This is a genomic window from Azotobacter bryophylli (assembly GCF_042643485.1).
In the GTDB taxonomy this organism is placed as follows: Bacteria; Pseudomonadota; Gammaproteobacteria; order Pseudomonadales; family Pseudomonadaceae; genus Azotobacter; species Azotobacter bryophylli.
The window spans coordinates 84492-137318 of record NZ_JBHRSJ010000035.1; the positions used below are offsets into that span (position 1 = coordinate 84492).

Here is a 52827-nt window from a genome sequence, read left to right on the forward strand (position 1 = left end):
CGCAGGCCGCCTGCGCCCTTGTCCAGCCCGCCCAGGAGGCGGCTGACATCGGCACTGATGCGCATGGCCAGGTTGAGGTCGCGATTACTCATGCTTGCGGGTCAGGTTGCTCAGGTAGTGGGCGAACTCGCGGGGCGGCAGCGCGAGGATCTCCTCGCGCGACCAGTGGTGTCTCAGGGCTATCAGCTGGATGGCGTCCCAGTGCTGTCGATAACGCTCGGCTCGTCGTTTCCCAAGTTGTCCAGCTTCAGCTGGGCCTGGCGCAGGGCGACGAAGTCACCACGCTTCTTGACCATGCCCACCACGAAGGGCCCCTTGTATTCCTGGCCGTCGGCGCTGGTGACCTTGACCAGCTGGCGCACGGCGAGCTGGGCGCTGTAGTGGATGCCGTTGGTCGCGCCACCGGCGTCGACCTCCGCCTCGATCATGTCGGCGAGGAAGGCCTCTCGCATCTCGAAGCCGGTGTAGAGGGTGCCGGTGATGACCAGGCCGTGGGGCAGGGTGCCGGTGATGGTTTGTGCTTGCATGGGGGGCTCCTTACATTTGCTCGGCCGGCTGGCCGCTGAATTTCAGTTGAACTTCGCGGCCGACGCTGACGGCATCTACCGTGAATGCTTCGCGGATGACCCAGGAGAGGCCGGTATCCGACTCGAACACCACATTGGCGTCGGCCAGGTCGCGCAGCTCCTGCACGGCCAGATCCGAGGTCAGCGGTACGGTGCAGCTCAGCTCCGGAGCCGCTGTGGTCTCGTAGTAACCCACGGTGCCGTCGTCCAGAGGCTCCGGGGTGCGCGCGGTGCCGCCCAGGTTGAGGGTGGCGCCTTCCTTGCTCTTCAGGCGTTTGCCGTTGTAGGTGAGGGTGGCGCGGCCGTGGTGCTTCATGGGGCCTCCTTACAGTCGGTACTGAACGGCCGCGGCGAAGATGTCGAACTGGTTGACCAGGTTCGGCGTCAGCACGGCGTTCATGCGGTTGGGGTTCTGGGTGGAGCGCTTGATGATCAGGTCGCGCTTGAAGCCTTCGATGTCCTCGATCAGTCCGTCCTGGTCGGCCAGGCGGACGGCTTCGGCGATCAGGGTGGCGCGCACGGTGGTCGGGGTGGCCATGGCCTGGCCGGGAATGGCCTTATCGCCCAGCTTGTGGCGCGGGTACTCGCGGGCCACCGCGGCATTGAAGCGGTAGCGGATCAGGTCGGCCGTCCACTTGGTTTCCAGACGCAGCAGGGCGATGTCGGGCAGGCCGAAGCTGTTGGTCTGGTAGTTGGTGATGATGGTCTCGATCAGCACCGTGCCGCCCTGGTCGACGGTGAAGGTGCTGATGCCGTCGAACAGCAGCAGATTGCGCTCGGCCCGGGTGAAGCGATTCTTTTCCGGCGGCGGCAACACGCCGGGCAGGGCCAGAGAGCGGAACGGCCGGGCGGGATCGTTGGCGCCCGAGGACTCGGCCACGGTGGCCCAGACGGCAGCCGCCACCCAGGGTGCGGTGGGCATGTCGTAGAGGCCGAGGGTGCTGACGTGGGGCGAATTGCGCGCACTGCCCCAGGTGCTCAGCGTGGCATGGTTGCCGACCTTGGCGTTGAAGACGTGGCCGGTGAGCACCTCCATGGGGCCGAAGCGATCGACCATTTCCGTTTCCAACGCAGTCAGGTTGGGGCCGTCCAGGTAGGGGCAGACGATGCTGTAGTACTGCTGGCCGGCGATGGCATCGAGCACCGCTGCCACCTCCGGGTTGGCGGTACCGCCGACCATAGCGGCGATGGCTACGGTCAGCCCGGCCGGGGTCTGCTCGCCGTAGTAGTTGAGGCGCAGATCCAGATCGTTGCCGGTCTCGCCCTTCCAGCGGCTGGTGAGCGTGACCACGCCCAGAGCAGCGCTGGCGGTCACCGGCAGGTCGACATCGGCGTTGATGGTGTCGGCCAGGCGGGTGGCCAGGGTTTCCGGGGTTTCGGCGGCGATGACGGCGATGCGCACCAGGGCGCCGCCGATGTACAACGCCAGGGTGCCGTTGGCCAGCGGCGTGCCGCCGAAGGTGAGGCTGCCGGTCGCGCTGGCTCCGGCGGCATCGTCGTCCAGGGCGATCGCCCAGATATCCACGTATTCGTCGGCCTTGCGGGCGGCACCGGCCATGGCGTGGAGCATGCTGCCCTGGCCGAAGGCCTGGGCAGCCTGGTCGCCGGCCTGGCTGCCCAGGCGTACCGGAGTCAGGGCCGCGACGGTGCCGGCGGCCAGGCGCTGGCCGACCAGCAACAGGCGACGCTCCATGACGGCGCCACCACTGACCGCCTTGCTCGGGTCGATCTCGATGTAGATGCCGGGTACACGGATGTTGTCCGGGATCTCGTTGAAGCTGACGTTCTCGGCCATGCTCTATTACTCCTTGCTGACCGCCGGCTTGGCGGCTTTCGGCGGGGCGCCGAGTTTCACGGACGCATCGGCCAGACGACGGCGCCAGTAACCGTCGAGCACCACCGGCCGGCCTTCCGGCTTGAGGTGGCCGCCCTGTGGGTCGCGCACTTTCAGGCCCTCGGCGGGCACCAGGTAAACGGATTGGCTCATGTCCCCTCCTGCGGGTTGATGTGCGAGTGCAGATCGGGTGCCGGCTCGGCATGGTCCTCGTCGGCCCAGCGCCGGTGATCGGCATCGCTGGCGAGGGGGACCAGGTCGTAGTCGGCGTGGAATTCCAGGAAGTCGCCCAGCGCCATCGCATCCTTCTGCGGCGGGTCAACGTCAGCCTGGATCAGCAGCAGGGCGGCTTGCAGCCCCTGATCGCGCAGGTCGATGTCCTGGAGGAACTGGTAGCGGGTGACCTGCCAACTGGCATCCTGGGTCTCGCCGCCGTGCAGCTCGGCGATGCCGGCATCGAGCATCTCGTAGAGGCCGATGGTCTTGCCGTCGCCGCGCCGGGCGGCCTGGTGGCCGCGAGCGTTGCGCGCGACCAGCACCACCACGAACTGCGGGCTGGCGATCGCCTGGCTCAGGGTGCCGTCGCCGGCCACCACGTAAGCCGCCGGCGCGTCCAGGCCCCAGCGCTTGACCAGATCCTCGTCCGGGGTGTCCGGCAGGCTATCGACCACCCGCAGGCGCGAGCCCAGGGGGCTGGCCTTGAGCAGCTCGATCAGTTGGGTTTCCAGATCGCCGAGCATCAGGCACCTCCCGGCGCCGAGCGGCGGATCAGATTGCTCAGGTGGTCGCTGACCAGGTCGAGGATGTCCTGGCGGTCGTTATCGGACAGACCGAGGAACGGCCTCGCCGTGATCTGCACCTGGCGCTTGTTCCGCCAGCCGATGCCGGGGATGTTGAAGCGCAGGCCGCCCGATCCCTTGGCACGGACGATGCCGCCGAACTGGTGGATGGCGGCATAGACGCGGTTCGTACCCCAGGCGGCTTCCTGGTCGTCCGCCTGGCTGGCGATCGAGTCGCCCAGGTGTCCGTCCTTGGTCAGTGTCTTGCCGCCGGAGAGTTGTGCCCGCAGGCTCGGCTTCCAGCGCTGGCCATCGGGGCTGGTCTGGGAGCGGAAGCGGGCGCGGGTGCTGTTCTCGCCGAGAAAGGCGATGTCCTGCAGGACCGGCTGCGGATTGGCTCCCAGCTGGCGGATGGCCTTGAACAGACGCTCCACCTGCGGCAGGTTGGAGTCGATGCGAATGCTCACGGCCATCAGATGAACCCTCGGCTGTTGTCTCGGCCGAACACCAGGCCGCCGCTGATCATCTCGGCGCCGGCCGATGGCTGCGCGGTAGCGCCGCCGGACGTCGGGCCGAGCTGCACCTTGCCGGTGGCCACGCTCTCCAGGAACTTGATGCTGTCCTTGTAGAGGGTGGCGATCTGCTCGGTGGCGGCGTCGTCGTAGAGGAAGTAGCGGGCCAGCTGACAGGCGATGCGCTCCAGCACTTCAGGCGCGTTGGTGAGCGGCAGCTGATAGCGGCCGCCCAGGTAGCTGTCGATGGTCTGCCGGGCGTCTTCCAGGGCAGCCGCCACCTTGGCCAGCGCCGCCGTGGCGGCGGCCTGTTCCTCGGCGGTGTAGCCCGTGAGGTCGGCTCCGCTGGCTGCCGCGCTCAGCAACGTGCCGTCGACCATCGGCGGCAGGCTGGCGTCGGCGCGCTGGGCGATCTCCTCGTCGCTGTAGCGGGCGAGCAGTTGGGCGGCGCTGGCGTACATCAGGCGTCAGCCTCCGAGTTGGCGGGATCTTTGGCACCGTCGGCAGCCTGCTCGTCGAACGGCACGTCGTCGAAGGCGCTGGCCGGGAACTCGCAGGGGCGCACGCTGAGCAGCGGCTCCTCGGCGATGGCCTCGATCTGCGCCTCGCTCAGGTCATCGAGCAGCAGGGCGTGGCCGTCGTGGGTGAACTGCAGGCCGGCGCGCCGGAAGGTCGGCGGCAGGCTGCGCACGAAGATCCCGCGGCGCGTCTGGGAAATAGGCGCGCCTTTGGCTGTGGTCTTGGCCATGGTCATCGCTCCTTACGCGCCGGTACCGGTCGAGCCGTAGGCCATCTGCCAGAAGCCGTAGCCCCCCGCAGCACGGGCCTCGGCGCCGAACTTGTACTTCCGGAGGGTGAACACGTCCTCGGCTTCCGGATTGGTCTGCTGGACGAACACCGGGGCTTTGCGCTCCTGGTAGACGAAGGGCTTGACCGGCTTGCTGGTGTCGAGCAGGAACCAGGCGGTGTCCGACTCGATGCGCGCATCCACCACCAGTTCGGCGGTGCCCTTGTAGGGATTGGGGGTGTCGTCGGCCAGCTTGTCGTTGGTCAGCAGCATCCGTGCGGTGTCTTCCAGCGCCGGGCCGACCAGCAGTACGTTGGGCAGGATGTTCAGCGAGCGGCCGTCCTCGTCCTTGAACTTCTTCATGGCGGAGCGCGCCGCACCATAGCCGGCCTGGGCGGCGGCCAGGGTGGCGTTGGAGAGTGGAGCAGTACCCTTGTTGCTGACGGAAACGCCGCCTACCGGGTGGTCGGTGTCGAAGAAGTACTGGCCGTCGTAGCAGGGGGTGGTGAAGCTCTTGTTCACCGCTTCATAGACGATCTCGTCCGGCAGCTGCGCGGCCGAGAATCCGGCCATCTGCGCTTGGGGCTGGTAGATGCCGAGCTGGTCGTCCTCGATGTGGTTGCGGTCGACCTCGACGGTGGCCTCGAAGTCCTCGTTGACCACCGGGTACTTGTAGGCCTCTAGACTCTTGACCTGCTTGGCACCGATCCAGCGGCGCATCTTCGGGAAGTTGGAGAGCCAGGCGTAGTCGTTCTGCCCGGAGGTGCTCGGCACCTTCATGGCGATCTTCTGCCAGGTGGACGGGGCCGCCTGGAAGGCATTGTTGAAGATGGTCTTCAGCGAGACGAAGATCGCCGAGAGGGCTTGCTTGTTCACCAGCATGGGAAGGTCTCCTGGGTTATTCGATCCAGACGCCATCGGCGTCGATACCGACGATGGTTCCGGCCGCGGAACGGGTTCCGGCGCCATCGGTGGCGGCGAGGGTCTGGTCGTCGACGATGTAGGCGGTCTTCATCAGGTGGGCCTGGGCGATGCTGCCGTCGTTGCCCCACTTGAAGGCGTTGCTGCGTCGCACCAGGACGTTGGCGGCACCGTCGGCACCGCCGGTGTTGTCGATGGCTTCCTCTGCGCGGCCGATATAGGTCAGGTCGAGGGCGGTGCTACCGGGGGCGGCGAAGCCGGAGGCATTAGCCACCACGATGGCGCCGGCATGGATCACGGCGCCGGCCGCAGCCAGCACGGCGATGACCTCGGCGTTCTTCAGCGGGGTGTTGCGGTCACGAGTCAGGGCGGGCATGGGGGCTCCTTACGCCTTCAAGGTGGCGATGTAGTCGTCGGGCTTGATGCCCATGGCCTTGCACACCGCCAGGGCCTCGGCGTCCAGCTCCTCGACCTTGCTCGGGGCGTCCGGCTGTTTGCCTCCGGTCTGCTGGCCCTTGAGGGCGGCGATGGCCGGGGTCTTCTCCAGGTAGCCCTTGAGGGCGGCGAGGTTGGACTGGCCGAGTTCGCGGGCCCAGCCTTCCTGGGCGGGCAGCAGGCGGCCGTCGGAGAGGCCGGCCTGCACCAGTTGCTCCACCTCGCCGGCGACCTGATGGGTCTTCAGCGCGGCGATATCCTTCTTCAGGTCCTCGACCACGTCGATCGGTACGTACTGGGCCGGGTCGGGCTTGTGCTCGGCCTTGGCCGCAGCCAGGGCCTGCTTCAGATCCTCGGTCTTGCCGGCATCCGCCTTGAGGGCCGTCAGGGCGGTCTGGATGTCTTCTTCGCTGGCGTCGCTGGACAGGTCCAGCAGGGCGATCAGTTGCTCTTTGTCCACACGGGGTGCTCCTTTTGCAGAGGCCGCGCCCGCGGCGGCCGGGTCGAAACGGGCAGCCGCCAGCGCCGGCAGAGAGGCCATGCCGTCGAGAGCGGGGTAGTTGGTGAGGCCGACGTGGTGCAGATCGAGCACCGCGCCGGTTTGCGGGTCGTAGCTGAAGACGGGGGACAGGTAGCGGTATTCGCCAGCGTCGATCATCGCCCTGGCGCGTTCGGTCCAGCGCACGTCGGTGGCGAACAGGCCGGAGCCTTCGCGCCACTCCAGGGCGTGGAACCAGCCGGCCGCCGGGGCGGGCAGGCCATTCTCGGCGCTGTTGAGGGTCTGGTGCTCGTAGTCGATGACCACGTCAGTGGCGCGGGCCGCGACCTTGGCGATCACCTGCGCGGCGATCTCTGCGTCGATGAGCCAGGCCGACACTTCCTTCGGCCGGCCGTCACGGGCCCGGAAGGCACCGGCCGGGAACAGCTGGATGGCAGAGCCATCCGCCTGGACCTCGAAGGTGCAGGCGGCGAAGGCGGTGGTCTGGGAGAGGGCTTTGGTCTTCATGCCGCCAGTGTCGGCGGCAGTGGGAGGGGGTTACAGGTTGAGGGGGTTCAGTGGGCGTGCTATAGGTCCAACAGCTCGAAGAATATTTCTCCTGTCTGGACGTGGTTCAACTGCAAAGAAACATTCGAGTACATGAGGTCCTTGAGTCCGCCTTCAACCTGAAATGTATATGGTTCTGTCTCATGTACCTCGCATTGACCAAAACCAATCCGAAACTCGCGTTGATAGCTGTATGCCGGAGATTTACAGCGCGCGGACCACAAAACACTATTTTCTTCGTATGTGATCTCTTGTGCCCACATAGGTTTAGGAGAGGCAGCCTTCAACCGCTCCAGAAACGTCCGGGTAGAGGGCGCAGGTATAAACACGAAGTGCTTTCCGAACTCTTGCTTGAGGCGTGTTAGATCTTGTTTGAGTCGTTCCAGGTCTGCCTCTTTCTCCGGGAGTCTCAGCGTAAACCAGCAGCTCAACCAAGAGTCTCCGTCTTGATCCTGCAAAGTAATGGAGTGCAGATCATTGGCTGGAATGAGGTGATCATTGATGGTGAATTCGATGCCTCCTGCTGCATCGCCCCTGTCCTTGCGCCATGACATTACGCAGCTTTCAAACTTGTCGCCTCTGCCTTCCTGCGCTGCCAATCTGTAGACCTCAGGAGTCTGGCAATGCATGAATCCCGAAAGGAGTTTTTCCATGAATTCAGGGTTGTGGAAGAACTTCAGCAGGCCAAGGAACTGGTTTGCTTTCACGCGGGAATTTCCTTAGGCGTAGGCTGCTAGCAATTGAATACGTTAGAGAGGCGTTAGAGTCGCCGTGAAGGCACTTTATCACCGTGCATCTACCATCGCCTTGCCTATGGGGAATAACCTCCCTGAGAGGCGAATTGGGCGCACATCAATTCAGATAGGGGCACGGCGGCGAGGCAGGCAGTGGTTGTGCTAAGCTGCAAGCGGGCGGACGTGACACGGTGAAACTCTCCCTGCCGTACGACGCAGCTTGCTGCGGATGGCTATGTGGGGTTGCCGACCTTGGTCGGAACGGGAGGCCCCACCGTCTGCCTCACTCCTTCCTTATCTTCTTCAGCAAGCGCTGAATTTCTTCCTCGCGCTTCACCTGGTCGCGACTCAGCCGGCGCAGGCTGGTCAAGTAGATCTCCTTGCCTTCGCGCGTCACCTTGAGCACGGTGACGTAGCCATCCTCCTCATCAAGCACATAGACGGTGGTATTGGCTTGATTGCCCGGCACCTCCATTCCCCGGTCAATCGTCGCCTGCACCATCGCGTACTCGTCCTGGACGATCTCCGGGTGATGCTTGCGCTGCTTTGCCAGGCTGTCCTCGGACAGCGCCACCAGCTGGGTTCTGGCGCCCAGGCGTTCGGCCACCTCTTTCGCCAGATAGGCCAGCGGGAACGCCCCCGCCGGCTTGCGGTACCAGTCGCCGAAGGCCGGCCCCTGCACCAGGTTGGCGATGGCGGCACGGGCCAGCGCGGGCGGTACCGCTTCCAGCTTCTCTACCAGGTGGCGGTTGAGGCTGGCCCGTCGGGTTCCCGGCGGGTAATTGAATGCCGGGTGTACCCCGAGGGGAACCTGCTGGATCTCGCCGGTACGGGCGTTGACGTACGGCGCAGTCGGCACCTTCGGCGACTTGCCGACTTCGAGGCCCTGACGTTGCAACTGGCCTCGGGTCATGGGGATGACTCGGCACTTGCAGCCCCACTCCTTGACCGGCAGGTGAGCCTGCCAGAAAGGATCGTCTACCGGCAGCACCAAGCCGTCCCATGCCTTGTGCTGCAGGCGCGGATGCTCGGAGTTGGCGCCGTCGTACTGCAGATAGGGGAAGGCTTCCTTACGCTCCTGGATGCGCTGCCACTGCCCCTCGCTATGGGCGGTACGCAGGTTGGTGTCGTAGATGGTCTTGAGCCTTCGCGGGCTGCCCAGCTGGACCTCACGCACTTTGCCAGTGAGCGGATCGAGGCGCTCCTGGCGGCCCCACCAGCCCTTAGTCTGCAGGGTCGGGATGAGGCGCTGCTGGAACTCGCGCAGGGTGGTGCCTTCGGCTAGCGCACGATCCACTTCGGCGCGGATGTCTTGGAGCAGATCCAGCTGCATCACCTTGGCCACGGTGAAGGCGGCCTGGTGCTGGGCCTGCCAGACATCCCTGTAGTCGAAGCCGATGGCATAGCCCTTCTGGCGGAAGTAGGCGACGGCCTCCTCGGGTGGCAGGGCGCGCAGCTCTATCATCAGACGGCTCCGGTGCGGCCGGCGAGGGTGGCGGCGAACAGGCCTTCGGCGATCAGCTCGGTGAGCTGCCCTGCATCCAGCTGCGGGATCAGCTCCGGCAGGCGATCGCGGAACTCCTCGATGCTTTTGCAACTGGCGAGCAACTGCTGGACCGGCTCGACCATGGTGGCTACCGGCTGCCAGTCGCCGGCCAACTGCTCGGCTAGATCGTCCAGTGGGTCGGCCGGCGCCGCGACCTTCAGCGCCGCCGTCTTCGCCGCGGCGGGGAGCGGCGCAGGCGTGGCGATTGTGCCAAGTATCGCGTCATCCTTGCCCGGCAATGGAATGCGCAGCTTGTCGTGGGCCCAGGCGACGGGGATCTGCAGGCCGGCCTCGACCAGCTTGGGCAGCGCCTCGGCATAGGTGCCCATGTCCTCGGGCTCGACCAGGTCGAACTGGAAACGTGGCAGTCGGCGTGGGTCGCGTTCGCCGCCCTTGTTGAGCACCAGGAGGGGATAGAGCAAGTACTGGCGCAGGGTCGTGGCGACCTGTTTGGCATCGGCCTTGAGCAGGTCGTGGCGCACCTCGTTGTGCACCTGGCCCAGGGCGTTGGTGCTGCTGGCGCCGTCGGCCTGGCTGGTCAGGGTGCCGCCGAGGATGGCCTTGGACATCGACTTCTCGGCCCACTGCACCATCCAGTCGAACGGATCGTGGGTGCCCTTGGCCGCCTCCTTGAAGTCGATGGCCATGCCATCAGGGATGATGCCGGCGGCGTTGTGGCCGATGTTGACTACCGCGCGCAGCAGGGTGGCCTTCTCGTCCGGGGTGGCCCCGGCCGGGTACTGGCCCAGGCGTACCGGCAGACCGTAGATCTCCAGGAATTCGGCCAGGTCGCGCACGGCGTAGTTCTTGAACAGATACGGCCAGGCCAGCACCCGGAACAGCCCGCCGCGGGCGACGTAGCCGCTCTTGGCCTTGTGCTGGTGGACGATCCAGCCGAACGGCTGCAGGGGCTCGCCGTCCAGGCTGCCGTTACGCAGACGCAGCTCGGTGCGGGTGGGTTGATCCAACTGGAACCAGGAGGCCGGACGATGGTTGAAGGCCGCAGGCAGCCATTCGTTGCCGTAGCGTTCCCAACCCAGCTCGATGGCGGAGAAGCCCTTGCCGATGGCATCGAGCAGGTCGAACAGCAGGTCCTCGAAGTCGGGCAGATCCTGCAGTAGCTCGTTGAGCCAGCCGGCCTCAGCCTGTTCGGCGGCGGATGGGTTGCGCGGCGGTACCACCTGCCAGTCCACGGTGGTCAGCGCGCGGCGGCGCTTGCCGATCTCGGCCAGCAGGTGGGCGTCTTTCTCTTCCATGTCCTCGAACAGCTCGCACTGGGCCCTGATGTCGCCCTGCTCGGCGGCCTTGAGAATGGTCGCCAGGCGTGGCGGGGTCAGGCCGCTGGAGGGATGCTCGGCCCACTCCTGCTGCAGCTGGGACAGACGCGCGGTCTGCTGCTCGCGCAGGGTCTGCTGCGCGAAGGGGCGGCCGTGGATGTCTACGATTGCCATGGGTGTTACTCCTCCTACCAGGCGCCATGCCAGGCGCCAGGCTGATCGTCGTGGCCGGCGGCCCAGCGGTCGCCGCGCGGCGGCGCGGGGGTGTATTCGATGGGGGCGGCCGGGCTGCGGCTGGCGGCGTAGGCCAGCACGCCGGCCACGGCGGCGTCGCCGTGACGCTTGCCGCCGGTCTTCTCGGTGGTGCGGCTGTCCGGCACGCGCGGCACGCCCTTGATGACCTTGAGGGCGCGGTAATCGTCGAGGGTGTCCTTGTCGGCCGGCAGGTCGTAGAGGGTGCCGTCTTCCAGGGCGGCCTTGAACGGCGGCATGTTGTCCCGATACCAGCCCTCGCTGAGCATCACCTGCTCGATGCGGGTATGGCCGTATTTCACCGCGGCGGCCTCGGCGATCGCCTGGCCGTTGCCGCGGGCGTCGTTCTTGCCGCCGAGGAAGCCGGGCAGGCGATCGACGAGATAGAAGAGGATCTGCTCCTGCTGCTTGAACGGTACGTTGCGCAGCTCCACCTGGAACGGCTGGCGGCGGCGCAGGTCCTGCTCCTGGAGCAGCGGCACGATCACCGACAGGTCGCCGCTGCGGCCGAAGTCCATGCCGTAGAAGCTGCGCGCCTCGCGCGGCAGGGCCTCCAGAAGAGGCAGCAGCTCGCGCTCGCACCAAGACAGCGAGTCGGCCAGGCGCAGGTGCTCGGCGATGGTCTCGTAACCCTGCGGGTAGGCCAGACGCAACACCGGAACGTCACGGCTGGCCCGCTGCTCGAGCAGCGCCAGGGAGAGGTAGGCGCCGCCGCCCTGGCTGGGTACGCAGTCCAGCTCCTCCTCGGCGGCGTCGCCGTAGAAGTCGTAGACGTCCTGCACCCAGCCGGCTTCTTCCTCGGCGGTCCAGGGGATGCCCTTGCGCATGCAGACGCGCCGGTACAGGCCGTCGGCGACGGCTTCCTTGAAGGTGCAGCGGAACAGCAGGCCCTTGCGCTTGCCGGCGCGGATCTCCTCGATCAGCTCGTTGAAGGGGTTGTCGGTGCCGTCGTGGGTGCTGATGACGTGCACCTCGCCGCCCCAGATCAGCAGGGCCAAGGCGGCCTTCAGTAGCTCCTTGAGGTCCTGATGGAAGGCCGCCTCGTCGATCACCACCACGCCCTGGCGGCCGCGCAGGTTGGACGGTCGGCTGGTCAGGGCGACGATGCGAAAGCCCGAGGGGAACGCGATGGTGTAGGTCTTGATGTGCTTGTCCGGATCTTCGTCCGGCCAGATGCCTTCCTCGATCTCGCTGGCGGCGTAGTTAAAGGCCCGCGCCCACATGGCGCACGCCTGGATGTACTCCACCGTCATGTCCTGGTTGTAGCCCAGGTAGTAGACAGTCTGCCCCTTGGCCTCGCGGCTGGCGGCGGCCACCAGTACGTTGTCGGCGGCCTCGGCCCAGGTCAGGCCGATCCGGCGGCTCTTCTCGGCCACCTTGAGCGGCGAGCGCAGGCCGATCCAGTTCTTCTGGTAGTCGAGCAGCACCGCCGGGATGTCGAGGGCGGCGGTGTTGTCGAGGAGTGTGGGGATGGCTTCGTTCATGCCTACATGATTGCAGGGCACGAGAGTCTCAGGGATTTGAGGGGGTTCAGTAGATAAAAGAAGCCCCGCACTGGGCGGGGCCGTCCATGGCAACGAGTTTGACCGTTGACTATGAAGGCGCGAGTTGCTGAGAACGACCGCTGCAGTTATTGAGGCATCTCAACCAAACCGCTACTTTTGGTGGCGATATCGGCCTGTTTATGGCAACCCTTTGGAGGGATCGTCATGCAGCGAAAAATATGAGGGATCAGATATGCCGTACCCCATTATGCAGTGGGCACAGATTGCCGGGAACTATCATCAAGGCACGATCGTTCTGGGCAATGGAGCTAGCATCGCTGTATCGCCGAGCTTCGGCTACGATTCATTGCTGAATTACGCCCTGCAAGAAGATTTGCTCGTAGATGATGTAAATCTTCTCTTCAATTCCTTTAGAACGGTGGACTTTGAGCTGGTCCTGCGCTTGGTCTGGCAGGCATCCAAGGTTAACCGATCACTGCAGATACTAGACACCCGAACATACCGAGCCTACGTTAACGTCAGAGAATGCCTGATCCAGGCCGTTCGTGATGTGCATCCTGAATACAATGCAGTGAGTGACCGATTGCCCAGCATGTACCGATTCCTAAAGGGGTTCGATACGGTACTGTCGCTGAACTACGATTTGTTGGTCTACTGGACTATGACCTACGGGTTGAATGTCGCGGATGGCCATATGTTCAAGGATTGCTTCCTTTGGCACGGTAGATTCAGCGACAACTGGAGCAAATACCGGGAGCAACATAGGGAGCAAGCTAACACCCTGGTGTTCTACCCCCATGGGAGCTTAGCCTTGTGTCGAAACGCCTTGGAGCAGGAACGCAAAATTCACACTATCGGAGCAGGCTTGCTGGAGGAAATCCTTCGGGAGTGGCGTAGCGAGCGAGTCGTTCCGCTGTTCGTCAGTGAAGGGACGATGTGGCAGAAGGTGTACTCGATCCGAAACAGCTATTACCTCTCTACGGTGTACAGGGAAGTGCTCAGGTCGCAACGACTAGCGCTGACGCTGTACGGCTGGGGGATAGGTCAGCATGATCGGCATCTGCTGAAGCAGATGCGTGGAACCGGTATTCAACGGGTCGCGGTTTCCGTTTTTCGTAGCGATCAGACCTATTGCAACCGTGCATACCAAACTATCCAGGAAGACTTGGGCCCAGTCCATGTGGACTTCTTCGATAGCGAAAGCCCAGGATGCTGGATTCATGTCATGCCACCGCCTGTGCCGGGGCTTGGCCAATTCGGTCACTAGCGCAATTCTGCCGCCTCCAGCATCCAAAAAGGGATGAGTATGGATAGGAAGTGCATACCTTGAACATTCGCTCCCGGCCTGAAGCGGCCATATAGCTCGAAGTGGCTGGGGAGCGCTAACGGTCGTTAGCGGTGGGTTGGGCTGATGCGCCTATCCGGCTTGGGCTATGTCACCACGCTACCCCCAGAATCTCCCGGCGGATCTCGGCCACAGTGGCGGCATCCAGGCCGCCCTTCTTGGCGATCTTCTCCACCTGGCTGGCCGCGGCTTCTGCTTTCGACCGCATCTCGGCCTGCCACTTCTTCTGCACCACGCTGGCCTTGCCCAGTTCGGCCACGGCCTTGGCGACCTTAGGCAGGTCGATCTGCTCGCCATCGGTCATCAACAGCTTGAACAGGTGCTCCTGCACCAGGCGCATCAGCGCCTCGTTGACTGCGCCTTCCTCGTCCGGCGCGGCGGCGACCACGGCGCGGGCCTGCTCGCTGGCTAGGCGCAGGGCAGACAGGCGTTCCTCGAAGTTCTGCCCGTAGCTATGCAGGGCGCTCTTGCCGATGTTGAAACCGCGCCCGGCCAGCTCGGCGGACAGGGCCTCGTAACCGCTGAAGTTATTCTCGACCAGCGCCTGGTCGAGCCAGGCCTTCACCTCAGCCGGCAGGCTAACCACCTTACTGCGCGGCGGCATGTCAGGCGCTCCAGTACTTTTCGGGGCGGGCGATGCCCGGGCGGCAGTCGACGGTGTACTCGGCGATGTCTACGCCGTAGTGGGTCAGGCCGGCGATCCACGGGCCGGACGGCTGCTTGTTGAGGGTGACCAGGCTGCGGTCGGCCAAGTAGTCCAGCTCACGGCGCAGCTCCAGGGCGGTGGCGTCCGGGTAGATGCCCTGCAGGGTGGAGAGCACCACGGCTTCATGGGGATCGACAGGGCGGGCGTTGTTCAGGGTCAGCAGGATGTACCAGCGCATCGACTCGCGGCGTGCCTTGGCGGAATCAATCATGTCGGGCTCCGTTGATCTGGATGATTTCGAGTTTGGAGGCGAGAGCGTCGAGCTTGGCCTCGATCACCGTCTGGTTGCGCACGTAGTCCTCACGGCGCACGTAGCTGACCGGCAGTTCGGCCTGGAAGCGCAGAAAGGACTTTTCCAGCTGCTGCAGGGCATCGGCGTCCTTGTCCTGGCGCTGTACCAGCTTGGCGAAGCTCTGCTCCCAGTGCTGGCTGGCGGCCTCGCTGGCCTTGTCCAAGGTTTCGAAGCGCTCGCCCAGCCGGGTCTCGAACTGGTTGAGCAGCAGCTTGACCAGGCCGGTGACCGCGCCGACGAACAGCCCCATCAGGCCAGTCGCCCAGCCGATCAGTTGTCCGATATCCATTTCCAGGGTCATTGGGCCTCCTGGGCGGCCTGCAGGGCCGTTACCTGGCTGGCGAGGTCTTTGGCCCAGATTCCGTAGTCTTTGGCGTGGGCGAGGATGTCCGCCGGGGTGACGCCGCTTTCCAGTAGTTCGGCGTCAGTGCCGGGGGCGGCCCAGGGGGCTGTGCCAGCAGGGCCGGTAACGGGGCCGACAGCGGCTCCGGGCACGCCGAGGGCGGCGTTGTAGTCGCGCAGCCAGCCAACAGTGAACACGCAGCGAGGGATAGGCTCAGGCGCAACGGCGCGAGCCGGACGGTAGACGGTGACGACATCGGGAATGCGCTCCTCAATGGGCTGGCCTTCCTGGGCATGAAGGTCGTGGTCGTTCAGCAGCAACTGCTCGGCCTGGTTGGCACGGGTGACTTGCTGCTGCAGTTGCAGCCCGTTGGCCTCGGCAGCCTGGCGGCTCTGCTCGGCATGGGTCTCCTTGAGCTTTTCCAGCTCGGCGCTGCCCCAGGCATAGGCGTAGCGGTAGCCAAGCCAGTAGCCACCGCCGGCGCAGAGGACACAGGCGATCACGCCGAGGGCGAGCCCTGACGGTAGAACGGCTTTCAGCAGGGCTTTTCCCCCGGCTGCTACCGGGGATGAGGACGTGCCGGCGGAGGTCGAGCCGAACAGCGCAGAGACCAGGGCCAGAATCGTGCTGATCATCGGCACACCCCCTGGGTGGTCAGCACCCGCAGCACGGCGTTGATCACCGGCAGGCCGACGGCCACGGCGGTATAGAGGTTGACCGGCAGGTGCGGCTGCAACTGGCCGGTACCGGCCTCAAGAGCGACTAGGGCGGCGGCGAAGGCGTTGATCCAGAGGGTCTTGGACTTCATCCAGCGCTTGCGTTCAGCCATGCACCACCCCCGGGAGGATGCCGGCCAGGGACAGTCCGTCGGCGATCAGCTTCTCGTCGTACCAGGCGCCACCGGGTAGCGGGCCCGCGCCGTTCTCATGGCCGATGATGGCCGTGACCAGGGCACGCATAGTGGCGTAGTCGTACACGTCGACCGACTCCTGGTCCAGGCCGATGCCGAGCGCCTTGGCGACCCGTTTGGCATAGCTGTCGGTGTCGTTCTCGTGGGCCGGCGCCCAGCGCTCGATCAGTTCGCGCACGCTGTCGATGCGGCTGCCATCCTTGGCGTGGCGGTCGTCCTGGTAGGTGATCAGCGTGCGGGCGATGGCCCGCACGCCCCATACCGGGTGGCTGAAGACGATGAAGCGCGGATCTCCCGACTGGTCGGGCGACATGCCCTGCCAGCGGGTGCGGCTTCGTTCGATGTTGCCGGGGTTATGGTTGCGAATGCCGCGGGGCGGATTGCCGGACAGGGTCATGCGCGGTGCTCCTTGTGGCCGAGAATGGCCCGCAGTTCGGCCAGGCGCGCGCGACCGACCTCCGGGCTGGATTGGGTGAAGTCGGAGATGCGGAAGCTAGTGTCATCCCGGCGCGGGGCTGGAACAGGCGGTTCCTTGGCCGCCTTGGCCCGCGTGGCCTTGTGCTGGCGGTAAGCTGCGATGCGGGCGAAGGCGGTTTCCACGTGCTCGCGCACCAGGGGCCGCCAGGGTTCGGGGCAGGCCTCCAGCAACTGGTTGCGGCGCTCGCGCGACACCTCGGCCAGGATGGCCGCGGCATAGTCGCGCGGGGTGTACAGGGGCGAGTGGGAGGCTTGAGCGTTCATGCCGCCATGGTCGGCGGCAGAGGGTATTCAGAGGATACGGAGGGGGTTCAGTAGAAGCAGAAAGCCCCACGTAGTGCGGGGCTTGGGGAGGAGAAAATTACTGAAGTTGAGCTTCTATGTAGAACTCGCCCTTCTGTTGATTACTCCATTTTATGGAGTACTGGAGTTCATTCTCGCCCTGAGTGGTCACTAGTGTTCCATGGCACGAACGAATTTGAGCCTCCTGATTGAAGCCTTGCTCTTCGATGTCCTTCAGGCTAACAAATTTGATTCCTGCGATTTGCACAGCTGGCATGCTCTCGATGATCTGGCCGACAAGCTTCTTGGAGTCTGAGCTGTCGCAGCTCGGCAATTCAGATGCGATAGCACCGATGTAGGTGAATGCAGTAAATACAGCTCCAATTACAGCCAGAATGGCTATTTTCGTACTGCGGCCATTTGCCTCAATAGGGCTATGCGCAGCCTTTTCGATCAAGCTGCCACGCTTTATCAAATAGGAAGGGAATGCCACTATCCATAACAGCAGCATCAGTACGCCCCAGGCGCCTGCCGATAGATTGAAGAAGCCGCCTCCCGGAGTCTTCCCAATCTTGTGGTTGGTAGCGTCGACATAAACCCATACGGCGGATAGTGCGACTATCGCCGTGATAATGGTGTTACCCATTAGAAACTCCTTGTCATAAAGAAAACCCCGCTTATAGGCGGGGTTTCTTTTTTACTGCGTGCCGTAGGTTGCGTAAAGACAAAATGCCACTATTGGAACAAGTCATGGTTGTTCATAGGCATCTCATCTGGCTGCTTGAGGATCTCCCAGATCCGGCGATCGCTGAGCTTGTAGCTTCGGGCCAGCTCGGCCACCAGGGTATTGGCGCTGATGCCCTCTCGGCAGCCCTGCACGTACTGGCGGTTGATCTCCAGATCGCGTATGCGGCGCAGCGCGGTATCGCACTTGGGAATGTACAGGGGGACGTTGGCCCAGCGTTCGGCCATGATATTGGCGGCGCGCTCGCCAATCACCTCGACCAGGGCGGCGTGGCGGATCACGCCGAGGCGACGCACGCCCTTGGCCACCGGCCAGGTAGTACCGCCCAGTTCGTCGACCAGGCGTTGGGCGGCCGGCAGGCCGATAGCTTCGGCTATTTCCAGCAGTTGCTTGGGCAGCAACCCCTTTACCTGATCGAGTGACTGCATTAGGTAGGTCTCCCATGGCGCTTGGCGTCGTAGCCCAAGGCGGCGATAAGGCGCCCGAGCTGCTCTGAATCGCACCATTCTACCCGTTCGACCTGGAACATACGTAGCGCCATGCCATCAACGTAGGCCCACGGGCGGTTGGCCTCGGCAAGAAACGCCTCGATCTTGCCCAGCAGCTTCTGCCGATCTGGCGCGGGTTTGGGCACCTTGCGCCCGGCCTTCTTCGGCGGCGCCGGCTTCCAGCCGAGACGCTCGAACTCGGCCAGTACGGCGCCGATCTGCCGGGGGCTCAGCTCCTTGGCCGAGCGCACCCCGGCCACGCGGGCCAGCAGGGCGCGGTAGGTATCGTCGTCGAGGCCCAACTGGGCCTTGGCGATGTGGATCTTGGCCAGGCTGCTCATGCTTTCCTCCTGGACTGCTGGCGGCGCTCATTGATGCAGGCACGGCACCAGCTGTCGAACCGAGTGGCGCTGCGCGGGTAAAAGAACTCGGCGTCTTCCGGCCACCACTCGTTGCATTTGGGACAGCGTTTTTCCGGGCCGTACCACTCAATACGGCGGATCGACAGGCGCGGGCTGCTCATGCTCATAGGGGGCGCCTCGGGTCCATGGCCTGGCGAAAGGCCTCCGGATCGCGGCGGGCCAGGCCGGCCATGTAGCGGACGGCCAGGGTCAGGCCTTCCTCGATCTCCATATAGCCGCCCACCTGCTGGATGCATTCCAGGTCGCGGCGGGTGCCGGCGTACATTTCCATCTTGAAGGTCTCGGCGCCCACAGCCTTGCGGTGTTCGCGCTCGCGGTCGCGTTTGGCCTGCTGGCGGTCCTTGTTTTGCCGGCGGATGCGCTCGGCCTGGGATTCACTCATATCGGCTGCTCGTCAGTACCCAGCCACCACGCTGGGCAGACCGCCCCGGTTGCCCGGGACGGTTTCGCTTAGTGGACGGTGGTATTGGTCGGCTGCACGCGGTGACGCGGGAAGGTGCCGTGCTTGGCGCTCTCGGTGGCGATGTCGAACAGTTGCTGGGACACGCACACGGCAGGAGTCAGCTTCGGCGAGCCGAACAGGTTCGCCGGAGCCTCGCCCATGTCCATGGAGACGGAGAAGCTGTCGCCGGTGTCTTCCAGGGTGATCACGATCTTGGCCATGCTCAGGCCTCCTTTTTGAAGTTCAGGTGGCAGCGGTAGACGCCGGTCTCGGTAGCGCTGGCGGCTTTCAGGCACTCGACGCGCTCGATGGTGGCCTCTGGGTGCAGCTTCTCGGCCAGGCGCTGGGCAGCCGGCTCCGGCCCGATGGTGCAACTGGCCCGCAGCTTCTGGCCGGGGCAGCTGGCCAGGTAAGTGCCTGTGGATTGGCGGACGTTGATGTCGACGTAGGTCATCTCATACCCCCGCGATATCGAGGCTGATGGGCTGGTATTGGTCGGTGTCTCCGACCCGCTCGTAGACGCGAATGTAGGACCTGGAGCCGACCACCTGGCAGGCTTCGCCGATGGCGCGCATGGCCTGCTGCCAACGCTCGTCGGCGATCTCCAGCCGGCGCAGGGCCAGTACGCGGGCGGTGCGGATCTCGCCCTTGGTATCGACGCGGAAGGCGTCGTTGACCAGCGTGGCCAGCTCGGGGCGGGCATCGGCGGTCCACTCCTGCAGGCATTCGTCGATCAGGGCGCGGGCGGCCTGCAGGCGCTCGTCGAAGACCAGCGATTCCTGGATGGCGCGCTGGATCTTGTAGCGGCCGTCGAAGCTGGTCAGCGAGACGTTGCCCTTCTTGCCGCCGCGCTTGGCGCCGTATTCCTGAGCAGAGAGGTCGATGAACGCCTCGATCTCGCCGAAGGCGGTGGCCTTGAACTGGGCCAGGGTGGCGCTGGTGGTGCGGGCGCGCTCGACCAGGGAGAGGACCAACTCGTCGCGTAGCTTGTCGACGGGCTTGATCTGGTTCTCGTGCACCAGGCGGCCCTGGGCGTCTTGGCGGAAACCGGCGGGGATGGATGGTTGTGCGGTCATTACTGCTACCTCAGTGGACAGTCGGGGCGGCCCACTCGGCGGGCCGGGCATAGCTGATCGGTTCGCGCCATTCCAGGGTTACGCCCTGGAACTGGACGCGGTACAGGGTGCTGCCGGCGCTGTCCGTGCGCTGGAATCCTTCGGTGAGGCGCTGCTCGATGAGGCGGCGACCATCGGCAGGGTCGGCGATTACCAGGCGGTTGCCCGTCAGATCGAACTGGAGCAGGCGGATGCCCATGCGCTGCAGAGTCCGCGCGGCGCCATTGAAGGCCCGCAGGTTGGAGGCGAACTCCGGGCTGAGTACCTTGAGCGGTACATGCGGTTCAGTGGCAGGCATAAGGCTTCCCCCTGCGGCTGCAGTTCGGGTTGTGCTGGCAGTGCTGGCAGGCCTTCCAGTGCTGCATGGCGGTTGGGTTATGGGTTGGCGCCGGCTTTTCGCGGAAGTTTTGGCACTGAACGATGGTGATGGTTGCTTCCAGGGCGGGGCAGGGGAGATGACCCAGTGCGTCCATCACTCGACGCTCAACCCCGGCAGTGCTGGCTGCGGGATAGCAGTTGCGCAGCGCGGTGCTGACGGTGGCGCGGTTCATGCCTATGCGCTTGGCGGCGGCGGTCATGTTGCTGCGGGCCACCTCTGCATCCAGCAGGCGCACCCAGAGCGGCGGCTCGGCACCCCAGGCGGCAAGGCGTTCGCTATTAGTACTCATGCTTGGGCAGCCTCCTGCGCGGCGGGCTTGTGGACGTACACGACCGCGCCCAGGTTGGGGTCGTACAACTGGCCGTTGCGCTGCACCATCGGGGGCTTGGGGCCGGTATATTTGCCTGGGATCAGGCTGTAACGGGGGCGACTGCCTTTGCGGCCGATTGTCGACGGCACGCTGATCACCACATAGCCGGCCCAGTGCAGCCAGCGCAGGTAGTTGTGTGCTGTCCAGAAGGATGCCGGGGCCGCCACGGAGGCTTGCTGTGCCAGCTCCTCGGCGGAGACTTCGCCTAGGATGCGCAGGCTGCGCCACATGGCTTCATTGACACGACCTCGTGTGCTCGGCTTGCCGTCACGTGTCAGCGCAGGAGCTTCGGCACCGCAATCTTTGATCAGACGCCAAGGTCTGACCTCGAATAGTCCCGCCTGCACCACCGGCTCGATGTAGCCGGCGCGCTGCAGGGACCGTAGATAAAGGCGGACGGTGCTAATTTCGACTTCGGCACGTTCAGCAATCTCAGTGCCGGTTATGCCATCACGTTCGGCGCGCAGGACTTCCCATACCCGCTGCCGATTGTCTTTGAGGCCTTTCATTTCCAGATTGATCGGCCTACGTCCGCGACTCATTAGCCACGCTTCCGAGCAGGAGCTTCGCCGGTGAACCAGGCGCGACCGAGTTTTTTCCACTGGGCCAGATCCAGCGTGTCGATACCGACGGCTTCGGCCTCGCCCTGGATGCGGTAGAGGTTCACCGCCACCCGGCGCAGGCAGCCGTTCACCGCTGCTCGCAGGTCGTCCAGCAGGTCGTCGGAGAGGCTCAGTTCCGGATAGCTGGTCCGGGCCAGCGTTTGAATGTCTTCGAGGGTTGCGGCCTGGGCCGGCACCCATTCCAGAACGCGGTTGTGCAGGCGCTCCAGCTTGGCCAGGCTGGCCGGTACGCGCTCCTCGCCGATCAGCACGATGGTGCCCTGGCTGGCGTTGTAGAGGTCGGTCAGGACGTTGGCCGCCGCCTTGTCCAGCAGGTACTGCACATCGTCGACGATCAGCGGACGGCCGCTGCGCGACAGCTGCTCGGCGACCTGATCGACCATCGCCGACAGGTTGCCGCCGGGCAGGATCGCCATCTCGCGCAGCACCGCGGTCAGGAAGGCCTTGCGGGTCCAGGTGTCGCGGCACTCCACGTAGTAGGCGCGGTAGCGGTTGGCGGCCCAGGCGGCGCCGACCGATTTGCCCAGCCCGCTGGCACCGTACATGGTGACCAGCCCCGGCAGTCCGACCGGGCGGGCCTGGGTGCGCTCGATGGCGCTGGTTAGCAGGCCGACATTCGTCAGCGGTACGATTTTGGTTACACTCATTACGACTCTCCTGTTGGCCTCTCCTGCGAGGCCGGTTGCGTCACGCGCGGTCCCGCTGCAACGGGGCCGCGTCAAACAATTCCTTCATCGAGGCGAATTCGCTGCGGCTCGGGTAATGCCCATGCCAGCGCGCCTCGTGTTCTGTCAGTACCTCGCCGGCCTGTACCCGGGCCTCCAGCTGTTTCCAGAGGCGATACCGGGCCACGCTGTCCCCCGGCAGCTGGAAACTGCTCTCCTGTTCGATCTGTGCGGCCGCGTGCCGGCGGGCAGCCGCCAGCTGCTCGTCGGTCAGTTGCGCGGAGGGAGCGCTGGTCGGGGCGATCAGCTCGACACGCTGGCCGGTCAGGGTCTCGACCTTGTCTAGGGCCCGCTTGAACTGGCCCTGCTCGCGCTTCTCGTAGGCCTGCTCGATCAGCGACTTCGGCATGTAGTCGCTGGCGTTGCCGTCGAGCAGGGCCTCGCCCAGCAGCTCCCCGTCCAGGGTGCGGACCCAGACGCGGGAGGCATCGCGCACGTCGTAGGCGATGCGCACTTCCTCGCCATGCAGGGCGACCAGGTCCTTCAGGAAGTAGCGCTGGCCGGCCCAGGCAATCTCGCCGCGGGTGGTCTTGCGCACGATCTGCGGGCGGAGCAGGTCGTCGACCAGTTCGGCCGGCGCCAGCAGCGGCTCCCAGCCTTCGGCGCGGGCGGCTTCCCAGGCCTCCATCGGGCTCATGGGGCGGAGCTTGCCGGTCTGCGTGTCGCGGATCTTGGCCAGGCCCCGGTGAGGCCGGTTGTTGTAGCTCTCGATCTCGAACTCCACCCCGGCCATGAACTCGGCGAAGGTCGGGATCAGCGCCGTCTTGCCGGCCTCGCGCAGCTGCTTGCGGCTGATGCGGTGCACGGCGGTACCGGCGTGCTTGTCCATGTCGGCACCGATGTAGCTGGGCAGCTTCTTCGCTGCATTGACCCAGATGGTCTGGTGCGCCCGCTCGATCAGCCCGCGGGCCTGGGAGTTGTAGGGCAGGGCATGGGTCATGGTGCCGCCCAGGCGGTCGACCACCTCGCGCACCATGTCGTTGGCGAAGCCGGAGCCGTTGTCCACGTAGAAGATGGCGAACATGCCGCCGCGGCGGATGGCATCGGCCAGGGCATCGAGCACGAAGATGGTGTTCTCGGCCTCGCCGACCGAGATGCCCAGCACGCGCCGGGTCGCCACGTCCAGGACGGTGGTGACTTCTGGCCGGTACGGCTTGCCGGTGCGCGGATTCAGCACTTCGGCGTCGAACTTATGGCCGTCGGCGGTATACACATCGCCCGGCCACAGGGGCTTGGTGGTGCGCCGGCGGAATGCCTGGAAGGCTTTCAATTCCTGCGGGCTATAGCGGCCCCGCTCGCGGGCCTCCGGGCTCAGCTTGTTGAGGAAGCGGCGCACGGCATGAATGCTCGGCCGCTCGGCCGGATACTTCGCGGCGAACTCGGCATAGGCAGCCTCGACGCTCGGCTTGGTCGGCCGCTGGTAGCAGAGCAGGAAGTCGGTAGCCCAGTTCGGCACGCTGGTATCCTGCTTGCGCCGGGCCGGCGCCAGGCCAGTCTCGCCGTGATGGCGATAGTCGGATAGCCAGCGCTTGAGGGTGCGCTCGCTCAGGGTCCGGTCGGCAGTCTTGCGGTCGTTGGCACGCTCCAGCAGTCCGGCCAGATAGGGGCTCAGCTCGCCCGTGCGGGCCAGCTCGACCAGGGTTTCGATGGCGCGCTGCTGAGTGATCACATGGCTCATCCGTTCGATTTCCCGAACGAAGGCCAGGCGTGCGGTCATCACCGAGCGTTGATCGTCGGTCAAGCGTGACGCCGGAACAGCGTCACGCTGTGCAATAGTGGGTAGGGCATTGGCCAGTTGCTCGGGCTGCGGCGGCTCGGTCGACTGCGACTGATTGACCTGGGCGGCAATCAGGGCGGCCTGGGTTTCCGCGGGCAGGACGGCGAAGGCGTACTCGATGGCCTTGGAGCCGAGGCGTCGCTGGCCTTCCCAACCTTGGCGCTCTGCCATTGCTTTTACATTTCTGGCCGTTCCAGGTAGCCCAGGCAGCCCAGCCAGCTCTTGAGCTGTATACCAATTGCGCATTGTTCTCAGCCCTCAACGCGGTTTCTAGCGTGTTTTGGCTTAGGGGCTGCTGTATGCTCTTGCGCCTTCGCCGCAGTGCTTTCGGTACGGTTTGGCCGCTGCCGCTGAGGAGTGCCATCGGCATTCCAGCGTTCTGGCCATAGATCGATGGGCTCAAGCCCAAGGGCGTCGGCAATGGCGCGCTCCATGCGCGGGTACGGCACACGTTTGACGTTTTTCACCGCAGCGTCAGAGACGCTCTGCTCGCGTGCCAACTGCGCCAGGGATGTGCTGCAGCTGCGGAGCTGGTATTTGATCCACTCCCAGCGGATTGCTGGGTCGGTCGGGATATCGGTTCTGCTCATGTGTGGGGTCCATTTCAACCACCTGGCAGGGTGGTTTTTTTAGGCTTGCTAACGTGTCCAACGAAACAGAGCCTAACGCGGAAAAAAGAGCAATGCAAACAGATAAACGCGCATCCGAATCTTTTTTCTGAGCAGGTGGCGCGCTTTTATAAGAAAAGCGAGATAAATCAATGAGTTATGTGGAATCGGATAAAACGGATGCTCAAGACTCAGAGCATCCGATTCCTTCAGGAGCAATCGGATGCTTCCGGGACCGACTCAAGCAAATCATGGGAACGGTAGGTGCGCGCGCTTTTGCGCGTGGTTGCGGTCTGTCTGAGGGTGCTATACGCAGTTATCTGAGTGGTGATACCTATCCGACGCTGGATAGGCTTGAGCAGATAGCTACAGCGAATGGTGTCTCGGCGATATGGTTGGCCTTTGGGCATGAGGAGAAAGGGCTGGAGGACGAATCAGACAAGTACGCTTACATCCCGCTCTATGACGCCAGCTGCAGCGCAGGCCATGGCTCCTGGAATGAGGGCTGCAGAGTGCTGACGCATCTGGCGTTTACCCGCTACAGCCTGCGCAAGAAAGGGTTGGAGCCGGCTCATCTATCAGCGATCCGAGTGGATGGGGACTCCATGGAGGGTTTGCTGAAGGATGGCGATACAGTGCTAATTGATCATCGCCGCAATAACCTAGAAGGCGAGGCGGTTTATGTCATCCGCCTGGATGATCACCTTTACGCCAAGCGCCTGCAGCGACAGTTCGATGGCTCGGTGAGCATCATTAGCCAGAACAAGGCTTACCAGACCATGGCGGTCCCAAAAGAGCGCCTAAGTGAGTTGACCATCATCGGCCGTGTCGTCTGGGCCGCATCTTGGATGGTTTGATCCAGTGCCAAAGCATCTGCGAATCTATTCAGTCGATGCCAAAATGACCGCGAGAAAGCGAGCCCTTTGTTAGAGGTAGGGGGAAACAGCGCGTTTTGGCGTTGCGCCTGTTTTGGCACTGATCAAGGTCCAAGCCAGCGCGCCCGTTATCCCGCAAAGCCGCGCCGCGCCTGGCTCCCCCGAAATCTTCCGGCATTATCCGGCTTCTTCCGGCGGCGTTCCCTCCCTGTGCCATACCTAACACCTCCTCACACCTGATCGAGATCCACGACGACCGCATCCAGCTGCGCTGACGGACCCTGCCGGGCTCCCTGCCTGCGGCTAGACTCAGTGCAGGGAAGCCAACGCACAGGGAGCCGCGAGCATGCCGAACGATCCGATCGACCGCTGGAGGGACGCGCTGATCCTGCTGGCGCGCCTGCTGCTGATGGGGCTGTTCCTGATCTCCGGCTGGGGCAAGCTGACCGATTTCTCCGGGACGGTCGCCTACATGGCCTCCCAGGGCGCGCCGCTGCCCGTGCTGGCGACCGTGATCGCGCTGGTCATGGAAGTGCTGGTCGCGCTGGCCCTGGTGGCCGGCATCCTCACCCGCCCCCTGGCGCTGCTCTTCGCCCTGTTCGTCCTCGGCACCGCGCTCCTCGGCCACCGCTTCTGGATGCTCGAAGGTGCGGAGCGCGCCGCCAACCTGGTCCAGTTCTACAAGAACCTCTCCATCATCGGCGGCCTGCTGCTCCTCGCCGTCACCGGCCCCGGCCGCTACGCCATCGGCGGCCGGCGGAACTAGCCGAAAAGGCGGCCTGAAGCGCCGCCAAAACCGCCCCGCGACGCAGCGAATGCGGAAAATTGTCGGTTTCCTGACGCTAGGGCTTGAGCTTGAGCGGCCGAATCAGAATAATGTGCGGCGTTTTCCGCCGGTGTAGCTCAGTCGGTAGAGCAGCTCATTCGTAATGAGAAGGTCGAGGGTTCGATTCCTTTCACCGGCACCAATCAGATCAAGGCCCGCAGCGATGCGGGCCTTTTTCGTTTCCGGGGTGTGTTGGGGCTTCGGCGATGAGCCGGCAGGGCCTTGCCTGTCCGGAGTCGCTGCCGGGTCATGTCTACAAATCACGCATGTTTCTGACCGGCATGAAGCTGTACTGCCCCTGTAGCGGCAGCTCGCAGGATGCAGCCCTAGGTTGATCTGCTGCATTTGTTTACCTGTTTTTAAAACCAGCCTTTTGCCGCCAACCGGCCTTGTGGTTAGCTTGGGTCTTCGCATTGATGGCTATTTGCCCTCAAGGAGATCTGGCAAGGATGACCACGACACGCTTTTCCGAACTCCCCGCCGCCAGTCGTGCCCTCTGGGCCAAGAGCGGCGAGCTCCAGGGCCATGGCTTGCTGGCGCACATGCTGGACGTGGCTGCCGCGGCCGAGGTAATCCTCGGGCATGAGCCGCCGAGCACGCTCGAACATTTCGCTGCGCAATTCGGACTGCCCGAGTCCGCGTTTTCCCGTCATGCCGCCGCACTGGTGGGCCTGCACGACTTCGGCAAGGCCATTCCCGGTTTTCAGGCCAAGTGGCAAGGGGGGCGGGAACAGGACGAGGCGAATGGCCTGGGCTTCGCCGAGACTTCCCTGCATGTGACCGATCATGCCTGCGCCAGCGCGGCCCTGCTCTGGCAGCATCTGCCGGCACAGGGTGCCGAACCGGGCTGGGTGCTGGGCGTGCTGCAGGCGATCGGCGCGCATCACGGCTACAACCCCCATCGCCCGGAAATCAACGCGGCCAGGCCGGCGTTCGAGGGGCCGGCCTGGGCCCGGGCGCGCGAGGCGTTGTTCGACAGTTACTGGCAGACCCTGGCCCCTCAAGGCGTACCCGAGGCCGGGGAACTGCCGCTGGCGGCGGTGGAGTGGCTGGCTGGGCTGACCAGCGTGGCCGACTGGATCGGCTCCAATCCCGACTGGTTTCCCCTGGGCGAGCGGGCGGATTCTCTGTCCGAGCACTACCAGCGGGCGAAGGAGCTGGCCGCCCGGGCCCTGCGGGAGATCGGCTGGACGCCCTATCGCGCCCTGCTGCAGGAGGCGACGTCTACGGACGACCTGATCAGCGGCATCGTCAGGCGTGAGGGTATGGCCGCCCGGCCGCTGCAGGCCGAGGGCGACCGCTTGCTGGCCGATGCGAGGGGGCCGTCCCTGCTGCTGGTCGAGGCACCGATGGGGGAGGGCAAGACCGAACTGGCCTTTCTCGCCCATCTGCGCCTGCAGGCGGCCAACCGTCATCGGGGCCTGTATGTCGCGCTGCCGACCCAGGCGACCGGCAATGCCCTGTTCGACCGGGCACTGACCTTCCTGCAGGCGTTCAACGACCGCCAGCCGCTGGATCGCCAGCCGCTGGACATCCAGCTGGTGCACGGCGGTACCCTGCTGGACGAACGGGTGCAGCGCCTGAGCGGCATCCATGGCGAGACGGACGACAGCGTCGGCTCGGCTGCCTGGTTCTCCCAGCGCCGCCGTCCTTTGCTCTCGCCCTACGGTGTCGGCACCGTCGACCAGGCACTGTTCGCCGCGCTGAACGTCAAGCACCACTTCGTCCGGCTGTGGGGCCTGGCCAACCGGGTGGTGGTGCTGGACGAGGTGCATGCCTACGACACCTACACCAGCGGTCTGATCGAATCCCTGCTGCGCTGGCTCAAGGCGCTGGGCTCCTCCGTAGTGCTGATGAGCGCGACCCTGCCCGAGCAGCGCCGAAACGCCCTGCTGCAGGCCTGGGACGTGCCGCTGGACGAGGTGCCGGTGCTGCCCTATCCGCGCCTACTGCTGGCGGACGGCCAGGGCCTGCGCGGCGCGACCTTCGCCTCCCGACCGTTGCCGCCGATCTCTCTGGAAAGCATCGGCGAGGACCTGGCCGATCTGGCCGCCTGCGCCCGGCGCCTGCTTGAAGCCGGCGGCCATGGCGCGCTGATCGTCAATACGGTGAACCGGGCCCAGGAACTCTACCGTCAGTTGCAGCCGCTGTTGGAGGGGGACGTGCAGTTGATCCTCTTTCATGCCCGCTTCCCGGCCGATGTGCGCAGCGAGCGGGAGCGGCAGGTGCTGGAGGTCTTCGGCAACCGCGGCACCGACCGGCTGCGTCCCGGCCGGGCACTGCTGATCGCCACCCAGGTCGCCGAACAATCCCTGGACATCGACTTCGACTTCCTGATCACCGACCTGGCGCCGATCGACTTGATCCTGCAGCGCGCTGGCCGCCTGCACCGCCATCGGCGGGTGAGGGCACCGGCCCATGCCGAAGCGCGGCTGTTCGTGGCCGGCTTGAGTCCGCAGCACCTGCCCGAGCTGAAGAAAACCGCCTGGGAATTCGTCTACGAGCCCTACATCCTCGGGCGCACCTGGGCCCTGCTGTCCCGTGAGACGACTCTGCAGCTGCCGCAGGACATCGACCGGCTGGTGCAGGCGGTCTATGGCGACGCGCTGTTGCCGGACGACCTGGAGGTCAGTGCACGGGACTATATCGAGGGGGAGGCTTATGGCATGCACCGGGCCCGCTTCAATACCGAGTGGCAGCAAGCGGTGAACATCGCGATCGACCCGGCCGACGAACCGCAGAACGCCTATCTCGACAAGCCGCGTGGCAACGAGGAGGGAGAAGGACTGGGCCTGACCAACCGAACGCGCCTGGGCGACGACGCCATCACCCTGGTGCCGGTGTACCGGGTGCCCGGCGGCTGGAGCCTCCGGCCGGAAGGGGAGCCATTCGATCCGCAGCAGCCGCTATCCGATGCCCTGGCCCGTCAGCTCTATGGGCGCCAGTTGAAGCTCGGCCGCAAGAATGTGGTCGCCCACTTTGTCGCACAGGAAGCGCCGCCGGCCTTTACCTGCCACCCTCTGCTACGCCACCTCAAGCCTTTGCTGCTGGAGGGGGAGCTCTATGAGTCGGAGGGAATAAAGCTTCGCTTAGATGCTGATCTTGGGTTGGTCGGTGATTAAAGAGCAGGGGAAGGAGTCTTCCCCTGTTTGGCATCCCCACGAATGTGGGGAGAGTGTGTAGCTAGCTTAGGGCATCAGACACCTAGCAGGTTCATCCCTTCAGAAGCAGGGAGTGATTGCGGGAGCCATTATCAAGAAATAATTCTCTTTTTTCAAATTAGACATCTAGCCTTTGTGTTTTTTGTTCTTCGCTTTTACGATGTCTCCAGTTGAGGCTTCTGGGGCATGGTCATGGCTGATGAGAATGGTTTGGTAGAGCTGCTTGATGTCGTAATTCGGTATGGCAGGGAACCTGAGTTCTGGTTGGCACTGTTAGCTGTAGGGGTTTTGTGCGTGCTTTGGAGGACGAAGCAATTTCGTGTGCTGATTGAGCTTAGTAGTGAGGATCAAAGGGAAGGGAAATGATACCTAGCTTCAATTTGCTTAATTCCTCCTGGCTGCCGGTGCGTTTCGCCGATGGCCGGGTCTGCGATGTCGGCCTGCTCGAACTCTTCGAGCGTGCCGGCGAGATCAATGCCCTGGCGGAAACTGCGCCGCCGAGCCTGATTGCCGAATACCGGCTACTGCTGGCCATCACCCACCGCGCGCTGACCTGGGCCCACGGCCCCTGGAAGGACAGGGACCGCGCCCGCTGGTATCGCGAGGGCCTGCCCCGGGATGCCCTGCGCGATTACCTGGAGCACTGGCGGGAGCGGTTCTGGCTGTTCCATCCCGAGCAGCCGTTCATGCAGGTGGCGGCTCTGGCCACCCTCGAGGAAACCCGCGACAGGCAGAAGCCCTGGACGCAGATTTCCCTGGCCAGCGCCAATGGCAACGCCCCGGTGGTGTTCGACCACTCCTGCGATCTGCTGCCTGCGCCGATAATGCCGGCCCAGGCCCTGCGCACCCTGCTGGGCTTCCTGCAGTTCACCCCGGGCGGACTGGTCAAGGCCCTGCGCGACTCTGACAAGGCCGGCCCCCTGGCCAACAGCGCGGCGGCACTGCCGGTCGGCGCCACCCTGCAGCAGACCCTCTGTCTGGCCCTGCATCCAGCCTCGAATCAGGACGATCTGCCCACCTGGGAGCGTGCACCGGCGCAGCGTCGGGACCTTCTGGCCGAGCCCTCGCTGGCCAGCGGCGCCAACGATCGCTACACCCGCCCGAGTCGCGCGGTCCTGCTGCTGGAGACGGAGGCGGGGCAGGTGCAATGGCTGCGCTTCGCAGCCGGGATCGCTCTGGGCGACGACCCCAATGCGCCCGATCCCATGGCCAGCTACCGCGCCGGCAGCAACAGCCTGGTACGGCTCAGCTTCACCGAAGGACGGGCGCTCTGGCGCGATCTGCCGGCCCTGGTGCCGGATGCCGAGGGCAAGGCCTGCCAGCCGGCGGCGGTCCTGGGCTGGGCGGCCAACCTGAACGCTCAGCTTGGTCGGTACGACGAGGAGCAGCCACTACTGGTCGCCGGCCTCGCCAGCGATCAGGCCAAGTTGCTGCGCTGGCGTTGCGAACAGATCGCCCTGCCGGCCGTGCTGCTGGCCGATGCCGGCCTGGCCGGCTTCCTGCGCAGCGAGGTGCGGCGTGCCGAGGCGCTGCACGAGCAGATCCGCAACCTGGCCACCACCATGCTGGCCGAGACCATGCCCGACCCGCGCAGCAAGGACACCCGGGCCCGAGCCCGCGCCGTGCTGGAGGCCGGCGCCTCGGCCGCCACCTTTTTCGCCATCGCCGAACGTTGCCTGCCGATGCTGCTCCGGCTCATCGGCGAAGGCGACGGGGAAGGCGCCCATCGCCACTGGTTGGACTGCCTGCTGCAGGCGGCCGAAGGTTGCTGGGAAGGCCTGCGCCGCACGCTCGGCCAGTCGCCGCTGGCGCTGCGCGCCGAGGCCCGCGCCTGGCCGCGTTTCCGTGCCCTGTTGCGCGAGCTGCGGCCGGCCGTTTCGAATCCGGAAAAACCCAAGGAGGCTCACGCATGAGCGAGTTCGCGCAGGATTTCGTTGCGCACCTGGCCGGGCTGCACGAGCGCAATCCGGCGGCCATGGCCGAGTTGCGCCGCAGCCTGAGCTTCGCGCCGGGCGCTTATCCGCCGGCCTATCCCTATGTCGAACGCTTCGTCCGGGCCGACAGTCCTGCCCAGGACCCTCGACGCCTGGCGCTCTATGTGGTCGCCGGGCTGTTCGCCCGCCATCCGCATTCGGCACCCCGCAGCCTGGCGGCGAGTTTCGCCGAGCTGATGCGCCGGCGCGGCAGCGACAGCATCGAAAAGCGCTTCATCGCCCTGCTAGGCGCCGATGCCGAGAACCTGGCCGAGTACCTGCGCCAGGCAGTCAGCCTGCTGGCGGCGGACGATATCGGCTTGGACTACGCCGCCTTGCTCCGGGATCTCGGCTTCTGGCTGAACCCGCGCCTGGACCCGGAGATCCGCGACCGCATCCGCCAGCGCTGGGCGCGGGACTTCTACGGTGCCCTGGCCGCCGAGCCGGACAATTCTGCAGTTAGCCAATGAGAGGGATGTCATGACCCTGTTCGTCGAGTTTCACCTGATCCAGAACTTCGCCCCGTCCAATCTCAACCGCGACGACACCGGGGCGCCCAAGGACGCCCTGTTCGGCGGCTATCGCCGGGCGCGGGTGAGCAGCCAGTGCTTCAAGCGGGCGATCCGCCTGGCGGCGCAGGCGCACGGGCTGGTGGCACCGGAGCATCGCGGCGTGCGGACCAAGAAGCTGCTGGGTTTGCTGTCGGAGCGCCTGAGCCACCGCGATCCGCAGGAAGCCCGGAGCAGGATCGAAACCGCTCTGGCCGCTGCCGGCCTCAAGCTCAAGGAGGACGGCAAGACCGAATACCTATTGTTCCTCGGCGAAGGCGAGATCGCCGGTTTCGCCGAGCTGATCGAGCAGCACTGGGACGAACTGGCCGGCCCAGCGGCCGGCGGCGAGAAGAAGGGCAAGAAGGAAGCCAAGGCCAGCGCGCCGGCCGAAGTGGTGAAGAAGGCCAAGGCCCTGCTCAATGGCGGCAAGGCGGTGGATGTGGCGCTGTTCGGCCGCATGCTCGCCGACCTGCCAGAAGTGAACCAGGACGCCGCCTGCCAGGTGGCGCACGCCATCAGTACCCATCGCATCGAACGCGAGTTCGACTACTTCACCGCAGTGGATGACGAGGGCGGTCCGGACGAGACCGGTGCCGGGATGATCGGCCAGGTCGAGTTCAACTCGGCGACCTTCTACCGCTATGCGGTGGTGGACGCCCACAAGCTGCTGGACAACCTGCAGGGCGACCGCGAGCTGACCCTGGCAGCGCTGGAGGCCTTCACCCAGGCCAAGGTGCGTGCCATCCCCAGCGGCAAGCAGAACACTTTCGCCGCCCACAACCTGCCGGCTTTCGTCGGCGTCTGCCTGCGCCACGCCGGCCCGCTCAATCTGGCCAACGCCTTCGAGAGGCCGGTGGCGCCCGGCCGTGACCAAGCGCTGAGCAGCCTCTCCGTGGCCGAGCTGGCCGGGCACGAGGAAAAACTGGCCGCCGTCTATGCCGACGGCCGTGACCGCTGGGCCTACCTGGACCTGAGCGGGGCCTGGCCATCAGACAAGGGCGAAGCCCAACCCAACCTGGGCGCCCTGGCCCGCTGGGTGAGGGAACAGGTCGCCACCGAACTGGAGGGCTGAGCATGGCCACCTTGCTGCTGCGCCTGCAGGGGCCGATGCAGTCCTGGGGCACGACCAGCCGCTTCGACGAGCGCGACACCCAGCTCGAGCCGTCCAAGTCCGGCGTGCTCGGCCTGGTTTGCGCCGCGCTCGGGCGCGACCGCCGCGAGCCGCTGGAGGATCTGGCGGCCCTGCGCATGGGCGTGCGGGTGGACCGCGAAGGCGTGCCGATGCGCGATTACCAGACCGCCACCGGCGTGCTGATCGCCACCGGCAAGGCGGATCTCAGGCGTACCGTGGTCAGTCCGCGCTTCTATCTGTCCGATGCGGTCTTTCTGGTGGGGCTGGAGGGGGAGGACGAAGCATTGCTGGAGCGCATCCAGGCTGCCGTGCGCAATCCAGTCTGGCCGCTGGCACTGGGGCGCAAGAGCTTCGTGCCGGGCATGCCGGTGTGCCTGCCGGATGGCCTTCGGCAAGCCGATCTGCTGTCCGCCCTGCACGGCTATCCGCCACTGGTGAGCTGGGCGCCGGGCAGCAGCTTGCGCCTGGCGCTGGAAGACTCCCAGGAAGGCCCGGTGCGTCTGGACCAGCCGGTCGGCCCCTTCGCCGAGCGGCGTTTCGGGCCACGTTTCGTCAAACAGGAAGTGATGCATGTACCTGACCCGATTGACGCTTGACCCGCGCAGTGCCCAGGCGCGCCGCGACCTGGCCGATGCCTACGACATGCACCGCACCCTGGTGCGCGCCTTCGTGGCAGATGATCGGAGCGAGCCCCGGCGCTTCCTCTGGCGCCTGGAGCCGGGGGCGAACCCCTGGACCAGTCCGACGCTCCTGGTGCAGTCCGGCGAATCCGGCAACTGGGATGCCCTGCAGTCTCTGCCGGGCTACCTGCAACGGCCGGCCGAGAGCAAGGTCCTGGATCTGCAGGCGCTCATCCAGCCACAACGGCAGTACCGCTTCCGCCTCCTGGCCAACCCCACGGTGGCCCGCGCCGGCAAGCGCTACGGGTTGACGGGCGAGGCCGAGCAACTGGTCTGGCTGCAGCGCCAGGGCGAGCGGCATGGCTTCGAGGTGCGATCCGCCCTGGTCAGCACCAGCGATCTGCTGAACAGCCGGAAGAAAGGCAATGCACCGATCAGGGTGCAGCGGGCCTGTTTCGAGGGACTGCTGCAGGTCGTCAGGGCCGACGAGGTGTGCCGGGCCCTGGTCGACGGCATCGGGCCGGCCAAGGCGTTCGGCTGCGGCCTGCTCAGTGTGGCGCGCCTCTGATGCTACCGCCGCTCAAACCTCTGCCCATGAAGGACCGGGTGTCGATGATTTTCGTCCAGTACGGACAGATCGACGTGCAGGACGGCGCCTTCGTGGTGATCGATCAGAACGGCGTGCGTATGCACATCCCGGTCGGCTCGGTGGCCTGCATCATGCTCGAGCCGGGCACCCGGGTGTCCCATGCCGCCGTACACCTGGCCTCGACCGTGGGCACTCTGCTGGTCTGGGTGGGCGAGGCCGGCGTACGCCTGTATGCCAGCGGCCAGCCCGGTGGCGCCCGGGCCGACCGCCTGCTGTACCAGGCGAAGCTGGCGCTGGACGACGAGTTGCGCTTGAAGGTGGTGCGCAAGATGTACGAGCTGCGCTTTCAGGAGAAGGCCCCGGAGCGGCGCAGCGTAGAACAGCTGCGCGGCATCGAGGGCGCCCGGGTGCGCGAGACCTACAAGCTGCTGGCCAAGCAGTACGGCGTCGACTGGAGGGCGCGCAACTACGACCGCCAGCAGTGGGATGCCGCCGATGTCCCCAACCGCTGCCTGTCGGCGGCCACCAGTTGTCTCTATGGCATCACCGAGGCGGCGGTGCTGGCTGCCGGCTATGCCCCGGCGGTGGGCTTCATCCATACCGGCAAGCCGCTGTCGTTCGTCTACGACGTGGCCGACCTGTTCAAGTTCGAAACCGTCGTGCCCGTGGCCTTCCGCATCGCTGCCAAGTCGCCGGCTCAGCCGGAGCGGGAGGTGCGCCTGGCCTGCCGGGATATCTTCCGCTCCAGCAAGCTGCTGGCCAGGATCATCCCGACCATCGAGGAAGTGCTGGCCGCCGGCGGCATCGACCCGCCCGAAGCGCCGCCGGAGTCGGTGCCGCCTGCTATCCCCAACCCCGGAAGCATCGGCGACGCTGGGCACAGGACGCAGTGATGGCCTTCGTCGTCGTGGTCACGGAGAGCGTCCCGCCCAGGCTGCGCGGGCGCATGGCTATCTGGCTCCTGGAGGTGCGGGCCGGCGTCTACATCGGCGATGTTTCCCGGCGTACCCGGGAAATGATCTGGCAACATCTGGCGGAAGGCTACGAGGAGGGCAGCGTGGTGATGGCCTGGGCCAGCAACCACGAGTCCGGCTACGAGTTCCAGACGCTGGGTGCGAACCGGCGCTTGCCGGTCGAATTCGATGGCCTGCATCTGGTGGCTTTCCAGCCGCCGGAAAAGCCCGATCTTTAACAAGAAAACTTGGTAGGTTTTTAGCGGCTGATTTTTTCCTTTGAGGACAATCAGTTACGCTAAGTGCGTTCCCCGCAGGCGCGGGGATGAACCGGCAAGATCGGAATTCGAGTAGGTGGCTCTCATGCGTTCCCCGCAGGCGCGGGGATGAACCGCAAACTGAAATTCCTAGGTCAAGCATGCTGCAGCGTTCCCCGCAGGCGCGGGGATGAACCGCTGGGAGGGCAAAGCTGATGGCAGTCTTACCGGCGTTCCCCGCAGGCGCGGGGATGAACCGCGCGCCTCCTACTCGAACGCCGACCTGGCACTGCGTTCCCCGCAGGCGCGGGGATGAACCGGCGCTGCGCTCCGGCAAGGAGCTGGACCCGGCGCGTTCCCCGCAGGCGCGGGGATGAACCGCAAGACAGAACAGGCTCCAGTAGGTGGAATTGCGCGTTCCCCGCAGGCGCGGGGATGAACCGGCCGTATTGGCCAGTCTCAGGCTGTTGGTTCCGCGTTCCCCGCAGGCGCGGGGATGAACCGAGCTGAAACGCCAGGAGGAATCCCATGCATAAGCGTTCCCCGCAGGCGCGGGGATGAACCGCGGTGGCGGACAGGCCGATCACACGGAACCGCGCGTTCCCCGCAGGCGCGGGGATGAACCGCTCGAGTCGCTGGCGGGTGGAGATCCGCAGAGGCGTTCCCCGCAGGCGCGGGGATGAACCGTTTCTTTTTGGTATTCAAAAAGGTGGCGATTCGCGTTCCCCGCAGGCGCGGGGATGAACCGCGCTGCCAGCACCCTGGCTGACTCCATCTGGTGCGTTCCCCGCAGGCGCGGGGATGAACCGCCTTCTACCGTGAGAAGATCCTTTCCGCGCTGGCGTTCCCCGCAGGCGCGGGGATGAACCGCCCCTACGGCAGCGCGCATACGGTGAAATGGGGCGTTCCCCGCAGGCGCGGGGATGAACCCGGCTACATGACCGTGAAGCTGCGCGCCGGCACGCGTTCCCCGCAGGCGCGGGGATGAACCGGCTTTTGCTAGATATCCCGAGCAACCGTCGTAGCGTTCCCCGCAGGCGCGGGGATGAACCGGTTTACCACTATGAACCGGGAACTACTACTCCGCGTTCCCCGCAGGCGCGGGGATGAACCGACAGGATGGTGTAGTGGTTGTCGGTGAATCGGGCGTTCCCCGCAGGCGCGGGGATGAACCGGATGGCCAGTTGGTCTACAACGACATCCAGGCGCGTTCCCCGCAGGCGCGGGGATGAACCGCTCGCAGGTGGATCTGCGCATTGTCGGCCAGGCGCGTTCCCCGCAGGCGCGGGGATGAACCGGGCCTCTAGGCCGTCGTACGCTGCTGCTCGTCGCGTTCCCCGCAGGCGCGGGGATGAACCGCCTGTGCCATCAGTGCTCAAGCGAGCTGGACCGCGTTCCCCGCAGGCGCGGGGATGAACCGCATTTATTGGACGTGTACGCGCATCGCTGGAGGCGTTCCCCGCAGGCGCGGGGATGAACCGGAACACGAAAAGTGTTGACCTTCTTTGCAGTTGCGTTCCCCGCAGGCGCGGGGATGAACCGTTTTTGAATTCGTCTGACTGAATCGCTGCCTTGCGTTCCCCGCAGGCGCGGGGATGAACCGTTTCTCCAGCAGAGCAAGGGCCTGTTCTAGCGGCGTTCCCCGCAGGCGCGGGGATGAGTCTGCGGCAGGTGCACGCAGTTGAACGGGATGCGTTCCCCGCAGGCGCGGGGATGAACCGGGCCAGGGGACCAGCTACGCGGTATATCTGGCGCGTTCCCCGCAGGCGCGGGGATGAACCGTCCGCGGAGACCGAGCCCGTGGCGTCCATCATGCGTTCCCCGCAGGCGCGGGGATGAACCGGACCTATGGCATTCAGGGCGAAGAGGGCAGGCGCGTTCCCCGCAGGCGCGGGGATGAACCGGCAGTCGCCTACCAGGATCTGGTGAGAAGGGAGCGTTCCCCGCAGGCGCGGGGATGAACCGAACGCCGACTCGATCTTGTTCGGCCGGGGCATGCGTTCCCCGCAGGCGCGGGGATGAACCGTATCCGGGGCTACCGATGGACTTGGCTCTTGCGCGTTCCCCGCAGGCGCGGGGATGAACCGTGATCCGTATTGAGTGAGGCTGGCTTCTTGGTAGCGTTCCCCGCAGGCGCGGGGATGAACCGTTCCTAGAGGAGCTGGCCAACGGCGTTTCCCCGCGTTCCCCGCAGGCGCGGGGATGAACCGTACCTACAGGCAGTCGTCAATGGCGGCACTCGGCGTTCCCCGCAGGCGCGGGGATGAACCGGCCAGAGAATTTATGCGGATGCTCCCCTCGGAGCGTTCCCCGCAGGCGCGGGGATGAACCGAATTGCTTGAATGTGGATTCGTGAGTGGGGCCGCGTTCCCCGCAGGCGCGGGGATGAACCGACAGGCCTGAAAGCCTGCCAACGCGAGGAGCAGCGTTCCCCGCAGGCGCGGGGATGAACCGCTGGCCGAGCTGACCGCTGATCCGTCCGCTGCGCGTTCCCCGCAGGCGCGGGGATGAACCGAGCCGGCTGTAGACAATATCGTTAGTTAGAACCCCGCGTTCCCCGCAGGCGCGGGGATGAACCGGTTGCCATGTTGGCCGGCAGGCCGAGCCATTGGCGTTCCCCGCAGGCGCGGGGATGAACCGGCGGCGGGTATTGAAGTGAGATGGCATGAGGAGCGTTCCCCGCAGGCGCGGGGATGAACCGCTGCTCGAACAGCTGCCGGTTGTCGGTCAGTCGCGTTCCCCGCAGGCGCGGGGATGAACCGCGTGGGTTTCGGCCGAGTGCAAGCGCGCAGGCGCGTTCCCCGCAGGCGCGGGGATGAACCGTTTGAATCAATGGCTGTTTGCGCTGACATTGAGCGTTCCCCGCAGGCGCGGGGATGAACCGTTTGAATCAATGGCTGTTTGCGCTGACATTGAGCGTTCCCCGCAGGCGCGGGGATGAACCGACGGAATACTTGGCCCGGCCCCTCTCCGATGCGCGTTCCCCGCAGGCGCGGGGATGAACCGCGCATGAGTGGGGAGGAAACGGCTGTCTGGATAGCGTTCCCCGCAGGCGCGGGGATGAACCGCCGGATTCCGGCAGTCTGCGCGGTGCTTCGCTGCGTTCCCCGCAGGCGCGGGGATGAACCGCGTAGGTGACGGTTTCCACCACCCTTACCTCCGCGTTCCCCGCAGGCGCGGGGATGAACCGGACGAAGAGGAACACGCCTTCGACCGACTGTCGCGTTCCCCGCAGGCGCGGGGATGAACCGGCATCCGAGTAGAAGCCGACGAACACGACGCCCGCGTTCCCCGCAGGCGCGGGGATGAACCGCGGAGTGGCGCAAGGATTCAGGGCCGTGGATCGCGTTCCCCGCAGGCGCGGGGATGAACCGCCCACCAGGGGGCGGGCTTGTGTGGGGGGCGAGCGTTCCCCGCAGGCGCGGGGATGAACCGGTGAGCTTGGTCGGATACTTCTGGATGCGCGCGCGTTCCCCGCAGGCGCGGGGATGAACCGGCCGCTTGAGGTCGTCGCCATGAACCGCAACCGCGTTCCCCGCAGGCGCGGGGATGAACCGGCCTGCGACTACGGCGCCCCCACCAGTCGTGAGCGTTCCCCGCAGGCGCGGGGATGAACCGACGCAGTGCGCGGGGTCTTGATAGCGCTTCATGCGTTCCCCGCAGGCGCGGGGATGAACCGAACCGCTCGTCGCGGCCGCGGCGCATGTACTTGCGTTCCCCGCAGGCGCGGGGATGAACCGCCGACCCCAGAAATGCTCGGCCTGCCATCAGGCGCGTTCCCCGCAGGCGCGGGGATGAACCGGGCAAGGGCAAGCGCGCCGAAGAGGACGACGAGCGTTCCCCGCAGGCGCGGGGATGAACCGTTGTCGTTCATCACGTCGTAGGCGGTCACAATGCGTTCCCCGCAGGCGCGGGGATGAACCGTCGGCCTCCGACACCGTCGTCGTCGGCAACAAGCGTTCCCCGCAGGCGCGGGGATGAACCGATATTCAGAAGCCAGCAGCCTGCGACTAGACAGCGTTCCCCGCAGGCGCGGGGATGAGCCGGTCCCGCGGATGGTGTTGATGGCCGAGTCGTTGCGTTTCCTGCCGGTGTTTTCCTGCGAAACCACCTTCCCCATAGGCTGCCTCACTGCGGCGTTGAGTTCGCTCGGCATGCCTTTCTCCGGTCGCCCGTCTCGCCGCCGCTAGCCATCCATTCACCGCAACTTCGGCAGGCCGGAATCGGTGACCGGCTCCCATCCTGCCGGATCGACCTGACGACCACGTCCCCGCTCGCGGCATCGGTCGTCCGATAGTCGGGACAGTGTGTCGCGATCCTCTAGGCTTTAAGGATGTGCATTGGCACAAGTGGCCGTCATCGGCAATTCCCGGTAGCGAGTCGGCGCCGGGGAAGATGAGCGGAGTTCTTCGCCGTGGCGGTCGGGTTCGATCCAGGTGAAGCCCGTGTCTTCTCGCCCGGGGCGGGAGGACGCGGGGTCGTGCGGCATCGGCTCTTTCATGTGCAGGAGGGTGAAATGACCAGGCATTCCGAAACATCCCATCACGAAGAAGCGGCCCATCAGGGCCATCAGGAAGGGGCGTCCGGCGGCAGGGCCGCCGCAGTGGACGAAGCGTCCGACCGGGAAGCCGCCGCGCGCCGCGAGGAGGCGGCCGCGGCCTTCGCCTCCGCGCCGCCCGCCGAGATGGCGGCTCCCGCGGTACAGCCCGTCGGCGCGGGGCTGGGTTCGGCGGGGAGCCGGGTGAAGGAGGGTATCGTCGGCAGCCTGCGCGGGATCGACGAGGTGGAGTCGCAGATCGTCTCGCTGGTGCGCGGCACGGTTTCCCAGACCCTGCAGGCGACGGGGGGAACGGCCGACGAGCTGGTGTCGACCACCCGGGACGTCGTCCGGGGTGCGCTCCAGGCCAGCGAGGAGGTGGGCGTGGGGCTGGTGACCAGCACCAAGAGCGTGGCCAAGGGGCTGGTGCTCGGTGTGCAGGACGTGGGCGGCGACGTGGCGACGGCGGCGGCGGAGCTGGTGGAATCCGTGGTGCGCAATGCCGCTTCCATGGGCGCCGATGTCGGCGTCACGGCCAAGCGCGCGGTGGACGGCGTGGCCGAGGCGGTCGCCGAGACGGGCGGCAACGTCGGCTCGGTGGTGGTGCGGGCGGCCGAGGCGGCGATCCGGGCGACGGAGGAGATAGGTCACGTGGCCGTCGGGGCGGTGAAAGGACTGCTGATCGGCGTAATCGGCGGGGTGCGCGAGGTGCTCGGGGCGGTGCTGCCGCGGGCGCAGACCGGCGCCGAGGCGTCCAGCGAGCCGCCCCGCGAGCGGGCGATCGCGCCGCCGGAACGCCGGGAAGAGGCCGCGCCGCCGCACGAGCATCCCCACCATGAGCGCAAGGCCGGCTGAGCCCGGCCGGCCGGGCGGGCGCCGGGCGGTCTCGCCGCTCGCCGCCTATCCCTCGAGCAGCCGGGCGGCGCGGTCCGTCACTTCCCAGGGCAGGCCGAGATCCATGCGGCCCATCTGGCCGTAGGCGGCGAGCCGGCGGAAGAAGCCTTGGCGCGACTGGGCCGGCAGGCTGCGCAGGCCGAACTGGCGCACGATGCCCGCCGGCCGGAAGTCGAAATGCCGGGCCACCAGCGCCGAGAGCGTGCCGTCGTCGCGCCGGCCGGTGCCGAAGGTCTCCACCTGCACGCTGACCGGGCGGGCGATGCCGATGGTGTAGGACAGCTGCACCTCGCATTCCTCGGCCAGGCCGGCGGCGATCAGGTTCTTCGCGGCATAGCGCGCGGCGTAGGCGCCGATCCGGTCGATCCGCGCCGGGCCCTTGCCGGACAGCGCCGCGCCGCCGTGGCGGGCGAAGCCGCCGTAGGTGTCCATGGCGGTCTTGCGCCCGGTGAGGCCGGAATGCACGCCGGGGCCGCCTTCGACGAAGGGCCCGTCCGGATTCACGAAGATCCGGGTGTGGCGGTCGAGGCCGATCGGTTCGTCGGCGAACGCGGGGCGGATCACCGCCTCCATCAGATCGTCGCGCAGGCGGCCCTGCCGGCCGGCGCACGCGGCGTCGTGGCTGGCGAGCAGGGTGAGGCTGTGGATGCGCGCCGGCCGGCCCTGGCGGTATTCGACGCCGACCTGGGCGCCGCCGTCGGGGCGCAGGCCGGGGAGCAGCCCCTGCAGCCGCACCGCCGTCAGCCGGCGGGCGAGCTTGTGCGCCAGCCAGATCGGCAGGGGCATGAAGCCCGGCGTCTGGCGGCAGGCGTAGCCGAACACGGTGATCTGGTTGCGGGCCGGAATCCGCTCGATCTCCTCCTCGGACAGGCTGCGCTCGTCGGCCTGGGGCCAGCCTTCGGACAGCGGTCCGGTGAAGGTGGTCATCACCGAGCAGGTGCGCGGATTGAAGCTGGCGTCCTGGTAGCCGATCTGCGCGATCACCTGGCGGGTCAGGGTCGGGATGTCGACCGACACGTCCGCCGGCAGGCTGGCGGCGACGAACAGCACGCCGGTGGAGACGGCGCACTCCACCACCATGTTGGCCAGCGGATTGAGGCGCAGGAGGTGATCGACGACGGCGTCGCTGATCACGTCGCACAGCTTGTCCGGATGCCCTTCGGTAACCGACTCCGAGGTGAAGACGAAATCGTGGCGCATGGCTTCATCCTGGCGAATGGGGCGGCCGGCGCGGGGCCGGCTTGGCCAACTGGTTGACGATGAGAGGGAGGGCGACGCCGCCGGCCACCACGGCCAGGTCGACGAGCCCGAGCGGCGCGAGCTGCAGCAGGCTGCGCAGCTGCGGGAGGAGCGGGCAGGCGAGCTGGGCGGCGCCGGTGCCCGCCAGGGTCAGCTCCAGGGTCCGGTTGCGCGGTAGGTCGCCGGCCCCCGGCCAGTCGCGCACCGCGCTGCGGCAGGTCCAGGCATGGGCGATCTGCGCCAGGGACAGCGTGGTGAAGGCCAGCGTCGAGGCCTGCGGGCCGGGGCCGTAGCGCAGCCGGCCGTAGCCCAGGGCGGCCGCGGCGCCGGCGGTCAGCAGCAGCGACTCGCGCGCTGCCCGCCGCAGATCGGCGCGGCCGACGATGGGCTCGTCCGGATCGCGCGGCGGCCGGCTCAGCACGTCGGGCTCGGGCGCCTCCACGGCCAGCGCCAGCGCCGGCGCCACGTCGGTCGCCAGGTTGATCCACAGCAGCTGCAGGGGCGTGAGCGGCTGGCCCAGGCCGGCGGCGATCGAGAAGAACATCAGCTCGATCTCGCTCAGGTTGGTCGACAGCAGGTAATGGACCGACTTGCGGATGTTGGCGTAGATGGTGCGACCGCGGCCGATGGCGGTCAGCATGGTCTCCAGTTCGTCCTCCTCCAGCACCACGTCGGCCACGCTGCGGGCCACGTCGGTGCCGCCGCGGCCCATGGCCACGCCGACGTCGGCGCATTTGAGCGCTGGTCCGTCGTTGATGCCGTCGCCGGTCATCGCCACGACCCGGCCGGCGCGCTGCAGCGCCTGGACGATCTGCAGCTTCTGGGCCGGGCTGACCCGGGCGAAGGCGTGGGTGCGTCGGGTCAGCCCGGCCAGGACGTCCGGCTCCAGCCGGTCGAGGGCGGCGGAATCGAGGATCGACAGCGGCGGCCCGCTCCCCGACAGATCCAGCTGGGTGCCGATGGCCTGGGCGGTGGCGCTCTGGTCCCCGGTGATCATCACCGTCTCCACGCCCGCCTGGTGGAAGCGCCGGATGACCTCGACGGCGCCGTCGCGCAGCGGGTCGGCCATGCCCGCCAGGCCGAGCCAGACCAGCGCCTGGCCGTCGTCGGCGCTCCAGTTCTCCTCCCGGGTGAAACCGTAGGCGAAGCCCAGCACGCGCAGGGCCCGCCCGGCCATGCCCTCGTTGGCGGCGAGGATGTCCTGGCGCGTGTCGTCGCCCAGCGGGCAGCGGCGGCCGTCGCGCAGATAGCTGCCGCACAGCGCCAGCACTTCCGGCGGGTTGCCCTTGACCGCCAGCAGCCGCCGGCCCGCCGCGCCGCGATGCAGCGTGCTCATGAACAGGCGGCTCTGGGAGCGGTAGTTCACCGCCAGCACCGGGCGCTTGGCGCGCAGCCCGGACACGTCGACGCCGCCGTCCAGGGCCAGGGCGAGCAGGGCGTTCTCGGTCGCCGAGCCGTGCAGCGTCGGCGCGCCGGGTGGGCCTTCCAGGGTGGATTCGTTGCACAGCGCCGCGATCTGCAGCAGCCAGCGCAGGTTGCGCGAGGGCTCCAGCTGGCGCACGTCGACGGCGCCGTCGCCGCCGGTGCCGACCTCCACGACGCTCATGCGGTTGCAGGTGAGGGTGCCGGTCTTGTCCAGGCAGATCACCTGCACCGAGCCCAGGGTCTCGACCGCCGACAGTTTGCGCACCAGCACCCGCTGCTTGCGCATGTCGGAGATGCCCAGGGCCAGGGTAGTCGTGGCCACCGTCGGCAGGCCCTCGGGGACGGCGGCCACGGCCAGGGAGACGGCCGCCTTGAGCATCGGCAGGAGGCCGAGGCCGCGGACCAGGCCGGTGGCGAAGACGGCGGCGCAGATCGCCCCGGACAGCAGCACGAGGCGGTTGCCGAGGTGGGCCAGCTGCTTCTGCATCGGCGTCTCGGGCGCCTGCGCCTCGCCGATCAGCGACTGGATGCGGCCGATCTCCGTGTAGTCGCCGGTGGCGGTGACCAGCAGCAGGCCGCTGCCGCCGGTCACCGTGGTGCCCATGTAGCCCATGTTGCGGCGGTCGGAGAGCGGGACGCGGGCCTCGGCCAGCGCCGCGCTGGTCTTGGCCACCGGCAGGCTCTCGCCGGTGAGGCTGGATTCGTCGATGCTGAGCTGGGCGGCCTCGACCACGCGGCCGTCGCCGGGCACATAGCTGCCCGGCTGCAGCTCGACGAGATCGCCCGGGACTATCTCCTCCGGCCGCCGTTCGACGCGGCGGCCGTTCCGCCGAACCGCGTTGGGCTGCAGGACCGTGCGGGTGAGGGTGCTGATGATGCGCTCGGCCTGCCGTTCGGTGAGAAAGCCGATCAGCGCGTTGGCCAGCAGGACCACGACGATGGCGCCGGCATCGACCAGGCCCCCGGTGATCGCCGAGAGCCCCGCCGAGCCGGCCAGCAGCAGCGCGGGCAGGCTGCGGAACTGCGTAAGGAGCATGGCCAGCGCCGAGCGCGGCACCGCCTCGGCGAGCAGGTTCGGGCCGTAGCGCTGCAGCCGCTCGGCCGCCGCCGCGTCGCTCAGGCCGGCGCCGGGAACGGTCCCGAAGTGGCGGATGAGCGCCGCGGCCTCCCAGGTGTGCCAGGCGCCGGTGGGCTGCTCCGCGGCATGCCCGGCGAGCCGGCGGATCGCCCGCAGTTCGGCGTTTTCCCGGGAGCGCCGGCCGCCCCGGAGTCTAGGCGGTGCGCTGGCCGCGGACGTTGGCGGCCCGGGCTGGAAGCGTTCGTGCAGCGCCTCGAGAATCCAGCCGCGCAGCTGGTCGAGGGACAGGCCGGGGTCGAACGCCACCAGCAGGGTGCCGGTGAGCGGGTTGGCCTGCCGCTGCCGCACGGCCGCCTCGCGCCCCAGGCGCTGCTCGAGATGCGCCGCCACGGCCGGGGTGCGATACAGGCCGCGGACCCTGAAGCGGGCGCGGCCGGGAACCGTCGAATGCAGGAGCTCCAGGAGCGTGGACGGCACGATGTCCCCCGATAGGCGAGCCATCGGTTATTTGTAGTACGCACGTGCTGGATGCGCGAGTCGAGGGGCCGCGCGGCAGGCCGGTCCGGCGACGGCTTCATCGTCGGGGGATGGGAGGCGCGGCGGGGATGCGGGATCAGATCAGGGCGGCGACCAGGGCGACGGCCGAGCGCTCGATGACGGTTTCCACCAGCTTGCTAGCGAAGCGGTCGACCAGACCTTCGGTGACCTGCGCCAGCTCGGAGCGGGGGGCGGGACGCTGGGCGGCGCTCGGGTGCCGCACGATGCCCAGCGAGCCGAGCGCCTGGAGGATGCGCTGGGCGTCGATCCGGTCGGTGTCGTAGCGGACCAGCAGGCTGCCGGTGGTGACGTTGGTCTCCACCGACAGGACGCCTGCCTGGCCGGCGAGGTGCTCACGGGCGGTGCGTGCCTTGCTGTCGTTGCGCCGCAAGGCGCAGGAGCGAACCCGCAGGCGGCCGGGCAGATGATGAAGGTAGGCGGTCATCCGAACTCTCTGAAAAGCAGCGGTATTGGAATAGGCGCGATCACAGCAGACGCGAATGACAACCATGTTACCCGTAGGGCGGGAGGCCGGGGGCGCCGACGGACGGAAGGGGCTGCCCTACAGATTCCCAGGCAGGCGGCTCCGGGACTGGCGTCTATGCTGGAAGGGGTGTGCGAAGCACCGATGGAGCCGGCGAGCGGGTCCATCGATCCTGTCCTGGGGTGAGCAGCCATACGGCATGGCGAGCGGTCCGCGGTTGCCGAGCGTCGGGCTCGGACGGGCAGCGGATGCTCGTCGCAGCAGTGGGGCAAGAGCGGTTCTTATCCACTCAACGTCATGGAGAGCGCATATGGCTGCGTTGGACGATGTCTTGAAAGGCAACCTCCTGGTCGGCGTGGTGGTGGGCGTGGCCGCCACGGCGCTGGCGCCGGTGCTGCTGGCGGCGGGGCGGCCGTTGCTGCGCTCCGCGGTCAAGACCGGCATCCTGATGTACGAGCGCGGGCGGGAGTCCGTGGCCGAGCTGCGGGAGCTGGTCGAAGACGCGGCGGCGGAGGCGCACGACGAGCTCGTCAGGTCCCAGGAGGCCGAGGCCGCCGCGGCCGCCGGGATGGTCGCCGCCTCGGCCGAAGCCGGGGAGTCCGCTTCCGACAAGACGGGGGCGCCGCAATGAGCCCGCAGCAGGCCTGGATCGCCCATTCGACGCAGGGCCGCACGCGCCTGCAGATGCCGGCCCTGCGCGGCGACCGGGGCGGGCTCGAATCCATCGCGCGGCAGCTCGGGCAGGTCGATGCGCTGGACGGCGTCACCGCCAACCCGGCCACCGGCAGCCTGGTCCTGCTCCATCGGGTCGGATGGGGCGAGCTGGCCGAGCGCATCGAGCGCAGCGGCGTGCTGCGTATCGAGGGGCCGCTGCCCGACATGGCGCCGCTCTCGCGCTGGGTCGCCGGGGTCGCCGACCGCCTGGATGCCGAGGTGCGGACCAGTACCAGCGGCAGCCTCGACCTCGGTTCGCTGGGCTTCGTCCTGATGATGGGCGCCTCCGCCCTGCAGCTGGCGCGGGGACAGGTGCTCGGGCCGGCGTCGAACCTGTTCTTCCTGGGGCTCACGTCCCTGGCCAGGTCCTTCCGGGCGGCGGCGACCAAGCCGCCGCCGGAGGCCTGAAGGCGGTCAGTCCGGGCTGTTGCGCCGGCAGGGGATGCCGATGGCCAGGCACTGGTCGTACAGCCGGCGCAGGGGGGCAGGGGCGTCGTGCAGGGTCTCGATGACTTCGCCGTCGTAGCAGAGGTGCAGGGACCATTGCCCCATATGATCGGTCAGTAGTTCCACGCAGAGCGCCCGCTCGGGTTGTCCCTCGGGCGCGATTCGACGGTCGTCTCCCATGGCAGTGTTCCTCCGGCTGTACGAAGGTCTCAATCTGGTCCGCCCATGTGACAGAAAACGCATCGGTCGGTAACCGTTCGTCGGCCATCCTCCTCCCTCGCCGCCGGCCGGCGCGCTGCCGCTCCGGACGATCCCATTGATCTGCGGCGTTTTTTCCGGGCGCCGCGCTGATCCAGGTCGTGCTCACAGTCCGCCGCTCCGCCGCGGACTGTGACCGGGTTCGTATTACTGAAAAGATCCGCCGGCTAGATTCCCCTCATCTCAACGCCAAGGAGGGCATACGGATGAGTATCGACACCATCATTTCGCTGGGACTGGCCGGCTGCGGTCTGTTCGCTTCGGGTCTCTACCTGGAGGGCCTGACCCGGCACGGGGTACGCCCGGAGCCCGAGCCGGAGGACGTCGTGGACGACGAGGTGCTGTTCTGCGGCTGGGACAGCTTCACCCCCGGCGAGCGGCGCCGGCGGCTGGCGCTCTATCAGCGCCGGGTGCGGGCGAGGATCGCCGAGCAGGAGCGGGCCTGGCTGAGAGCCCGGCTGCGGGAGAGCTCCGCACTCGCCGGCAACGAAGACCGGAATACGGATCGCCTCTGACGCGGATCGCCTCTCCGAGGGGGCGCCTGTCGGCCTCCCCGCACCTCATCGCCATGGAAGACAATCGATGACCATTGAAACCATTCTTTCCCTGGCCCTCGTCGGCAGCGGCGCCCTCACGGCCGGTCTGTACCTGGCCGGCCTGGAGCGGAGCGGGGCGCGACGCAAGGGCGAGGAACTCATCGAGCACGAAGAGCTTTTCTCCGGCTGGGACTGGCTCTCGGCCGACCAGCGCCACCGGCGCCTGGCGCACTATCACCGCAGGCTGGCCGGAAGGCTCTCCGAACGGGAGATGGCCTGGCCGAAGCGGCGATTGCGCTAGCCGGGGCGGGAAAAAGGGGCAGGTCGACGACCTGCCCCTTTTCGTTCCGGCCCGCGGTTCTCCGGCCGGACGGCTAGCGGTCCGGCTTGGGATCGGGACTCATCAGGGCGGTGCAGAACAGCGCGACCAGCCCCATGCCGATCAGGTAGAGGACGACGTAGCGGGGCTCGCCGTCGGCCATTTCCAGCAGCTGGGTCGACAGCATGGGCGCGAAGCCGCCGCCGAGGACGCCCGCCAGCTGCACCGACAGGGAGATGCCGCTGTAGCGGATCTCGGTGGGGTACTGGCGGGCGAACAGCAGGGATTCGGGTGCGTAGAGGATCGGGAAGACCACGCCCACGGCCAGCACCATCGCCCACCACACCAGCTGCTCGTCCCGGGTTCCCAGCAGGGCGAAGAACGGCTGGACGAAGGCGCAGAGCAGCAGCAGGCCGCAGAAGTACAGGCGCCTCTGGCCGATCCTGTCCGACAGGTGGCCGCACAGCGGCATGGTGATCAGGGACAGCACCGCGCCGGCACCGATGGCGGCGAGCAGATCGGCCCGCGGAATCCCCAGCTGGTTGGCGGCGTAGGCCAGGGCGAAGGTCACCGACATGTAGAACCAGGCGTTCTCGGCACTGCGTGCGCCGATGATGGTCAGGGTTTCGCGCGGATACCGGCGCAGCACCTCCAGCAGGGGCAGCCGCACCTTGCGGTTCTGCCTTTCGAGCTGCCGGAAGTCGGGCGATTCGGGCACCTTCAAGCGGATCAGCCAGCCCACCCCGAGCAGCAGGATGCTGGCGAGGAAGGGCAGCCGCCAGCCCCAGGCCAGCATGTCCGCCTCCGGCAGCCGTGCGACCGCGCCCATGGCCAGGGACGACAGGATCAGGCCGGCGCCGACCCCGGTCTGCGGCAGGCTGCCGTAGAACCCCTTGCGGCCCGGCGGGGCGTGCTCGACCGCCATCAGCACCGCGCCGCCCCATTCGCCGCCGACCGCCATGCCCTGCAGCAGACGCATGGCGACCAGCAGGATCGCCGCCCAGTAGCCGATCTGCTGGTAGGTCGGGATGAGGCCGATGGCGATGGTGGGGATACCCATCATCAGCAGGGTCAGCAGCAGCATGGATTTGCGGCCCAGGCGATCGCCGAAGTGGCCGAAGACGATGCCGCCCAGGGGCCGGCCGAGGAAGCCCACGGCATAGGTGGCGAACGCCGCGAGCACGCCGCTGATGGGATCGAGGGCGGGGAAGAAGATCTTGTTGAAGATCAGCGCGGCCGCGGTGCCGTACAGGAAGAAGTCATACCACTCGATGGTGGTGCCGGCCATGCTGGCCAGACCAGCCAGACGATGGGGCCGGAGGCGGGGCGCTGTCGACGCGCCATGGGCGGAAATCGCTTCGTTCATGGATGCCTCTGCGTAATTGTTGTTGTGCGAGGTTCGTGTGAAGCCGACTGCGCTGCAGGTTCCGGTTCCTGTCGCGGACCCCGTCGTTCCCGGCCGTCAAGTCCGATGCTAGCAGGGCAGGCCTCTCCGGCAATGCGGCGGAGCGCAGAGCCGGGTTGCGTTTCTGCACAGGCGCATCCCAGGCGCATCCGCGGGCTGGGCAAGGCGGCGGCGGCGCTGCATGATCGGGTCTGGCGTTTCTCCCAAGGCACGGGACATGGACTGGGACAATCTTCGCTTCTTCCTCGAATTGTCGAGGGCGGGAAAACTGACGGTGGCGGCCCGCCGCCTGGGCGTCGACCACACCACCGTGGCGCGGCGGGTGCAGGCGCTGGAGAAGGCGCTGGGGCAGCCGCTGTTCATCCGCGGCGGCTCGGGCTACAGCCCGACGGAGGCGGGGCGCCGGTTGCTGGCCCAGGTCGAGGCGATGGAAAGCGCCTACCTGGCCATCGAACGGGACGATGCCGATTCGGCCGACAACCTGTCCGGCCTGGTGCGGATCGGCGCCACCGAGGGTTACGGGATCGAGCTGCTGGCCGGGCAGTTGGCGACCCTGAGCCGGCGCTATCCCCATCTGGGCGTCGACCTGCTGGCCGTGCCGCGCATGGTCCACCTGGCCCGCCACGAGGCGGACATCGTCATCACCCTGGACCGCCCCGAGCGCGGCCCCTACATCATCACCCGGCTGACCGACTACGTGCTGCGCCTCTACGCCTCGGCGGACTATCTGGCCGGCCATCCGCCGATCCGCGGGCGCGACGACCTGCGCCAGCACTGCTTCGTCAGCTACATCGAGGATCTGCTCTACAGCAAGGAGCTGCACTACCTGGACGAGATCGGCCGGCCCCGGCAGATCGCCCTGCGCAGCACCAGCATCCTCGCCCAGCAGCGCGCCGCCGCGGCCGGCGCCGGGATCGCCATCCTGCCCAGCTTCGCGGCGCGCCGGGACCCCGCACTGGTGGAGCTGCTCGCCGACGAGGTGGAGTTCACCCGCACCTTCTGGATGCTGATGCCGGTGGAGAGCAAGGACCTGGCGCGGATGCGGGTGACTTGGGACTTCCTGCGGGAAACGGCGGCGCAGCACCAGGACCTGCTGATGGGGCGTTGAGCCCTTCTTTCAGCCTGGCGATGCTTCCGTTCCCGTTGCCCATCGCGGATGAATCCGCTCCTACAGGTCGGACATGCCCTGTGGGAGCGAACCTGTTCGTGGCTGCAGGCAGCGCCTATCGCGGAGCAGTAGGCCGCTCCTACAGCGGGTAGTGGGCCAGCTCGCGGGCGATCAGCAGGCGCTGGATCTCGCTGGTGCCCTCGTAGATCTGGGTGATCCGCGCATCGCGGTAGTAGCGCTCCACCGGATAGTCCTCCAGATAGCCGTAGCCGCCGTGGATCTGGATGGCCTTGGAGCAGACCCGTTCGGCCATTTCCGAGGCGAACAGCTTGGCTTGGGAGGCCTCCGACAGGCAGGGCAGCCCGGCGCTCTTCAGCCGTGCGGCGTGCAGGATCAGCAAGCGTGCGGCGTTGAGCCGGGTGTGCATGTCGGCCAGCAGGTTGGCGATGCTCTGGTGTTCGGCGATCGGCTTGCCGAACTGCACCCGCTCGCGGGCGTAGGTCAGGGCCGCCTCGAAGGCCGCGCGGGCGATGCCGAGGGCCTGGGCGGCGATGCCGATGCGTCCGCCCTCTAAGTTGGAGAGGGCGATGGCCAGCCCCTTGCCGCGTTCGCCGAGCAGGTTCTCCGCCGGGATGCTGCAGCCGGCCAGCGTCACCGCGCAAGTGTCGGAGGCGCGCAGGCCCATCTTGTGTTCGCTGCGTTCGACCACGAAGCCGGGGGTGTCGGTGGGCACCAGGAAGGCCGACAGGCCCTTCTTGCCCAGTTGCGGATCGGTCACCGCGAAGACGATGGCGAGCCTGGCGCGGCGGGCGTTGCTGACGAACTGCTTGGCGCCGTCGAGTACCCAGCGGCCGTCCTTCAGCTCGGCGCGGGTGCGCAGGTTGTGGGCCTCCGAGCCGGCCTGCGGTTCGGTCAGGCAGAAGCAGCCGATCGCCCGGCCGGCGGCCAGCTCGGCCAGCCAGGCGTCCTTCTGCGCCTGGCTGCCGTATTGCAGTAGCGGGCCGCAGCCGACCGAGTTGTGGATGCTCATCAGCGCGCCGGCGGCGCCGTCGCCGGCGGAGATTTCCTCCACGGCGAGGGCGTAGGCGACGTAGTCGATGTAGCTGCCGCCCCATTGCTCCGGCACCACCATGCCGAGCAGGCCCAGTTCGCCCATCTGCGCCACCAGGGCGTCGTCGATCCAGCCGGCCTTCTCCCAGTCGCGGGCGCGCGGGGCGATCTCGCGGCGGGCGAAGTCCCGTGCCAGGTCGCGGATCATGCGTTGCTCTTCGCTCAGTTCGATGTCCTGCATCGCGCTCACCTCTCGTTCGGTCAGGCCTGACGGCGGGGTTTGCTGGCGGCGGCCGGCCGGAAATCGGCGAAGAAGGCCTGCACCCGCTTCGCATCGACCTCGGCGAGAGTCGGCGGATTCCAGCGCGGCGTCTTGTCCTTGTCGACCAGCAGGGCGCGCACGCCCTCCATGATCTCGCCCTTGGCGAACCACTGGCGGTCCAGGTGCAGCTCCAGGGCGAAGCAGTCGGCCAGCGAGAGTTCGCCGCCGCGGCGCAGCAGCTCCAGGGTCGCGCACAGGGCCAGCGGCGAACGGCCGTCCAGCAGCCGGACGGTCTCCTCGGCCCAGTCGCGGTATTCCGGACGCCGTTCGGCCTGCAGCGAGGCGCGGATGGCGGGCACGTCCGGCTGGGAGAAGTGCGCCTCGATGGCCGGGTGCAGGGCCTTCAGCTCCGCGCCGGCCAGGCGGCTGGCCGCCAGGGTCGCGAGCAGGGTGCGCAGCGCCTCGGCCGGGTGCACGTTCCAGCGCATCTCGTCCAGGCAGCGGTCCAGCTCGGCGAACTGTTCGCTGGGCAGGCACCAGTCGGCCAGGCCGGCATAGAGGGCATCGGCGCTGCGGATCGTCACGCCGGTGACGCCCAGGTAGGTGCCCAGCTCGCCCGGCAGGCGCGAGAGGAAGTAGCTGCCGCCGACGTCCGGGAAGTAGCCGATGCCCACCTCCGGCATGCCCATCTTGGTCCGTTCGCTGACCACCCGCAGCGCGGCGCCCTGGACCAGGCCCATGCCGCCGCCGAGGACGAAGCCGTCCATCAGCGCCAGCACCGGTTTCGGGTAGGCGTGGATGTACTGGTCGAGGGCGTATTCCTCGACGAAGAAGACGTCGTGTTGGCCGTCGGCCCGCAGGTAGCTGTCGTACAGCCAGCGGATGTCGCCGCCGGCGCAGAAGGCCTTCTCGCCGTTGGCGCGCAGGACCACGGCGAGGATTTCCGGGTCCGCGGCCCATGCCTGCAGCTGCCGGTGCAGGAGGCGGACCATGGGCAGGTTGAGGGCGTTCAGACCGGCCGGGCGGTTGAGGGTGAGGTGGCCGATGCGGTTGCGCACCGCCGCCAGTACGGGGGCTTCGCTCATGCCTGGGCATCCTTGCGGTAGAGGTTGATGATGGCGGAGAAGTCCAGGCCGCCGTGGCCCTGGGCGCTGAAGGTCTGGTAGAGCTGCTGGGCGAGGGCGCCGAGGATCACCGGCTGGCGGGCCTGCTTCGCCGCTTCGCTGGCCAGGCCCAGGTCCTTGAGCATCAGGTCGGTGCCGAAGCCGCCGGTGTAGCCGCGGGCGGCGGGGACGTTGTCCATGACGCCGGGGAAGGGGTTGTAGGTGTCGGAGCTCCAGCAGCGGCCGCTGGAG

At 66.9% G+C, this 52827-nt stretch carries 61 protein-coding genes, 1 tRNA gene, 1 other RNA gene and 1 CRISPR repeat array (1 of these 64 cut by a window edge); of the genes, 18 read left to right on the forward strand and 45 right to left on the reverse strand.

All coding sequences use genetic code 11. From position 1 onward, the window contains the following. Window positions 1-182 precede the first annotated feature (182 nt). From ACFOJE_RS19275 to ACFOJE_RS19345, 15 genes are all read right to left on the reverse strand, one after another. A complete protein-coding gene (locus ACFOJE_RS19275) occupies window positions 183-527 on the reverse strand; it encodes a hypothetical protein (RefSeq protein WP_377816474.1) in 345 nt (114 codons plus the stop codon). A 10-nt stretch (window positions 528-537) separates the two neighbouring features. Then, window positions 538-882 (reverse strand): phage tail tube protein, encoded by a 345-nt coding sequence (locus ACFOJE_RS19280; protein ID WP_377816476.1) that lies wholly within the window; start codon window positions 880-882, stop codon window positions 538-540. Window positions 883-891: 9 nt separating this feature from the next. Further along, entirely contained in the window at window positions 892-2361 is a 1470-nt protein-coding gene (locus ACFOJE_RS19285; RefSeq protein WP_377816478.1) for a phage tail sheath subtilisin-like domain-containing protein, read from the reverse strand. Between the two features lie 6 nt (window positions 2362-2367). Further along, window positions 2368-2553, reverse strand: coding sequence for a DUF2635 domain-containing protein (locus ACFOJE_RS19290; RefSeq protein ID WP_377816480.1), 186 nt, complete (start codon window positions 2551-2553; stop codon window positions 2368-2370). Continuing rightward, window positions 2550-3140 (reverse strand): phage protein Gp37, encoded by a 591-nt coding sequence (locus ACFOJE_RS19295; RefSeq protein WP_377816482.1) that lies wholly within the window; start codon window positions 3138-3140, stop codon window positions 2550-2552. Before ACFOJE_RS19295 ends, ACFOJE_RS19290 begins: the two co-directional genes overlap by 4 nt. Further along, window positions 3140-3652 carry a phage virion morphogenesis protein gene (locus ACFOJE_RS19300; RefSeq protein WP_377816484.1) on the reverse strand — a complete coding sequence of 171 codons (513 nt, stop codon included), beginning with the start codon at window positions 3650-3652 and terminating at the stop codon, window positions 3140-3142. Before ACFOJE_RS19300 ends, ACFOJE_RS19295 begins: the two co-directional genes overlap by 1 nt. After that, a complete protein-coding gene (locus tag ACFOJE_RS19305; protein ID WP_377816486.1) occupies window positions 3652-4152 on the reverse strand; it encodes a gp436 family protein in 501 nt (166 codons plus the stop codon). Before ACFOJE_RS19305 ends, ACFOJE_RS19300 begins: the two co-directional genes overlap by 1 nt. Further along, complete coding sequence (locus ACFOJE_RS19310; protein WP_377816488.1) at window positions 4152-4439, reverse strand: hypothetical protein; 288 nt, start codon at window positions 4437-4439, stop codon at window positions 4152-4154. The genes ACFOJE_RS19305 and ACFOJE_RS19310 overlap by 1 nt, the downstream gene beginning before the upstream one ends. 12 nt (window positions 4440-4451) lie before the next feature. Beyond that, window positions 4452-5360 carry a Mu-like prophage major head subunit gpT family protein gene (locus ACFOJE_RS19315; RefSeq protein WP_377816490.1) on the reverse strand — a complete coding sequence of 303 codons (909 nt, stop codon included), beginning with the start codon at window positions 5358-5360 and terminating at the stop codon, window positions 4452-4454. Window positions 5361-5376: 16 nt separating this feature from the next. Beyond that, a complete protein-coding gene (locus ACFOJE_RS19320) occupies window positions 5377-5775 on the reverse strand; it encodes a hypothetical protein (RefSeq protein WP_377816491.1) in 399 nt (132 codons plus the stop codon). 9 nt (window positions 5776-5784) lie between these two features. Next, entirely contained in the window at window positions 5785-6840 is a 1056-nt protein-coding gene (locus tag ACFOJE_RS19325; protein WP_377816493.1) for a phage protease, read from the reverse strand. A gap of 59 nt (window positions 6841-6899) precedes the next feature. Then, window positions 6900-7586 (reverse strand): hypothetical protein, encoded by a 687-nt coding sequence (locus tag ACFOJE_RS19330; RefSeq protein ID WP_377816495.1) that lies wholly within the window; start codon window positions 7584-7586, stop codon window positions 6900-6902. Between the two features lie 310 nt (window positions 7587-7896). Further along, entirely contained in the window at window positions 7897-9078 is a 1182-nt protein-coding gene (locus tag ACFOJE_RS19335) for a phage head morphogenesis protein (protein WP_377816497.1), read from the reverse strand. After that, window positions 9078-10610, reverse strand: coding sequence for a DUF935 domain-containing protein (locus tag ACFOJE_RS19340; protein WP_377816498.1), 1533 nt, complete (start codon window positions 10608-10610; stop codon window positions 9078-9080). The genes ACFOJE_RS19335 and ACFOJE_RS19340 overlap by 1 nt, the downstream gene beginning before the upstream one ends. A 14-nt stretch (window positions 10611-10624) precedes the next feature. Continuing rightward, a complete protein-coding gene (locus tag ACFOJE_RS19345) occupies window positions 10625-12172 on the reverse strand; it encodes a hypothetical protein (protein WP_377816500.1) in 1548 nt (515 codons plus the stop codon). A 253-nt stretch (window positions 12173-12425) separates the two neighbouring features. On the opposite strand from ACFOJE_RS19345, the gene ACFOJE_RS19350 reads away from it, so the two are divergent. Next, window positions 12426-13460, forward strand: coding sequence for a DUF4917 family protein (locus ACFOJE_RS19350; RefSeq protein ID WP_377816502.1), 1035 nt, complete (start codon window positions 12426-12428; stop codon window positions 13458-13460). 169 nt (window positions 13461-13629) lie between these two features. Here the strand turns inward: ACFOJE_RS19350 and ACFOJE_RS19355 are convergent, their stop codons facing one another. The 22 genes from ACFOJE_RS19355 to ACFOJE_RS19460 form a co-directional block, all read right to left on the reverse strand. Then, a complete protein-coding gene (locus tag ACFOJE_RS19355) occupies window positions 13630-14142 on the reverse strand; it encodes a DUF3486 family protein (RefSeq protein ID WP_377816504.1) in 513 nt (170 codons plus the stop codon). Window position 14143: 1 nt separating this feature from the next. Next, window positions 14144-14455, reverse strand: coding sequence for a hypothetical protein (locus ACFOJE_RS19360; RefSeq protein ID WP_377816505.1), 312 nt, complete (start codon window positions 14453-14455; stop codon window positions 14144-14146). Further along, complete coding sequence (locus ACFOJE_RS19365) at window positions 14448-14837, reverse strand: hypothetical protein (protein ID WP_377816507.1); 390 nt, start codon at window positions 14835-14837, stop codon at window positions 14448-14450. The genes ACFOJE_RS19360 and ACFOJE_RS19365 overlap by 8 nt, the downstream gene beginning before the upstream one ends. Then, window positions 14834-15514: a lysis protein gene (locus ACFOJE_RS19370; RefSeq protein WP_377816509.1), complete on the reverse strand. Its 681-nt coding sequence runs from the start codon at window positions 15512-15514 to the stop codon at window positions 14834-14836. Before ACFOJE_RS19370 ends, ACFOJE_RS19365 begins: the two co-directional genes overlap by 4 nt. Then, a complete protein-coding gene (locus tag ACFOJE_RS19375) occupies window positions 15511-15708 on the reverse strand; it encodes a hypothetical protein (RefSeq protein WP_377816511.1) in 198 nt (65 codons plus the stop codon). The genes ACFOJE_RS19370 and ACFOJE_RS19375 overlap by 4 nt, the downstream gene beginning before the upstream one ends. Continuing rightward, window positions 15701-16186: a structural protein gene (locus ACFOJE_RS19380; RefSeq protein ID WP_377816513.1), complete on the reverse strand. Its 486-nt coding sequence runs from the start codon at window positions 16184-16186 to the stop codon at window positions 15701-15703. Before ACFOJE_RS19380 ends, ACFOJE_RS19375 begins: the two co-directional genes overlap by 8 nt. Further along, window positions 16183-16530, reverse strand: a complete 348-nt coding sequence (locus tag ACFOJE_RS19385) for a hypothetical protein (protein ID WP_377816514.1) — start codon at window positions 16528-16530, stop codon at window positions 16183-16185. The genes ACFOJE_RS19380 and ACFOJE_RS19385 overlap by 4 nt, the downstream gene beginning before the upstream one ends. 97 nt (window positions 16531-16627) lie before the next feature. Further along, a complete protein-coding gene (locus ACFOJE_RS19390; protein WP_377816516.1) occupies window positions 16628-17194 on the reverse strand; it encodes a hypothetical protein in 567 nt (188 codons plus the stop codon). An 89-nt stretch (window positions 17195-17283) separates the two neighbouring features. Beyond that, on the reverse strand, window positions 17284-17721 hold the full coding sequence (locus ACFOJE_RS19395) for a Mor transcription activator family protein (protein WP_377816518.1): 438 nt from the start codon (window positions 17719-17721) through the stop codon (window positions 17284-17286). Further along, the gene (locus ACFOJE_RS19400; RefSeq protein ID WP_377816520.1) at window positions 17721-18122 is read right to left on the reverse strand and encodes a gp16 family protein; all 402 of its coding nucleotides are present in this window, start codon (window positions 18120-18122) and stop codon (window positions 17721-17723) included. The genes ACFOJE_RS19395 and ACFOJE_RS19400 overlap by 1 nt, the downstream gene beginning before the upstream one ends. Then, the gene (locus ACFOJE_RS19405; protein ID WP_377816522.1) at window positions 18119-18310 is read right to left on the reverse strand and encodes a hypothetical protein; all 192 of its coding nucleotides are present in this window, start codon (window positions 18308-18310) and stop codon (window positions 18119-18121) included. Before ACFOJE_RS19405 ends, ACFOJE_RS19400 begins: the two co-directional genes overlap by 4 nt. Next, window positions 18307-18585 (reverse strand): hypothetical protein, encoded by a 279-nt coding sequence (locus ACFOJE_RS19410; RefSeq protein ID WP_377816523.1) that lies wholly within the window; start codon window positions 18583-18585, stop codon window positions 18307-18309. Before ACFOJE_RS19410 ends, ACFOJE_RS19405 begins: the two co-directional genes overlap by 4 nt. Beyond that, window positions 18585-18655, reverse strand: an RNA gene (locus ACFOJE_RS19415) — hammerhead ribozyme type II. The genes ACFOJE_RS19410 and ACFOJE_RS19415 overlap by 1 nt, the downstream gene beginning before the upstream one ends. Then, the gene (locus tag ACFOJE_RS19420) at window positions 18654-18866 is read right to left on the reverse strand and encodes a hypothetical protein (RefSeq protein WP_377816524.1); all 213 of its coding nucleotides are present in this window, start codon (window positions 18864-18866) and stop codon (window positions 18654-18656) included. Before ACFOJE_RS19420 ends, ACFOJE_RS19415 begins: the two co-directional genes overlap by 2 nt. Window positions 18867-18868: 2 nt before the next feature. Next, window positions 18869-19099 carry a hypothetical protein gene (locus ACFOJE_RS19425; RefSeq protein WP_377816526.1) on the reverse strand — a complete coding sequence of 77 codons (231 nt, stop codon included), beginning with the start codon at window positions 19097-19099 and terminating at the stop codon, window positions 18869-18871. A gap of 1 nt (window position 19100) precedes the next feature. Continuing rightward, window positions 19101-19721, reverse strand: coding sequence for a DUF3164 family protein (locus tag ACFOJE_RS19430; protein ID WP_377816528.1), 621 nt, complete (start codon window positions 19719-19721; stop codon window positions 19101-19103). Window positions 19722-19731: 10 nt separating this feature from the next. Further along, a complete protein-coding gene (locus ACFOJE_RS19435) occupies window positions 19732-20058 on the reverse strand; it encodes a hypothetical protein (RefSeq protein WP_377816529.1) in 327 nt (108 codons plus the stop codon). Further along, on the reverse strand, window positions 20045-20428 hold the full coding sequence (locus tag ACFOJE_RS19440) for a hypothetical protein (RefSeq protein WP_377816531.1): 384 nt from the start codon (window positions 20426-20428) through the stop codon (window positions 20045-20047). The genes ACFOJE_RS19435 and ACFOJE_RS19440 overlap by 14 nt, the downstream gene beginning before the upstream one ends. Beyond that, window positions 20425-21018, reverse strand: coding sequence for a helix-turn-helix domain-containing protein (locus ACFOJE_RS19445; protein ID WP_377816533.1), 594 nt, complete (start codon window positions 21016-21018; stop codon window positions 20425-20427). The genes ACFOJE_RS19440 and ACFOJE_RS19445 overlap by 4 nt, the downstream gene beginning before the upstream one ends. A 32-nt stretch (window positions 21019-21050) precedes the next feature. Further along, window positions 21051-21779: an AAA family ATPase gene (locus tag ACFOJE_RS19450; RefSeq protein WP_377816535.1), complete on the reverse strand. Its 729-nt coding sequence runs from the start codon at window positions 21777-21779 to the stop codon at window positions 21051-21053. A 40-nt stretch (window positions 21780-21819) separates the two neighbouring features. Continuing rightward, a complete protein-coding gene (locus ACFOJE_RS19455; RefSeq protein ID WP_377816537.1) occupies window positions 21820-23880 on the reverse strand; it encodes a DNA-binding protein in 2061 nt (686 codons plus the stop codon). Between the two features lie 5 nt (window positions 23881-23885). After that, window positions 23886-24224: a helix-turn-helix domain-containing protein gene (locus ACFOJE_RS19460; RefSeq protein ID WP_377816539.1), complete on the reverse strand. Its 339-nt coding sequence runs from the start codon at window positions 24222-24224 to the stop codon at window positions 23886-23888. A gap of 170 nt (window positions 24225-24394) precedes the next feature. Here ACFOJE_RS19460 and ACFOJE_RS19465 point away from each other — a divergent pair, with 170 nt between their 5' ends. From ACFOJE_RS19465 to ACFOJE_RS19520, 12 genes are all read left to right on the forward strand, one after another. Beyond that, complete coding sequence (locus tag ACFOJE_RS19465) at window positions 24395-25099, forward strand: XRE family transcriptional regulator (protein ID WP_377816541.1); 705 nt, start codon at window positions 24395-24397, stop codon at window positions 25097-25099. A 364-nt stretch (window positions 25100-25463) separates the two neighbouring features. Then, on the forward strand, window positions 25464-25883 hold the full coding sequence (locus ACFOJE_RS19470; RefSeq protein ID WP_377816542.1) for a DoxX family protein: 420 nt from the start codon (window positions 25464-25466) through the stop codon (window positions 25881-25883). 126 nt (window positions 25884-26009) lie between these two features. Then, window positions 26010-26085 (forward strand) — tRNA-Thr (locus ACFOJE_RS19475). A gap of 307 nt (window positions 26086-26392) precedes the next feature. After that, complete coding sequence (gene cas3 / locus ACFOJE_RS19480) at window positions 26393-29065, forward strand: CRISPR-associated helicase Cas3' (RefSeq protein ID WP_377816543.1); 2673 nt, start codon at window positions 26393-26395, stop codon at window positions 29063-29065. Between the two features lie 401 nt (window positions 29066-29466). Further along, on the forward strand, window positions 29467-31017 hold the full coding sequence (gene casA / locus ACFOJE_RS19485; protein ID WP_377816544.1) for a type I-E CRISPR-associated protein Cse1/CasA: 1551 nt from the start codon (window positions 29467-29469) through the stop codon (window positions 31015-31017). Further along, window positions 31014-31547, forward strand: a complete 534-nt coding sequence (casB, locus tag ACFOJE_RS19490) for a type I-E CRISPR-associated protein Cse2/CasB (protein WP_377816546.1) — start codon at window positions 31014-31016, stop codon at window positions 31545-31547. Before casA ends, casB begins: the two co-directional genes overlap by 4 nt. A gap of 10 nt (window positions 31548-31557) precedes the next feature. Then, entirely contained in the window at window positions 31558-32700 is a 1143-nt protein-coding gene (gene cas7e / locus ACFOJE_RS19495; protein ID WP_377816548.1) for a type I-E CRISPR-associated protein Cas7/Cse4/CasC, read from the forward strand. Window positions 32701-32702: 2 nt separating this feature from the next. After that, entirely contained in the window at window positions 32703-33356 is a 654-nt protein-coding gene (gene cas5e / locus ACFOJE_RS19500; RefSeq protein WP_377816549.1) for a type I-E CRISPR-associated protein Cas5/CasD, read from the forward strand. Next, window positions 33331-33948 (forward strand): type I-E CRISPR-associated protein Cas6/Cse3/CasE, encoded by a 618-nt coding sequence (gene cas6e, locus ACFOJE_RS19505; protein WP_377816551.1) that lies wholly within the window; start codon window positions 33331-33333, stop codon window positions 33946-33948. Before cas5e ends, cas6e begins: the two co-directional genes overlap by 26 nt. Further along, window positions 33948-34862 carry a type I-E CRISPR-associated endonuclease Cas1e gene (gene cas1e / locus ACFOJE_RS19510; RefSeq protein ID WP_377816552.1) on the forward strand — a complete coding sequence of 305 codons (915 nt, stop codon included), beginning with the start codon at window positions 33948-33950 and terminating at the stop codon, window positions 34860-34862. Before cas6e ends, cas1e begins: the two co-directional genes overlap by 1 nt. After that, window positions 34862-35161, forward strand: a complete 300-nt coding sequence (gene cas2e, locus ACFOJE_RS19515) for a type I-E CRISPR-associated endoribonuclease Cas2e (protein WP_377816554.1) — start codon at window positions 34862-34864, stop codon at window positions 35159-35161. Before cas1e ends, cas2e begins: the two co-directional genes overlap by 1 nt. 65 nt (window positions 35162-35226) lie before the next feature. Further along, a CRISPR array of direct repeats spans window positions 35227-39225; the repeat unit is 29 nt; unit sequence GCGTTCCCCGCAGGCGCGGGGATGAACCG. 470 nt (window positions 39226-39695) lie between these two features. Next, a complete protein-coding gene (locus ACFOJE_RS19520; protein ID WP_377816556.1) occupies window positions 39696-40571 on the forward strand; it encodes a hypothetical protein in 876 nt (291 codons plus the stop codon). A gap of 45 nt (window positions 40572-40616) precedes the next feature. On the opposite strand, the gene metK is transcribed toward ACFOJE_RS19520, so the two are convergent. From metK to ACFOJE_RS19535, 3 genes are all read right to left on the reverse strand, one after another. Continuing rightward, window positions 40617-41810: a methionine adenosyltransferase gene (gene metK, locus ACFOJE_RS19525; RefSeq protein WP_377816558.1), complete on the reverse strand. Its 1194-nt coding sequence runs from the start codon at window positions 41808-41810 to the stop codon at window positions 40617-40619. A gap of 4 nt (window positions 41811-41814) precedes the next feature. Next, window positions 41815-44829: a cation-translocating P-type ATPase gene (locus ACFOJE_RS19530; RefSeq protein WP_377816559.1), complete on the reverse strand. Its 3015-nt coding sequence runs from the start codon at window positions 44827-44829 to the stop codon at window positions 41815-41817. Between the two features lie 136 nt (window positions 44830-44965). Continuing rightward, window positions 44966-45334, reverse strand: coding sequence for an HMA2 domain-containing protein (locus tag ACFOJE_RS19535; RefSeq protein WP_377816560.1), 369 nt, complete (start codon window positions 45332-45334; stop codon window positions 44966-44968). A gap of 370 nt (window positions 45335-45704) precedes the next feature. Here ACFOJE_RS19535 and ACFOJE_RS19540 point away from each other — a divergent pair, with 370 nt between their 5' ends. Both ACFOJE_RS19540 and ACFOJE_RS19545 read left to right on the forward strand, forming a co-directional pair. Beyond that, complete coding sequence (locus ACFOJE_RS19540) at window positions 45705-46004, forward strand: DUF5132 domain-containing protein (RefSeq protein ID WP_377816562.1); 300 nt, start codon at window positions 45705-45707, stop codon at window positions 46002-46004. Continuing rightward, window positions 46001-46495: an HMA2 domain-containing protein gene (locus ACFOJE_RS19545; protein ID WP_377816563.1), complete on the forward strand. Its 495-nt coding sequence runs from the start codon at window positions 46001-46003 to the stop codon at window positions 46493-46495. The genes ACFOJE_RS19540 and ACFOJE_RS19545 overlap by 4 nt, the downstream gene beginning before the upstream one ends. A gap of 6 nt (window positions 46496-46501) precedes the next feature. On the opposite strand, the gene ACFOJE_RS19550 is transcribed toward ACFOJE_RS19545, so the two are convergent. Then, entirely contained in the window at window positions 46502-46714 is a 213-nt protein-coding gene (locus ACFOJE_RS19550) for a hypothetical protein (protein ID WP_377816565.1), read from the reverse strand. Window positions 46715-46998: 284 nt separating this feature from the next. Between ACFOJE_RS19550 and ACFOJE_RS19555 the strand changes: the two genes are divergently transcribed. Together ACFOJE_RS19555 and ACFOJE_RS19560 are read left to right on the forward strand one after the other, a co-directional pair. Next, a complete protein-coding gene (locus ACFOJE_RS19555) occupies window positions 46999-47307 on the forward strand; it encodes a hypothetical protein (protein ID WP_377816566.1) in 309 nt (102 codons plus the stop codon). 67 nt (window positions 47308-47374) lie between these two features. Next, complete coding sequence (locus ACFOJE_RS19560; protein ID WP_377816568.1) at window positions 47375-47629, forward strand: hypothetical protein; 255 nt, start codon at window positions 47375-47377, stop codon at window positions 47627-47629. A gap of 73 nt (window positions 47630-47702) precedes the next feature. Here ACFOJE_RS19560 and ACFOJE_RS19565 read toward each other — a convergent pair whose 3' ends face one another. Next, window positions 47703-49013 (reverse strand): MFS transporter, encoded by a 1311-nt coding sequence (locus tag ACFOJE_RS19565; protein WP_377816570.1) that lies wholly within the window; start codon window positions 49011-49013, stop codon window positions 47703-47705. A 256-nt stretch (window positions 49014-49269) separates the two neighbouring features. Between ACFOJE_RS19565 and ACFOJE_RS19570 the strand changes: the two genes are divergently transcribed. Further along, window positions 49270-50160, forward strand: coding sequence for a LysR family transcriptional regulator (locus ACFOJE_RS19570; protein ID WP_377816946.1), 891 nt, complete (start codon window positions 49270-49272; stop codon window positions 50158-50160). 139 nt (window positions 50161-50299) lie between these two features. On the opposite strand, the gene ACFOJE_RS19575 is transcribed toward ACFOJE_RS19570, so the two are convergent. The 3 genes in view from ACFOJE_RS19575 to mmsB are tightly spaced (at most 20 nt apart) and all read right to left on the reverse strand, a layout consistent with a single transcriptional unit that may run on beyond the window. After that, complete coding sequence (locus tag ACFOJE_RS19575; protein ID WP_377816572.1) at window positions 50300-51451, reverse strand: acyl-CoA dehydrogenase family protein; 1152 nt, start codon at window positions 51449-51451, stop codon at window positions 50300-50302. Between the two features lie 20 nt (window positions 51452-51471). Continuing rightward, the gene (locus ACFOJE_RS19580) at window positions 51472-52557 is read right to left on the reverse strand and encodes an enoyl-CoA hydratase/isomerase family protein (protein WP_377816574.1); all 1086 of its coding nucleotides are present in this window, start codon (window positions 52555-52557) and stop codon (window positions 51472-51474) included. Next, a protein-coding gene (gene mmsB / locus ACFOJE_RS19585; RefSeq protein WP_377816575.1) for a 3-hydroxyisobutyrate dehydrogenase crosses the window boundary here: on the reverse strand, window positions 52554-52827 show its 3' portion. The gene runs 623 nt beyond the window's last position; 274 of the gene's 897 nt are visible here — the last part of the coding sequence; its start codon lies off the right edge, out of view; it ends in the stop codon at window positions 52554-52556. Before mmsB ends, ACFOJE_RS19580 begins: the two co-directional genes overlap by 4 nt.

What these genes read in the sequence shown, in the direction of transcription:
- cas6e (WP_377816551.1), top strand. Translation starts at nt 33,331, where the DNA reads ATGTACCTGACCCGATTGACGCTTGACCCGCGCAGTGCCCAGGCGCGC.
- ACFOJE_RS19410 (WP_377816523.1), bottom strand. Translation starts at nt 18,585, where the DNA reads ATGAGTGAATCCCAGGCCGAGCGCATCCGCCGGCAAAACAAGGACCGC.
- cas2e (WP_377816554.1), top strand. Translation starts at nt 34,862, where the DNA reads ATGGCCTTCGTCGTCGTGGTCACGGAGAGCGTCCCGCCCAGGCTGCGC.
- ACFOJE_RS19310 (WP_377816488.1), bottom strand. Translation starts at nt 4,439, where the DNA reads ATGGCCAAGACCACAGCCAAAGGCGCGCCTATTTCCCAGACGCGCCGC.
- cas3 (WP_377816543.1), top strand. Translation starts at nt 26,393, where the DNA reads ATGACCACGACACGCTTTTCCGAACTCCCCGCCGCCAGTCGTGCCCTC.
- ACFOJE_RS19405 (WP_377816522.1), bottom strand. Translation starts at nt 18,310, where the DNA reads ATGAGCATGAGCAGCCCGCGCCTGTCGATCCGCCGTATTGAGTGGTAC.
- ACFOJE_RS19370 (WP_377816509.1), bottom strand. Translation starts at nt 15,514, where the DNA reads ATGATCAGCACGATTCTGGCCCTGGTCTCTGCGCTGTTCGGCTCGACC.
- casA (WP_377816544.1), top strand. Translation starts at nt 29,467, where the DNA reads ATGATACCTAGCTTCAATTTGCTTAATTCCTCCTGGCTGCCGGTGCGT.
- ACFOJE_RS19445 (WP_377816533.1), bottom strand. Translation starts at nt 21,018, where the DNA reads ATGAAAGGCCTCAAAGACAATCGGCAGCGGGTATGGGAAGTCCTGCGC.
- ACFOJE_RS19435 (WP_377816529.1), bottom strand. Translation starts at nt 20,058, where the DNA reads ATGCCTGCCACTGAACCGCATGTACCGCTCAAGGTACTCAGCCCGGAG.
- ACFOJE_RS19555 (WP_377816566.1), top strand. Translation starts at nt 46,999, where the DNA reads ATGAGTATCGACACCATCATTTCGCTGGGACTGGCCGGCTGCGGTCTG.
- ACFOJE_RS19295 (WP_377816482.1), bottom strand. Translation starts at nt 3,140, where the DNA reads ATGCTCGGCGATCTGGAAACCCAACTGATCGAGCTGCTCAAGGCCAGC.
- cas7e (WP_377816548.1), top strand. Translation starts at nt 31,558, where the DNA reads ATGACCCTGTTCGTCGAGTTTCACCTGATCCAGAACTTCGCCCCGTCC.
- ACFOJE_RS19395 (WP_377816518.1), bottom strand. Translation starts at nt 17,721, where the DNA reads ATGCAGTCACTCGATCAGGTAAAGGGGTTGCTGCCCAAGCAACTGCTG.
- ACFOJE_RS19400 (WP_377816520.1), bottom strand. Translation starts at nt 18,122, where the DNA reads ATGAGCAGCCTGGCCAAGATCCACATCGCCAAGGCCCAGTTGGGCCTC.
- ACFOJE_RS19360 (WP_377816505.1), bottom strand. Translation starts at nt 14,455, where the DNA reads ATGATTGATTCCGCCAAGGCACGCCGCGAGTCGATGCGCTGGTACATC.
- ACFOJE_RS19470 (WP_377816542.1), top strand. Translation starts at nt 25,464, where the DNA reads ATGCCGAACGATCCGATCGACCGCTGGAGGGACGCGCTGATCCTGCTG.
- cas5e (WP_377816549.1), top strand. Translation starts at nt 32,703, where the DNA reads ATGGCCACCTTGCTGCTGCGCCTGCAGGGGCCGATGCAGTCCTGGGGC.
- ACFOJE_RS19545 (WP_377816563.1), top strand. Translation starts at nt 46,001, where the DNA reads ATGAGCCCGCAGCAGGCCTGGATCGCCCATTCGACGCAGGGCCGCACG.
- ACFOJE_RS19280 (WP_377816476.1), bottom strand. Translation starts at nt 882, where the DNA reads ATGAAGCACCACGGCCGCGCCACCCTCACCTACAACGGCAAACGCCTG.
- ACFOJE_RS19580 (WP_377816574.1), bottom strand. Translation starts at nt 52,557, where the DNA reads ATGAGCGAAGCCCCCGTACTGGCGGCGGTGCGCAACCGCATCGGCCAC.
- ACFOJE_RS19440 (WP_377816531.1), bottom strand. Translation starts at nt 20,428, where the DNA reads ATGAGTACTAATAGCGAACGCCTTGCCGCCTGGGGTGCCGAGCCGCCG.
- ACFOJE_RS19345 (WP_377816500.1), bottom strand. Translation starts at nt 12,172, where the DNA reads ATGAACGAAGCCATCCCCACACTCCTCGACAACACCGCCGCCCTCGAC.
- ACFOJE_RS19535 (WP_377816560.1), bottom strand. Translation starts at nt 45,334, where the DNA reads ATGACCGCCTACCTTCATCATCTGCCCGGCCGCCTGCGGGTTCGCTCC.
- ACFOJE_RS19385 (WP_377816514.1), bottom strand. Translation starts at nt 16,530, where the DNA reads ATGAACGCTCAAGCCTCCCACTCGCCCCTGTACACCCCGCGCGACTAT.
- ACFOJE_RS19335 (WP_377816497.1), bottom strand. Translation starts at nt 9,078, where the DNA reads ATGATAGAGCTGCGCGCCCTGCCACCCGAGGAGGCCGTCGCCTACTTC.
- ACFOJE_RS19465 (WP_377816541.1), top strand. Translation starts at nt 24,395, where the DNA reads ATGAGTTATGTGGAATCGGATAAAACGGATGCTCAAGACTCAGAGCAT.
- ACFOJE_RS19275 (WP_377816474.1), bottom strand. Translation starts at nt 527, where the DNA reads ATGCAAGCACAAACCATCACCGGCACCCTGCCCCACGGCCTGGTCATC.
- ACFOJE_RS19320 (WP_377816491.1), bottom strand. Translation starts at nt 5,775, where the DNA reads ATGCCCGCCCTGACTCGTGACCGCAACACCCCGCTGAAGAACGCCGAG.
- ACFOJE_RS19560 (WP_377816568.1), top strand. Translation starts at nt 47,375, where the DNA reads ATGACCATTGAAACCATTCTTTCCCTGGCCCTCGTCGGCAGCGGCGCC.
- ACFOJE_RS19460 (WP_377816539.1), bottom strand. Translation starts at nt 24,224, where the DNA reads ATGAGCAGAACCGATATCCCGACCGACCCAGCAATCCGCTGGGAGTGG.
- ACFOJE_RS19305 (WP_377816486.1), bottom strand. Translation starts at nt 4,152, where the DNA reads ATGTACGCCAGCGCCGCCCAACTGCTCGCCCGCTACAGCGACGAGGAG.
- ACFOJE_RS19430 (WP_377816528.1), bottom strand. Translation starts at nt 19,721, where the DNA reads ATGACCGCACAACCATCCATCCCCGCCGGTTTCCGCCAAGACGCCCAG.
- ACFOJE_RS19520 (WP_377816556.1), top strand. Translation starts at nt 39,696, where the DNA reads ATGACCAGGCATTCCGAAACATCCCATCACGAAGAAGCGGCCCATCAG.
- ACFOJE_RS19355 (WP_377816504.1), bottom strand. Translation starts at nt 14,142, where the DNA reads ATGCCGCCGCGCAGTAAGGTGGTTAGCCTGCCGGCTGAGGTGAAGGCC.
- ACFOJE_RS19390 (WP_377816516.1), bottom strand. Translation starts at nt 17,194, where the DNA reads ATGGGTAACACCATTATCACGGCGATAGTCGCACTATCCGCCGTATGG.
- ACFOJE_RS19325 (WP_377816493.1), bottom strand. Translation starts at nt 6,840, where the DNA reads ATGAAGACCAAAGCCCTCTCCCAGACCACCGCCTTCGCCGCCTGCACC.
- ACFOJE_RS19315 (WP_377816490.1), bottom strand. Translation starts at nt 5,360, where the DNA reads ATGCTGGTGAACAAGCAAGCCCTCTCGGCGATCTTCGTCTCGCTGAAG.
- casB (WP_377816546.1), top strand. Translation starts at nt 31,014, where the DNA reads ATGAGCGAGTTCGCGCAGGATTTCGTTGCGCACCTGGCCGGGCTGCAC.
- ACFOJE_RS19565 (WP_377816570.1), bottom strand. Translation starts at nt 49,013, where the DNA reads ATGAACGAAGCGATTTCCGCCCATGGCGCGTCGACAGCGCCCCGCCTC.
- ACFOJE_RS19285 (WP_377816478.1), bottom strand. Translation starts at nt 2,361, where the DNA reads ATGGCCGAGAACGTCAGCTTCAACGAGATCCCGGACAACATCCGTGTA.
- ACFOJE_RS19300 (WP_377816484.1), bottom strand. Translation starts at nt 3,652, where the DNA reads ATGGCCGTGAGCATTCGCATCGACTCCAACCTGCCGCAGGTGGAGCGT.
- ACFOJE_RS19425 (WP_377816526.1), bottom strand. Translation starts at nt 19,099, where the DNA reads ATGACCTACGTCGACATCAACGTCCGCCAATCCACAGGCACTTACCTG.
- ACFOJE_RS19450 (WP_377816535.1), bottom strand. Translation starts at nt 21,779, where the DNA reads ATGAGTGTAACCAAAATCGTACCGCTGACGAATGTCGGCCTGCTAACC.
- ACFOJE_RS19350 (WP_377816502.1), top strand. Translation starts at nt 12,426, where the DNA reads ATGCCGTACCCCATTATGCAGTGGGCACAGATTGCCGGGAACTATCAT.
- cas1e (WP_377816552.1), top strand. Translation starts at nt 33,948, where the DNA reads ATGCTACCGCCGCTCAAACCTCTGCCCATGAAGGACCGGGTGTCGATG.
- ACFOJE_RS19575 (WP_377816572.1), bottom strand. Translation starts at nt 51,451, where the DNA reads ATGCAGGACATCGAACTGAGCGAAGAGCAACGCATGATCCGCGACCTG.
- metK (WP_377816558.1), bottom strand. Translation starts at nt 41,810, where the DNA reads ATGCGCCACGATTTCGTCTTCACCTCGGAGTCGGTTACCGAAGGGCAT.
- ACFOJE_RS19420 (WP_377816524.1), bottom strand. Translation starts at nt 18,866, where the DNA reads ATGGCCAAGATCGTGATCACCCTGGAAGACACCGGCGACAGCTTCTCC.
- ACFOJE_RS19570 (WP_377816946.1), top strand. Translation starts at nt 49,270, where the DNA reads ATGGACTGGGACAATCTTCGCTTCTTCCTCGAATTGTCGAGGGCGGGA.
- ACFOJE_RS19340 (WP_377816498.1), bottom strand. Translation starts at nt 10,610, where the DNA reads ATGGCAATCGTAGACATCCACGGCCGCCCCTTCGCGCAGCAGACCCTG.
- ACFOJE_RS19365 (WP_377816507.1), bottom strand. Translation starts at nt 14,837, where the DNA reads ATGACCCTGGAAATGGATATCGGACAACTGATCGGCTGGGCGACTGGC.
- ACFOJE_RS19290 (WP_377816480.1), bottom strand. Translation starts at nt 2,553, where the DNA reads ATGAGCCAATCCGTTTACCTGGTGCCCGCCGAGGGCCTGAAAGTGCGC.
- ACFOJE_RS19455 (WP_377816537.1), bottom strand. Translation starts at nt 23,880, where the DNA reads ATGCGCAATTGGTATACAGCTCAAGAGCTGGCTGGGCTGCCTGGGCTA.
- ACFOJE_RS19375 (WP_377816511.1), bottom strand. Translation starts at nt 15,708, where the DNA reads ATGGCTGAACGCAAGCGCTGGATGAAGTCCAAGACCCTCTGGATCAAC.
- ACFOJE_RS19380 (WP_377816513.1), bottom strand. Translation starts at nt 16,186, where the DNA reads ATGACCCTGTCCGGCAATCCGCCCCGCGGCATTCGCAACCATAACCCC.
- ACFOJE_RS19550 (WP_377816565.1), bottom strand. Translation starts at nt 46,714, where the DNA reads ATGGGAGACGACCGTCGAATCGCGCCCGAGGGACAACCCGAGCGGGCG.